Origin of the sequence: Pseudomonas sp. P7548 (assembly GCF_013386585.1) — a bacterium.
Classification (GTDB): Bacteria; Pseudomonadota; Gammaproteobacteria; order Pseudomonadales; family Pseudomonadaceae; genus Aquipseudomonas.
In genome coordinates, this window is sequence record NZ_JACARO010000054.1 from 1 (window position 1) to 57,671 (window position 57,671).

Annotated in this window: 42 protein-coding genes (1 of these 42 running past the window's edge); 18 read left to right on the forward strand and 24 right to left on the reverse strand. The window is 61.5% G+C overall.

The annotated features are described in order from the left end of the window. The first annotated feature begins 165 nt into the window (after nt 1–165). Nucleotides 166–2,067 carry an acyltransferase family protein gene (locus tag HX803_RS21500; RefSeq protein ID WP_178923310.1) on the forward strand — a complete coding sequence of 634 codons (1,902 nt, stop codon included), beginning with the start codon at nt 166–168 and terminating at the stop codon, nt 2,065–2,067. A 103-nt stretch (nt 2,068–2,170) separates the two neighbouring features. Here HX803_RS21500 and map read toward each other — a convergent pair whose 3' ends face one another. Both map and HX803_RS21510 read right to left on the reverse strand, forming a co-directional pair. After that, a complete protein-coding gene (gene map, locus HX803_RS21505; RefSeq protein WP_178923312.1) occupies nt 2,171–2,926 on the reverse strand; it encodes a type I methionyl aminopeptidase in 756 nt (251 codons plus the stop codon). Then, entirely contained in the window at nt 2,926–3,126 is a 201-nt protein-coding gene (locus HX803_RS21510) for a ParD-like family protein (protein WP_003190946.1), read from the reverse strand. The genes map and HX803_RS21510 overlap by 1 nt, the downstream gene beginning before the upstream one ends. A 275-nt stretch (nt 3,127–3,401) precedes the next feature. On the opposite strand from HX803_RS21510, the gene ilvA reads away from it, so the two are divergent. Together ilvA and HX803_RS21520 are read left to right on the forward strand one after the other, a co-directional pair. Next, nucleotides 3,402–4,424, forward strand: a complete 1,023-nt coding sequence (gene ilvA, locus HX803_RS21515; protein ID WP_178923314.1) for a threonine ammonia-lyase, biosynthetic — start codon at nt 3,402–3,404, stop codon at nt 4,422–4,424. Between the two features lie 254 nt (nt 4,425–4,678). Next, the gene (locus HX803_RS21520; RefSeq protein ID WP_176998385.1) at nt 4,679–4,948 is read left to right on the forward strand and encodes a DUF1652 domain-containing protein; all 270 of its coding nucleotides are present in this window, start codon (nt 4,679–4,681) and stop codon (nt 4,946–4,948) included. Here the strand turns inward: HX803_RS21520 and HX803_RS21525 are convergent. The 11 genes from HX803_RS21525 to HX803_RS21575 form a co-directional block, all read right to left on the reverse strand. Next, complete coding sequence (locus HX803_RS21525; RefSeq protein ID WP_178923316.1) at nt 4,945–5,343, reverse strand: hypothetical protein; 399 nt, start codon at nt 5,341–5,343, stop codon at nt 4,945–4,947. The two genes, HX803_RS21520 and HX803_RS21525, sit on opposite strands and share 4 nt — an antisense overlap. Before the next feature lie 77 nt (nt 5,344–5,420). After that, nucleotides 5,421–5,693: a DUF2790 domain-containing protein gene (locus tag HX803_RS21530; protein ID WP_178923318.1), complete on the reverse strand. Its 273-nt coding sequence runs from the start codon at nt 5,691–5,693 to the stop codon at nt 5,421–5,423. A 159-nt stretch (nt 5,694–5,852) separates the two neighbouring features. Then, a complete protein-coding gene (locus HX803_RS21535) occupies nt 5,853–6,791 on the reverse strand; it encodes a carbohydrate kinase (protein ID WP_178923320.1) in 939 nt (312 codons plus the stop codon). Between the two features lie 12 nt (nt 6,792–6,803). After that, a complete protein-coding gene (xylB, locus tag HX803_RS21540; RefSeq protein ID WP_178923322.1) occupies nt 6,804–8,285 on the reverse strand; it encodes a xylulokinase in 1,482 nt (493 codons plus the stop codon). A gap of 140 nt (nt 8,286–8,425) precedes the next feature. Beyond that, nucleotides 8,426–9,907 (reverse strand): mannitol dehydrogenase family protein, encoded by a 1,482-nt coding sequence (locus HX803_RS21545; RefSeq protein WP_178923324.1) that lies wholly within the window; start codon nt 9,905–9,907, stop codon nt 8,426–8,428. A gap of 16 nt (nt 9,908–9,923) precedes the next feature. Then, nucleotides 9,924–11,027: an ABC transporter ATP-binding protein gene (locus HX803_RS21550; RefSeq protein ID WP_178923326.1), complete on the reverse strand. Its 1,104-nt coding sequence runs from the start codon at nt 11,025–11,027 to the stop codon at nt 9,924–9,926. A gap of 32 nt (nt 11,028–11,059) precedes the next feature. Continuing rightward, nucleotides 11,060–11,890, reverse strand: coding sequence for a carbohydrate ABC transporter permease (locus HX803_RS21555; protein WP_016968929.1), 831 nt, complete (start codon nt 11,888–11,890; stop codon nt 11,060–11,062). 10 nt (nt 11,891–11,900) lie between these two features. After that, nucleotides 11,901–12,791: a carbohydrate ABC transporter permease gene (locus tag HX803_RS21560; RefSeq protein ID WP_178923328.1), complete on the reverse strand. Its 891-nt coding sequence runs from the start codon at nt 12,789–12,791 to the stop codon at nt 11,901–11,903. A gap of 181 nt (nt 12,792–12,972) precedes the next feature. Next, nucleotides 12,973–14,295: a sugar ABC transporter substrate-binding protein gene (locus HX803_RS21565; RefSeq protein WP_178923329.1), complete on the reverse strand. Its 1,323-nt coding sequence runs from the start codon at nt 14,293–14,295 to the stop codon at nt 12,973–12,975. Between the two features lie 301 nt (nt 14,296–14,596). Beyond that, entirely contained in the window at nt 14,597–15,502 is a 906-nt protein-coding gene (locus tag HX803_RS21570) for an AraC family transcriptional regulator (RefSeq protein ID WP_178923331.1), read from the reverse strand. 72 nt (nt 15,503–15,574) lie between these two features. Then, nucleotides 15,575–16,864, reverse strand: coding sequence for a glycosyltransferase (locus HX803_RS21575; RefSeq protein WP_178923333.1), 1,290 nt, complete (start codon nt 16,862–16,864; stop codon nt 15,575–15,577). A 157-nt stretch (nt 16,865–17,021) separates the two neighbouring features. Between HX803_RS21575 and tpx the strand changes: the two genes are divergently transcribed. The 7 genes from tpx to HX803_RS21610 all read left to right on the forward strand — a co-directional run bounded on the left by tpx (nt 17,022) and on the right by HX803_RS21610 (nt 30,005). After that, the gene (gene tpx, locus HX803_RS21580) at nt 17,022–17,522 is read left to right on the forward strand and encodes a thiol peroxidase (protein WP_178923335.1); all 501 of its coding nucleotides are present in this window, start codon (nt 17,022–17,024) and stop codon (nt 17,520–17,522) included. 231 nt (nt 17,523–17,753) lie between these two features. Continuing rightward, nucleotides 17,754–19,058 (forward strand): MdtA/MuxA family multidrug efflux RND transporter periplasmic adaptor subunit, encoded by a 1,305-nt coding sequence (locus tag HX803_RS21585; RefSeq protein WP_178923337.1) that lies wholly within the window; start codon nt 17,754–17,756, stop codon nt 19,056–19,058. Further along, the gene (locus tag HX803_RS21590) at nt 19,055–22,156 is read left to right on the forward strand and encodes an MdtB/MuxB family multidrug efflux RND transporter permease subunit (RefSeq protein WP_178923339.1); all 3,102 of its coding nucleotides are present in this window, start codon (nt 19,055–19,057) and stop codon (nt 22,154–22,156) included. The genes HX803_RS21585 and HX803_RS21590 overlap by 4 nt, the downstream gene beginning before the upstream one ends. Next, a complete protein-coding gene (locus HX803_RS21595; RefSeq protein WP_178923341.1) occupies nt 22,153–25,260 on the forward strand; it encodes an efflux RND transporter permease subunit in 3,108 nt (1,035 codons plus the stop codon). Before HX803_RS21590 ends, HX803_RS21595 begins: the two co-directional genes overlap by 4 nt. Then, nucleotides 25,257–26,825 carry an efflux transporter outer membrane subunit gene (locus HX803_RS21600; protein ID WP_372339937.1) on the forward strand — a complete coding sequence of 523 codons (1,569 nt, stop codon included), beginning with the start codon at nt 25,257–25,259 and terminating at the stop codon, nt 26,823–26,825. Before HX803_RS21595 ends, HX803_RS21600 begins: the two co-directional genes overlap by 4 nt. Nucleotides 26,826–27,107: 282 nt before the next feature. After that, nucleotides 27,108–29,204, forward strand: a complete 2,097-nt coding sequence (locus tag HX803_RS21605) for a bifunctional diguanylate cyclase/phosphodiesterase (RefSeq protein ID WP_178923343.1) — start codon at nt 27,108–27,110, stop codon at nt 29,202–29,204. Between the two features lie 54 nt (nt 29,205–29,258). Then, the gene (locus HX803_RS21610) at nt 29,259–30,005 is read left to right on the forward strand and encodes an SDR family oxidoreductase (RefSeq protein ID WP_178923345.1); all 747 of its coding nucleotides are present in this window, start codon (nt 29,259–29,261) and stop codon (nt 30,003–30,005) included. 12 nt (nt 30,006–30,017) lie between these two features. Here the strand turns inward: HX803_RS21610 and HX803_RS21615 are convergent, their stop codons facing one another. The 4 genes from HX803_RS21615 to HX803_RS21630 all read right to left on the reverse strand — a co-directional run bounded on the left by HX803_RS21615 (nt 30,018) and on the right by HX803_RS21630 (nt 33,983). Further along, nucleotides 30,018–30,476 carry a hypothetical protein gene (locus HX803_RS21615; RefSeq protein ID WP_256732902.1) on the reverse strand — a complete coding sequence of 153 codons (459 nt, stop codon included), beginning with the start codon at nt 30,474–30,476 and terminating at the stop codon, nt 30,018–30,020. A gap of 98 nt (nt 30,477–30,574) precedes the next feature. Next, entirely contained in the window at nt 30,575–31,984 is a 1,410-nt protein-coding gene (gene mapR, locus HX803_RS21620; protein WP_178923347.1) for a GntR family transcriptional regulator MpaR, read from the reverse strand. A gap of 159 nt (nt 31,985–32,143) precedes the next feature. Next, nucleotides 32,144–33,559, reverse strand: coding sequence for a cytochrome c oxidase accessory protein CcoG (gene ccoG / locus HX803_RS21625; RefSeq protein ID WP_178923349.1), 1,416 nt, complete (start codon nt 33,557–33,559; stop codon nt 32,144–32,146). Between the two features lie 184 nt (nt 33,560–33,743). Continuing rightward, nucleotides 33,744–33,983 carry a DUF3203 family protein gene (locus HX803_RS21630; RefSeq protein ID WP_178923351.1) on the reverse strand — a complete coding sequence of 80 codons (240 nt, stop codon included), beginning with the start codon at nt 33,981–33,983 and terminating at the stop codon, nt 33,744–33,746. A 121-nt stretch (nt 33,984–34,104) separates the two neighbouring features. On the opposite strand from HX803_RS21630, the gene HX803_RS21635 reads away from it, so the two are divergent. Beyond that, a complete protein-coding gene (locus HX803_RS21635; RefSeq protein WP_178923353.1) occupies nt 34,105–34,602 on the forward strand; it encodes an MgtC/SapB family protein in 498 nt (165 codons plus the stop codon). Between the two features lie 20 nt (nt 34,603–34,622). On the opposite strand, the gene HX803_RS21640 is transcribed toward HX803_RS21635, so the two are convergent. Next, nucleotides 34,623–35,273, reverse strand: a complete 651-nt coding sequence (locus HX803_RS21640) for a hypothetical protein (RefSeq protein ID WP_178923354.1) — start codon at nt 35,271–35,273, stop codon at nt 34,623–34,625. Between the two features lie 160 nt (nt 35,274–35,433). Here HX803_RS21640 and HX803_RS21645 point away from each other — a divergent pair, with 160 nt between their 5' ends. The 6 genes from HX803_RS21645 to HX803_RS21670 all read left to right on the forward strand — a co-directional run bounded on the left by HX803_RS21645 (nt 35,434) and on the right by HX803_RS21670 (nt 49,257). Next, nucleotides 35,434–35,739 (forward strand): hypothetical protein, encoded by a 306-nt coding sequence (locus HX803_RS21645; RefSeq protein ID WP_178923355.1) that lies wholly within the window; start codon nt 35,434–35,436, stop codon nt 35,737–35,739. Nucleotides 35,740–35,854: 115 nt separating this feature from the next. Next, nucleotides 35,855–37,843, forward strand: coding sequence for an alpha-1,4-glucan--maltose-1-phosphate maltosyltransferase (locus HX803_RS21650; protein WP_178923356.1), 1,989 nt, complete (start codon nt 35,855–35,857; stop codon nt 37,841–37,843). A 154-nt stretch (nt 37,844–37,997) separates the two neighbouring features. Then, nucleotides 37,998–41,360 carry a maltose alpha-D-glucosyltransferase gene (treS, locus tag HX803_RS21655; protein ID WP_178923357.1) on the forward strand — a complete coding sequence of 1,121 codons (3,363 nt, stop codon included), beginning with the start codon at nt 37,998–38,000 and terminating at the stop codon, nt 41,358–41,360. Beyond that, complete coding sequence (gene glgB, locus HX803_RS21660) at nt 41,357–43,588, forward strand: 1,4-alpha-glucan branching protein GlgB (RefSeq protein WP_178923358.1); 2,232 nt, start codon at nt 41,357–41,359, stop codon at nt 43,586–43,588. Before treS ends, glgB begins: the two co-directional genes overlap by 4 nt. A gap of 267 nt (nt 43,589–43,855) precedes the next feature. Continuing rightward, a complete protein-coding gene (locus HX803_RS21665; RefSeq protein WP_178923359.1) occupies nt 43,856–47,980 on the forward strand; it encodes a hypothetical protein in 4,125 nt (1,374 codons plus the stop codon). Between the two features lie 110 nt (nt 47,981–48,090). Then, the gene (locus HX803_RS21670; RefSeq protein ID WP_178923360.1) at nt 48,091–49,257 is read left to right on the forward strand and encodes a diguanylate cyclase; all 1,167 of its coding nucleotides are present in this window, start codon (nt 48,091–48,093) and stop codon (nt 49,255–49,257) included. Between the two features lie 3 nt (nt 49,258–49,260). On the opposite strand, the gene HX803_RS21675 is transcribed toward HX803_RS21670, so the two are convergent. The 6 genes from HX803_RS21675 to HX803_RS21700 all read right to left on the reverse strand — a co-directional run bounded on the left by HX803_RS21675 (nt 49,261) and on the right by HX803_RS21700 (nt 57,159). Further along, entirely contained in the window at nt 49,261–51,447 is a 2,187-nt protein-coding gene (locus HX803_RS21675) for an ATP-binding protein (RefSeq protein WP_178923362.1), read from the reverse strand. Between the two features lie 150 nt (nt 51,448–51,597). Then, nucleotides 51,598–52,449, reverse strand: a complete 852-nt coding sequence (locus HX803_RS21680) for a CAP domain-containing protein (RefSeq protein WP_178923364.1) — start codon at nt 52,447–52,449, stop codon at nt 51,598–51,600. Nucleotides 52,450–52,530: 81 nt separating this feature from the next. Beyond that, the gene (locus HX803_RS21685; RefSeq protein WP_178923366.1) at nt 52,531–53,856 is read right to left on the reverse strand and encodes an MFS transporter; all 1,326 of its coding nucleotides are present in this window, start codon (nt 53,854–53,856) and stop codon (nt 52,531–52,533) included. A gap of 58 nt (nt 53,857–53,914) precedes the next feature. Beyond that, the gene (gene lhgO, locus HX803_RS21690; RefSeq protein ID WP_178923368.1) at nt 53,915–55,108 is read right to left on the reverse strand and encodes an L-2-hydroxyglutarate oxidase; all 1,194 of its coding nucleotides are present in this window, start codon (nt 55,106–55,108) and stop codon (nt 53,915–53,917) included. 104 nt (nt 55,109–55,212) lie between these two features. Then, nucleotides 55,213–55,923, reverse strand: coding sequence for a FadR/GntR family transcriptional regulator (locus HX803_RS21695; protein WP_178923370.1), 711 nt, complete (start codon nt 55,921–55,923; stop codon nt 55,213–55,215). Nucleotides 55,924–55,977: 54 nt separating this feature from the next. Further along, on the reverse strand, nt 55,978–57,159 hold the full coding sequence (locus tag HX803_RS21700) for an MFS transporter (RefSeq protein WP_178923372.1): 1,182 nt from the start codon (nt 57,157–57,159) through the stop codon (nt 55,978–55,980). Nucleotides 57,160–57,272: 113 nt separating this feature from the next. On the opposite strand from HX803_RS21700, the gene HX803_RS21705 reads away from it, so the two are divergent. Then, on the forward strand, nt 57,273–57,671 hold the start of the coding sequence (locus HX803_RS21705) for a LysR family transcriptional regulator (protein WP_178923374.1). It continues 510 nt past the right edge of the window; only the first 399 of its 909 coding nucleotides appear in the window; its start codon is at nt 57,273–57,275; the stop codon falls past the right edge of the window.

Sequence of the window (57,671 nt, forward strand, 5' to 3'; positions counted from 1 at the left end):
AGATATGTAGAAGAGAGAGGGTTGATGGTGTTGGGGTTGAAGCGACTGGCGGGGGGAGGGCTGAAAAGCGTTTGAGGTGTAAGGCAAATGATACATTTCATTATTAATACGACATCATGGCCATTACAATGCCAGCTCCATAAGGATTTGGTAATGGATGCGTAAATGCAATTTCGTAAAAGTATCAACGCGTTACGAGCTGTAGCGGTTATCTGTGTGGTGCTCTTCCACTTCAAGGTCAGCGGTTTTCAGGGAGGGTTCGTTGGCGTTGATATCTTCTTCGTGATTTCCGGTTTTCTAATGACGGGGATCATTTTCAGCGGTTTGCAAAAGCAGCGCTTTTCGTTGATTGGTTTCTACGCATCGCGAGCGCGACGGATTATTCCAGCGCTGTTGGTGCTGTGCCTGGCGTTATGGGCCTTCGGCTTTATCTATTTGCCCCTGGAAGACTACCGGGCGCTGCTCAGGACAATAAAAAGCAGCCTGTTTTTTGCGTCCAACCTGGAGTTCGCCAAGACCGGCAATTACTTCGCCGCGCCACTGCGCGAGAACTGGCTGTTGCACACCTGGTCACTTTCGGTGGAGTGGCAGTTCTACATGCTCTATCCCCTGCTGCTGATGGGACTGCACAAGGTCTTGGGCAGTTCTGGAACCAAGGCGGCGCTGGTGCTGTTGGCACTGGTTTCCCTGGGAGCCTCGGTGTATCTGAGCCCGTCTGCGCCGGTTTTTGCGTTCTATATGCTGCCCACCCGCGCGTGGGAAATGCTCGCGGGAGGACTGGTGTATCTGTTTCCGTTGGCACTGGGCAAGCGCGCGCGCCAGGGTGCTGAAGTGCTTGGTTTGGCGGCCATTGCAGTCAGTATTTTTTGTTTTTCCGAGCAGGACGTATGGCCCGGTATCCTTGCCCTGGTACCGGTAGTGGGCACCGCCTTGGTGATTCTGGCCAACTCCGAGTCGGCGTTCAGCCGCAATGGCGCGCTGCAATTCACTGGCGGCGTTTCATATTCTGTTTACTTGTGGCACTGGCCGTTGGTGGTCTTCTTGTATACCTGCGGATTGCTTGACAGCTGGCCGTATGTGGTGGCCGGTGTCATCGTGTCATGTGTCCTGGGCACGGTTTCGTATTACTGGGTCGAATCGCGCGTCGGTACATTAACGACGGCTCCACGTGCGTTGTTCAAGTACGCGTCCTTCGTGGTGTTGGGTGTCGGGTTTTCTGCCATTACGTCATCGGTGGTCAAAGATCACCCCGGCGTGCGCTTTCCCTACGTCGACCTGGGGCGGCCAGACTACGCCAGTGCGCTCTATGAGCAGGAGTGTTATCCCAGCGCCTTCGGTGCGTCGGACTGCAAACTGGGGAAAGGGGAGGTTTCCGTCATTCTCTACGGCGACAGCCATGCTCAATCCACTGCGGCGGCCATCCAGATGGATAATCCCCACGCGGCGCTGTCCTGGGCCCGTGGCGGTTGCCCGACGTTGCGGCACTTTGAGATGCACGACAAGGAGTTGAGCCGTAAATGCGGCGGCTTCAATGCCGAGAAACTGGGCGTACTGCAGACCTCGTACCCAGGTGTACCGGTCGTCTTGTTCAGCCGCGCTTCGATGTATTTGGATACGAGTCGAGGGAACAATTATCGCGTTTACTTTCCTGGCCAGGAACACTTGTCAGGACGTGCGTATGTCGATACCTACACGGCCGAATACAGCAGGACGGTCTGCTCGATCGCTGAAAACCATCCTGTCTATATCGTCAAGCCGATCCCGGAGATGCCCTTCAGCATTTACAAAGGGCTGAATCTGCACCAGCGCATCTTCCAGCGTTCGTCGGACATCTCCGTTTCATTGTTCGACTACGAAAAGCGTAATCGCACGGCCATACAGGCGATTGAAGCCGCGGCGAAACAGTGCAATGTCCACATCATCGATCCTACTCCCAAGCTGTGCCCGAATGGGCAGTGCATGGGGTCTAAGAATGGCGTGCCACTGTACTTCGACGATAACCATCTGGTTGACTCCGGCAACGAGCAACTTGAAGGGTTATTCAAGGCAGTACTGGCACCCATCTAGCCAATGGTGGGAGTCGGCTTGCCGGCGATGGCATCACTGCGGTGTACCTGAATCACCGCGTTGTCCGCATCGCCGGCAAGCCCGCTCCTACAGGGTTATGTCATCAGGTGGTGGGCTGCAGGGTCAGCACTTCGAAGCCGTCCGCCGTCACCGCCACGGTGTGTTCCCACTGTGCCGACAGGCTGTTGTCCCGGGTCACCACCGTCCAGCCATCCTTGAGGCTGCGCACCTTGGCGCCACCCTGGTTGAGCATGGGCTCGATGGTGAACACCATGCCTTCGCGCAGTTCCAGCCCGGTGCCAGGGCGGCCGAAGTGCAACACTTGCGGTTCCTCGTGCATCTGCCGGCCGATGCCATGGCCGCAGTAGTCACGCACCACGCTGTAGCCATTGGCCTGGGCGTGGCTCTGGATCGCATGGCCGATATCACCCAGGCGCGCGCCCGGCTTGACCTGGCGAATGCCGGCCCACATCGCCTCGAAGGTCATTTCCACCAGGCGCCGCGCCTTGGGCGCCACGTTGCCGATCATGTACATCTTGCTGGAATCGGCAATAAACCCGCCTTTTTCCAGGGTGATGTCGATGTTGATGATGTCGCCGTCCTTGAGGATGTCCTTGGCGCTGGGCATGCCATGGCACACCACCTCGTTGATCGAGGTGTTGATGCAAAACGGGTAGTCGTATTGGCCCAGGCTGGCGGGGCGGGCTTTCAAGTCGTTGCGGATGAAGGCCTCGACGGCGGCGTCCAGCTCCAGGGTGGAGCGGCCGGTGCAGACAAACCCATCGAGCATGCTGAACACCTGGGCCAGCAGGCGCCCGGATTCACGCATCACGGCCAATTGCGGGGCGGTCTTGATCATCAACTGCGCCCCCGGATCAGGTCAGGCTTGTCCAGCAACAGTTTGTTGATCAACTCGTTGTAGGGCAGGTGAGGGTTGAGTTCGGCGAGCAGGCCGATCTTGATCCAGAACTCGGCCTGGGCGTTGATGGAGCGGTCCATGGCGGCGCTGGCCAGGCGAAGCTGTTCGTGCAGTTGGTCGGTGATCTTGACGATGCCCATGGTCTTCACTGTGTAGGATTGATATACAAAGCGTATATGTTTCGTATATTCATCGTAAACCCCCAGCCGCTAAATGGCAGCAGGCCATTGACTTGCTCGCCAGGCGCCGGTTAATTTCGTTGCATGACATTACAAGCCTTCCGTAGCCCGCTGATGATTATTACCGCCATTCCTCATTTGGCGGGATAGCACACGGCTGCACCCCAACCCGCCCTAGAGGCGGGTTTTGTTTTTCCGTCTCCAGGGCCTTCAAAAAAAAGCGCCAGGAGACACCGATGAGCACGTGCCCCGTTCCACACACCGCCAACCCGGAACTGCTTGAGCACTACGTAAAAAAGATCCTCGCGGCCCCGGTCTATGACCTGGCAGTGCGCACGCCCTTGCAGGCGGCGCCGGCGCTGTCGGCGCTGCTGGGCAACCAGGTGCTGCTCAAGCGCGAGGACTTGCAGCCGACCTTTTCCTTCAAGATCCGTGGCGCCTACAACAAGTTGGTGCAGCTCACGGCCGAGCAAAGGGCCCGGGGCGTGGTCACTGCATCGGCGGGCAACCACGCCCAGGGTGTGGCACTGGCCGCGCTGGAACTGGGGATCAAGGCACGCATCGTCATGCCCTGCAGCACGCCCCAACTGAAAGTACTGGGCGTGCGTTCCCGAGGGGCCGAGGCGGTGCTGCAGGGGGAGAGCTTTCCGTTTGCGCTGGCCCATGCGCTGCAACTGGCCGAGACCTCGGGCTGCACTTTTGTGTCGCCGTTCGACGACCCGGATGTGATTGCGGGCCAAGGCACCGTGGCCATGGAAGTGCTGCGACAGCAACAGGGGCCGCTGGACGCGATCTTCGTACCGGTGGGCGGCGGTGGCTTGATCGCCGGCATTGCCGCCTACGTCAAATACCTGCGGCCCCAGGTGCGTATCATCGGCGTCGAGCCCGAAGGCTCCAGCTGCCTGTTGGCGGCCTTGCGTGCCGGTGAGCGCGTAGTGTTGCCAAGTGTGGACGGGTTTGCCGATGGCACCGCGGTGGCGCAGGTCGGTGCCTATGGGTATGAGATCTGCCGCGATTGGGTGGATGAAGTCATCACCGTGAGCAATGACGAATTGTGCAGCGCCATCAAGCTGATCTACGACGATACGCGCTCGATCACCGAACCCTCAGGCGCCCTCGCCGTGGCAGGCATCCGCCGTTACGTCGAGCGAACTGGGGTGAGTGGCCAGACCCTGGTGGCGATCAATTCAGGCGCCAATATCAATTTCGATAGTTTGCGACATGTTGCTGAAAGAGTGGCGGCGCAAACGGCGGTTTAACCGGAAGTCCGGGATTAAACGTTTAATCCCTGCCATTCGCCGAGAGTTTGATGACTGAATGTAAAAACCTTTCCGGGATATATATCAATCCTCGTCACTTATGAGGAAAGGTTACAACGAGAGGGGATTTTGCCGAGTAGGCTGGTGAATGAAAGCGTCTTCCAAGGTTGGCAAGACGCGGCAGGCACGCACCTGCCAGCAACTTGAGTGTTCATAAAAACTGATTGGCAGTCTCATAAAAGGAGAGGTTGGCCATGCTTTCGGAATTAGAACTTCGCAGCATTATTGAAGGAAGTTTCCTGCCCAAACGGTGCGAATGCACCAAGGCCGAAGATGCCTCGCTGACGATCAAGGTCTATGACGACCGCGACCGTGACCGAGTGGACCTGGAAGTCAAAGGCATCAACGCCGACAAGCTCGACAGCAGCCGAGCCATTTGCAACCTGATCACCGGGTTGCGCGAAGACCTCAAGCACACCCATGCACCCGCCCTGCAAAGAGTGGGAGGACGCGGCTACTACTAGGCCGACGTCTGAGGTTGAATCACCGACGACCTGTGGGCCTGGAGAAACGCCAGGCCCAGTACGGTTTCTGTTGCCACCGCCAGCAGGATGCCCGGCCCGGCATTGCCATTGATCCATTCACTGAACCCCAGCACGGCCAATACCAGGCACCCGGCGATAAAGCCGGTGGTCAGGGCACGTCGTGTGTCGGAAGGTGGTGCGTGGCGGGCGCGGTAGAACATGATGCCGATCGCCAGGAACAGCGCGGCGTTACGGCGTGACACCAGCCCGGTAGCGCTGGAGTACTCGACACTCCACAGCCACAGCAGCAGGTCGGGACGCAGGCCCCAGACCAGCGCGAGGGCGAAGCAGAGCAGGGCGGTAAAGGTAGCGAGGGAACGGAAACTGAGCGGCATGGCGAATCCTTTCGGCCTGTGACAAGCCCGCAAGATTACTCGTTTATGCGCGGGCCTGCCTTGTCTGTTTCAACGGCTCAGTTCTGGAAGTCGCAGGCTTCCGACATTTTGCGGTAGCCCACATCTTCGATTTTGCCGGCTTTATCCACGAACTTGATGTCGGCGTCGATGACCTTGCAGTCATTGGTGTCGGTCTCGTGCATGGCAATCACTTTGTCGATGTTCAAGGGCATGCCGTATTGGTAAGGCACCGGTTTGGCATCGGTTTGCTGGGCCGTGTCAGCCTGGGCGGCGCCTGAGAGCGCGGCCAGGGCCAAGGTGCCGGTGAACAGTAAGGTACGCAGTTTCATGAGGGTTCTCCGCAAGTCGTTCGCAGGCCCATCAACACGACGGGCCGGCGGCCGCACGGGCCCCCGGGGGCGGTGAGTGCGGTCAAGTTCACTGTCGACTTGGGGGATTAACCTTCGATTAATTGCGCGCTAACTGACAAAACCTTCATGAACGCGTGTTCAGCCCAACTGCTGGCGATACGGCAGGTCCGGCCCGGTCTTGCCGCACGTCAGCGCAGCAGCGCGGATCGCGAAGCCGAGCATGGCGTCGATCTGCGCGCGGGTGAGCCGTTGCAGGCCGTCCACTGAGTCCAGGTGGTGCTCAGTCAGCCAGGCGATCAGCGCGGCCTGGAACGTATCGCCGGCGCCGACCGTATCGGCCATCACTACCTCTACGGCCGGTTGCGACCAATGGCCGTGCTGGCGGCTGAACACGCTGGCCCCTTCGCCACCCCGGGTGAGGAACACCATCTGGCAGCGGTGTTGCAGCCAGCCTTGCAGCACGCTTTCCGGCGACTGGTCGGGGTAGAGCAGGTGCAGGTCTTCATCGCTGACCTTGATCAGGTCGGCATGCTTGACCAGCTCGGCCACACGGTCACGCCACAGCTGGATATCCGGCTGCGGGTTGAGGCGCACGTTGGGGTCGAGGCTGATCAAGCGTTTGCCGCTTTCACGCTTGACCAGGTTCAGCAGGGTGTCGCCAATCGGCTGCACCACCAGGGAGAACGAGCCGATATGCAGGCCACGGATGTCGGCGCCCAGCTCGGGCAGGTGGGTGACTTCCAGCAGCCGGTCGGCACAGCCTTCGCCACGGAAGTTGTACTGCGGTGAGCCGTTGGCGCCCACGGCCACCATCGACAGGGTGGTCGGTGCGGCAAATTCCACCAGGAACTGCTCGCTGACGCCTTCGTCCCTGAGCACTTGCAACAGGCGGCGGCCGAGGAAGTCGGTGGACACGCCGCCAAACAGCCCGGCTTCGATACCCAAGCGGCGCAAACCCACGGCCACGTTGAACGGCGAGCCCCCGGCAATGGCCTTGTAGTTGACCTTGGAAGCCTGCCCGCTGGCATCTTCCTCGCTGAAGAAATCGAACAGCGCTTCACCACACACCAGATACATAGTCGTTCGCTCTTAAAGGGTTGCCACGTGTTGTTGATAGCGCTCGTAGGCCTGTTGATAGGCGCTGACACTGGCCGCCACCGGCAGGGTAAGGCTGGCCGGGTCGACGCTCACGCATTTGTCGCACAGGCTGGCCAGGGATTCGCCGGACTGGCACCACGCTGCCTGGATCGCCGCGCCCAGGGCGGCGGCTTCGCTTTGTTCGGTACAGATCACTTCGGTGTTCATGATATCGGCAACCATCTGCCGCCACACCGGGCTCTTCGAGCCGCCGCCGATCAGGCGGATGCTCTGGCTTTGCAGGCCGGTCTGGCGCAGCAGGTCCAGGCCGTAGCGCAGGCCGAAGGTGGTGCCCTCGACCACGGCGCGGCACAGGTTGGCGCGGGTCAGGTTGGTCATGGTCAGCCCGTGCAGGCTGCCCGTGGCGTGGGGCAGGGCGGGCACCCGTTCGCCATTGAGGAACGGCAGCATGCTCACGCCGTCGGCGCCGATGGGGGCCTGTTCCACCAGCGTGTTGAACGCGGCCAGGTCGAGGTCGAACAGCTCGCGGATCACCCCGGTGGCGTTGGTCAGGTTCATGGTGCAGATCAGCGGCAGCCAGCCGCCGCTGGACGAGCAGAACGTGGCGACCGAGGCCTGCGGGCTTACCTTCGGCTGGTCGGCGAACGCATAGACGGTGCCCGAGGAGCCAAGGCTCATGGTGATCACGCCCGGCGCGATATTGCCGGTGCCGATGGCGCCCATCATGTTGTCACCGCCGCCGCTGGCGACGATGGCGTTGGGGTTGATGCCCAGGCGCTCGGCAATTGCTGGCAGGATCGTGCCGACGCGTTGGTCGGCCTCGATCAAGGTGGGCAGCGCGGCTTCAAGGCGCCCGCTGGGGTCGATGTGCTTGAGCAGGTCCACGTCCCACTGGCGGTTGCGCACGTTGAAATACCCGGTGCCCGATGCATCGCCATATTCCGCGACGGCACGGCCGGTGAGCCAGTAGTTGAGGTAGTCATGGGGCAGCAGGATATGCGCGATGCGCGCAAAAATATCCGGGTGCTGCTCGCGGGTCCACAGCAGCTTGGACACGGTGTACCCCGGTGCAATCGCCACACCGAGTCGCTCCAGCGAACCGCTTTCGCCGCCCAGGTGTTCGAGCAGGCGCTCGTTTTCGGGCGCGGTTTCGGTGTCGCACCACAGCTTGGCCGGGCGCAGGACCTGGCCACTGTCATCCAGCAGCACCAGCCCGTGTTGCTGGCCGGAAACGCCGATACCGAGGATGTCCTGGCCGTCCACGCCCGCCTGTTGCAGGGCGCGGTGGGTGGCTTCGGTAAAGGCGTCCAGCCATTCCTGGGTGTGCTGCTCGCGACGGCCATTGGCGCCGCTGATCAGGCTGTGGGCAGCAGCGCCCAGGCCCAGCACCTTGCCGTTGCCGGCGTCGAGGACGATGGCCTTGGTGCCCTGGGTGCCGCAGTCGATGCCGAGAAACAGGTTTTGCTGGGTCATGAGGATTTGCTCAGCAGCATTGTTTTTTGGATTGAAAACCCGATCACGTGTGGGAGCTGGCTTGCCTGCGATGGCGGTGGTTCAGGCAGCCAAGAGGTGACTGAAAGACCGCCATCGCAGGCAAGCCAGCTCCCACAGGTTTAAGCCGGTTTCTTCAGGAGATTCTGCAGAGTTGCAGTGACGCCGTGGTCACGCAGGCTCGCAAAACACCGCTCGAACGCTGCCACAAACGCAGGCGAGTTGGGAATAGCCGTACCAAAAATCTCCTCCACCCCCAGCAGGCGCTTGCTGATCAGCGCATCGTCACTCACCAGCTCTTGGCAAAACTGCGCACGGGGATCCGGGATCGTGTAGCTCACGCCGTTTTCATCCACGCCCTTCAAGTACAGCGCCCACGCGGCCACCACCAGCGCCGCGCGGTCGGTCTCGCGGCCGTCGGCGATCAGGCGGTTGATGGTCGGCACGGTGAACTTGGGAAACTTCGACGAGCCATCGGAGCATACGCGTTCCAACTGGTCGGCAATCGCCTGGTTGGAGAAGCGGTCCACCAGCGTCTGCTTGTACTCGGTCAGGTCGATGCCCGGCACCGGCGCCAGGTTCGGTGTGACGTCCAGGTCCATGTACGCACGCATGTAGGCCACGAACACCGGGTCATTCATGGTCTCGTGCACAAACCGGTAGCCCTTGAGAAAGCCCAGGTAGGTGAGGGCCAGGTGGCTGCCGTTGAGCAGGCCGATCTTCATCTCTTCGTAGGGCGTCACGTCGTCGGTGAACTGCACACCGACGTTTTCCCAGGCCGGGCGGCCGTTGACGAATTTGTCTTCCAGCACCCACTGCACAAAGGGTTCGCACACCACTGGCCAGGCATCGTCGATGCCGTGCTCGTCGTGCAATTGCAGGCGGTGGGCGGTGCTGGTCATCGGCGTGATGCGGTCGACCATCGCGTTGGGGAAGCTCACATTGGCGTTGATCCAGTCGTGCAGCTCGGCGTTGTGCAGCGTGGCAAACGCCAGCAGTGCCTTGCGGGTGACGGCGCCGTTGTGCGGCAGGTTATCGCAGGACATCACGGTAAACGCCGGGGTGCCGGCGGCGCGGCGTTTAGTGAGGGCGGCGCAGAGGAAACCGAACACGGTCTTCGGTGTATTCGGGTGTGCCAGATCGTGCTGGATCTGTGGCAAGTGGGCCATGAATTCGCCGTTGCTGTCGTCGATGCAGTAGCCGCCTTCGGTGATGGTCAGCGAGACGATGCGAATCGCCGGGTCGGCCAGTTTGTCGATCAACGCCTGGGCGCCGTCCTCGGCCAGCAGCATGTCGCTGATGGAGCCGATCACGCGCACTTCGGTGTCGTCGGTATCGCCCAGTTCATACAGGGTGAACAGGTAGTCCTGGCCAGCCAGGTCGTCGCGGGCCTTGCGGTCCTCGGCACGCAGGCCGACGCCGCAGATGCTCCAGTCCAGGCCCACGCCGGTGTTCATCAGCGCGTCGGTGTAATAGGCCTGGTGCGCACGGTGGAAACCGCCGACGCCAATGTGGGCGATGCCCTGGGTGGTGCTGGCGATGGCATACGCCGGGATTTTCACCTGCGGCGCCAACTGGGTGAGGTTCTGTTTATTCAGTTTCATGGCAACTCTCGCAAAATCAGGCGGCGGCGCGCAGTGGGCGGGCCACGGCTTTGCCTTCGGTGTCGAACAGATGGCAGTGCGCCGGGTCCAGGTGCAGGTGCAGGGTCTCGCCATACTGGCTGGCCATGTCGCCACGAATGCGCATGGTCAGCGGTTCGCCGTTGGCGGTGACCACGTGGCAGAAGGTGTCGCTGCCCAGGCGCTCGCCGACGTCGGCGGTGACGGTCAGGGTGGTCTGGCCCGGCGTGGCGATTTCCAGGTGTTCCGGGCGAATGCCCAGGGTCACGGCACTGCCGACGCTCAGCGTGGCGCCGCTTTGCGGCAGGTTGATCAGGGTGCCGGCGTCCAGCTGCACCTCGCAGCCCTGGCCGTCGACGCGGGTGACCTTGCCCTTGAGGAAACCCATTTTCGGCGTGCCGAGAAAGCCCGCCACAAACAGGTTGGCCGGCTGGTGGTACAGCTCCAGCGGCGAGCCGACCTGCTCGATGCGGCCGCTGTTGAGCACCACCACCTTGTCGGCCAGGGTCATGGCTTCGACCTGGTCGTGGGTCACGTAGATCATGGTGGCCTGCAGCTCTTTATGCAGGCGCGCCAGCTCCAGGCGCATCTGCACGCGCAGCGCGGCGTCGAGGTTGGACAACGGCTCGTCGAACAGGAAGATCTTCGGGTTGCGCACAATCGCCCGGCCGATGGCCACACGCTGACGCTGGCCGCCAGAGAGCTGCTTGGGCTTGCGCTCCAGCAACGGGCCCAGTTCGAGGATGCGTGCCGCTTCGCTGACCTTGCTCTCGACCAGCTTCTTGTCGACGCCGGCCAGGTCCAGGGCAAACGACATGTTCTTGCGCACGCTCATGTGCGGGTACAGCGCGTAGGTCTGGAACACCATCGCCAGGTCACGCTTGGCCGGGGTCACTTCGGTGATGTCGCGACCGTCCAGCTCGATGGTGCCTTCGGTGACTTCTTCCAGGCCGGCGATCAGGCGCAGCAGGGTGGACTTGCCGCAGCCCGATGGGCCGACGAACACCACGAATTCCTTGTCGTTCACCTCAAGGTCGATGCCCTTGATGATGGAGAAACCTTCGAAGCCTTTTTGCAGATTCTTGATTTTCAGGTTGGCCATGATGAGCCCTCCGTATAGAAATGATGAGGCCGTTATTTCACGGCGCCGAAGGACAAGCCGCGCACCAGCTGTTTCTGGCTGATCCAGCCAAAGATCAGGATGGGCGCGCAGGCCAGGGTCGAGACGGCGGACAATTTGGCCCAGAACAACCCTTCAGGGCTGGAGTAGGAGGCAATCAGCGCGGTCAGCGGCGCGGCGTTGGACGAGGTCAGGTTCAGCGACCAGAACGCCTCGTTCCAGCACAGGATCAGCGACAGCAGCACCGTGGACGCCAGGCCACCCTTGGCAATCGGCAGCAGCACACGGACCATTTCCTGCCACAGGGTGGCGCCGTCCAGGCGGGCAGCCTCGAGGATGTCCTTGGGGATGTCCTTGAAGTAGGTGTAAACCATCCACACCACGATCGGCAGGTTGATCAGCGTGTAGATGATGATCAGCGCGATCCGCGTATCCAGCAGGCCGAAGCTCTTGGCCAGCAGGTAGATCGGCATCAGCACACCCACCGGCGGCAGCATCTTGGTCGACAGCATCCACAGCAGCGTGCCCTTGGTGCGCTGGGTTTCGTAGAACGCCATGGAGTAGGCGGCCGGCACCGAGATCAGCAGGCACAGGGCGGTGGCGCTGAACGAGATCACCACCGAGTTCCAGGCGTAGGCGAAGTAGTTGCTGCGCTCGTTGATGTGCAGGTAGTTCTCCAGCGTCGGCGTGAAGATGAACTGCGGTGGCGTGGCGAACGCGTCGATTTCGGTCTTGAAGCTGGTCAGCACCATCCAGAAGATCGGGAAGAAGATCAGGATCGCGATGGCCCAGGCCAGGGTGCCGAGCAACAGGCTTTGCAGGCGGCGGGATTGTTGAAGCGTCATGGCGCGGCCCTCAAGGCTTGTCAGTCAGGTTTTTGCCGATCATCCGCACCAGGATGATCGCCGCGATATTGGCGATGACCACGGCAATCAAGCCGCCGGCCGAAGCCATGCCCACGTCGAACTGCACCAGCGCCTGGTTGTAGATCAGGTAGGCGAGGTTGGTCGAGGCGTAGCCCGGGCCACCGTTGGTGGTGGTGAAGATTTCGGCGAACACCGAGAGCAGGAAGATCGTCTCGATCATCACCACCACGGCAATCGGGCGGGCCAGGTGGGGCAGGGTGAGGTGCCAGAAGATCGCGATGGCGCCGGCACCGTCCAGGCGCGCGGCTTCCTTTTGCTCCTGGTCGAGGGACTGCATGGCGGTCATCAGCAGCAGGATGGCGAAGGGCAGCCATTGCCACGACACAATGATGATGATCGACAACAGCGGGTAGTGCGCCAGCCAGTCCACGGGCTCGGCGCCGAACAGCTTCCACACGGCGGCGAGAATCCCCGACACCGGGTGGAAAATCAGGTTCTTCCAGATCAGCGCACCGACGGTGGGCATGATGAAGAACGGTGAAATCAGCAACACCCTTACCAGGCCGCGACCGAAGAACTCACTGGCCTCCAGCAACGCACTGATCAACACGCCGAACACCACGCTGATCAGCAGCACACTGCCCACCAGCAGCAAGGTATTGGTGGCGCCGGGCAAGAAGCCCGAATCGGTGATGAAGTAGGTGAAGTTCTCCAGCCCCACAAATTGGTTTTCACCAGGGTAGAGCAGGTTGTAGCGGATCAAGGAGAAGTACAGGGTCATGCCCAGCGGCACGATCATCCACAGCAGCAGCAAGGCCACCAAGGGGCTGACAAGGAACCAGCCGGGGTTGGCCAGGCGGTTTTTGGGTGGTGTATTCATGGTGATCAAAACCAGTCGATTACAGGCAGGGCCAGCGTCGGAGCGCGATCCAATGTGGGAGCTGGCTTGCCTGCGATAGCGGTGTGTCAGCACACACATTCATCAACTGACAGACCGCTATCGCGGGCAAGCCCGGCTCCCACATTGATGGGGTTCCCACATTTACAAGGGTGAGTCAGGCCTATTTGGGATAACCGGCGCGCTTCATCTCACGCTCGGTGGTGGTCTGCGCGGCAGTCAGGGCCTGGTCCACCGTTTGCTGACCGGTCAGCGCACCCGAGAAGAACTTGCCGACCTGGGTACCAATGGCCTGGAATTCAGGAATGGTCACCAACTGGATGCCAATATACGGCACCGGCTTGAGGGTCGGTTTGGTCGGGTCCGCGACTTTCAGCGATTCCAGGGTCACCTTGGCAAACGGCGCGGCCTTCATGTACTCATCGCTGTAAGTCGATTTGCGCGTGCCTGGCGGTACGTTGGCGATGCCGTCGGTCTTGGCCACGAGCTGGCTGTATTCCTTGGAGGTCGCCCAACTGGTGAACACCTTGGCAGCGTCCTTGGCCTTGGAACTGGTCGGGATCGCCAGGCTCCAGGAGTACAGCCACGAGGTGCCCTTGTCGGTCTTCTCGTGAGGGGCAAAGGTAAAGCCGACGTGATCGGCCACTTTGCTCTGGGTCTTGTCGGTCACGAACGAACCCGCGACGCTGGCATCGACCCAGATTGCGCACTTGCCGCTGTTGAACAGCGCCAGGTTTTCGTTGAAACCGTTGCTGGAAGCACCCGGCGGGCCGGATTTCTTCATGTTGTCGACGTAGAAGGTCAGCGCGTCCTTCCATTCAGGGCCATTGAATTCTGGCTGCCACTTCTCATCGAACCAGCGCGCACCGTAGCCATTGGCCAAGGTGGTGATCAGCGCCATGTTCTCACCCCAGCCGGCTTTGCCGCGCAGGCACAGGCCGTACTGTTCTTTGGACTTGTCGGTGAGTTTGTCCGCGAATTCGCCGATCTGGGTCCAGGTCGGGTGCTCGGGCATGGTCAGCCCGGCGTCCTTGAACAGGTCGGTGCGGTAATAGGTGATCGAACTTTCGGCATAGAACGGCAGGGCGTACAGCGAACCTTTGACAGACAGGCCATCACGCACCGAAGGGAAGACGTCGTCAAGGTCGTAGGACGCCGGCAGGTCCTTCATCGGTTCCAGCCAACCCTTGGCGCCCCACAGTGCAGCTTCGTACATGCCGATGGTCAACACGTCGAACTGTCCACCCTGGGTGGCGATGTCAGTGGTCAGGCGCTGGCGCAGCACGTTTTCTTCGAGCACCACCCAATTCAGCTTGATCTCCGGATGCTCGGTCTCGAAGGTTTTCGAGAGCTTTTGCATGCGGATCATGTCGCTGTTGTTGACGGTGGCAATGGTCAGGGTCTGCGCGCCAAAGCTGACGGCGCTGAGGGTCATGCAGGTCATCATGCAGGTAGAGGCAAGCAGAGCTTTTGCTGTGAACTTCATCGCGCACTCCATTTCTGCGCCCAGGGGCTACAGAAGGACAGTTATTGTTGTTGTGTCTTCCTGCAACGAGCCAGGAAGAGTGTGCGGTTGATTACAGCCTTGAAATGGCGATGTGACAAATCCTTGGGCGCACTGGCACTGATACTTTTTTGCACTCGCGTAGGAATTGGCTGAAACGATTGATCCAGGCCGACATCGATCACCCGTAAGAGCCGGCTTGCCGGCGATGGCATCGACACAGCGCACCTGACGCCCCGAGGTGGCCTGCATCGCCAGCAAGCCGGCGTCCACAGAAAGCGATTCAGGCCAGGTTTTGCTCGGTCAACCGCTGCACCGCCAGGCGGCGGTAGTGGGAAGGGGTCATGCCCTTGAGCTGCTGGAAGCGTCGGTTGAAGTTGGAAATATTGTTGAAACCCGACTCAAAGCACACATCCGTCACCGCCTTGTCGCCATCGGCCAACAACTCGCACGACTTGCTGATGCGCAGCCGATTGACGAACTCGATAAACGTGCGCCCGGTGGCTTGTTTGAACACGCGGGAGAAATACGTCGGCTTCATACCCAGGTAATCCGCCACTTCCTCCAGCGGCAACTCGCGCGCGTAGTGGGCAAAGATGTAGTCCACCGCGCGGTTGGTGCGGTCGATGCTGTGCTCGTCGGCCAGTTGCGGTGTGGTCACGCCGGACAGCAGCTGGTAGTCCTCGCAGGCACTGAGCACCTCCAGCAGAATAAAAAAATGCCCGAGGCGCGCCATGCCCTGGGCGTCCTCGATACGTTGCATCAAGGTCATGGCCTGGGCGATGGTTTTTTTGCAGCGAAACTCGATGCCGTACTGGGCCCGTTCCAGCAAGGGCGCCAGGGTCTTGAGTTCAGCGAAGATCTGGCTGCCGTTTTCAAACAGTTCGTCGGTGAAGTTCACCAGCATGTCGCGCTTGGGCACCACCTCGTCCTCCTCCACCTGGCTGATCCAGTTGTGGGGCAGGTTGGGGCCGGTGAGAAACAGGCTTTCCGGGTAGAAGTTGCCGATATAGTCGCCGATGAACACCTTGCCGGAACTGGCGACAATCAGGTGCAGCTCGTATTCCTTGTGGAAATGCCAGCGCACCAGCGGGCAGGGGAAGCCATGCTGGCGATAGATGATGGACAGACCGTTGTGATCGTCCATCAACTCGTAGGAAGGGTCGGTGATACGCGTTGCTCGGGTCATGCTGCCGTCGCTTTATTGTGGTTGCTGCCTAGGATAATGCCCCCTCGTGCGCGACCTCGCCAGCGCTGGTGTTTACACGGTGCGGTTTTTCGCCTCGATCCATTGGGACATGTACTGCGTACTTTTATGGGCATGATGGCGCAGCATGCTGCCCGTGAAGTTGGCCCGGCGATGGGCCGCCAGGGTGCGGCGACAGTGTTCCAGGCAGGCCACCAGCGCCGGGCCATGGATGTCCTGGTCATAACGGCGAGCCAGCAATTGGCGCCCGTTTTCCTGGGCCTCGGTCCAGCGCGCGCGATCTTGATACAGCGCCACGGCCGCCGCTGCCAACGCAGGCGCGGTCTGTTCGATCATGCCGGGCCATGGCTGGCCATCGCCCATGGCTTCGGCGCCGATCGGCGTGGTGACACTTGGCGTGCCACACAGCATCGCGTCCACCAGCTTGCCCTTGATGCCGGCGCCGAAGCGCAGCGGCGCCAGGCAGATACGTGCGGCGGTCATCACCTGCAACGCGTCTTCGGCCCAGTTCATCACGTGAAAGCCCTGCGCCGGGTTGTGCAACGCCGTGGCCTTGGGTGGCGTGTAGGCGCCGTAGACATGCAGCTGGGCGCCCGGCAGTTGCTGGCGGATCAGCGGCCACAGGCTGTTCTTCATCCACAGCACCGCATCCCAGTTCGGCGCATGGCGGAAGTTGCCGATGCTGAGAAAATGCGCGCGGTCCTCGAATGGCGCAAACGCCTCGGTCGGCGGTTGCAGCATCAACGGGCACCAGTGGAGCAGGGCGGCGGGCACCTTGAACTGTTCGGTGAGCAGGCGGATCTCCACGTCGGAGATCATCAGGCTGATATCGCAGCGGTAAATCGCCGCTATCTCGCGCTTGGCCAGGTCAGTGTCGGCCATCAACTGGAACGCTTCTTCCAGCGCTGGTGTGAACAGCGCGGTGAAGTCGTCTCTGTCCGGGTGGGCTTTCAGGTGATCCTTCTGGCGCTGGTGGCGGGCGTCGCGCAGGCTCTGCAGGTCGGAGGTTTCCAGTACGCGCAAGGCGTCGGGGCAGCACTTCTCCACGCGCCAGCCGAACTGCTCTTCCATCATGAAGCGGTCGAACAGCACGATATCCGGAGCGAGTTCGCGAATAAAATCATCGAAACTGCTGTTATTGAGTTCAATCGCGCATTCGCGGATGCCCAGCGCTGGCAGGTCAGCCTTGTGTTCGCCGATCGTGGCAGGGCTGCTGAAGGTAACGTCCCAACCTTGCGTCAGAAAGCTCTCAAGGATTTGCATCATATGCCCGCCAGCGGCCGAGGAACGAGGCTCCGGCCAGACATAACCAATGACCAGGACTTTGGTGGCAGGCTGATTCATCAACAACGCATTCCTTGAAGGGCAGGGGAAAAGCGCGCAATTAAACCACAACCACCGGCATGAGAATTTGTGCGCAGCGATAGGTAGCCACCGCACTTTGTGGTTAACTTCGGCCTCTCGAATTCGTTTCACTAAACCCAGCATAAGGATTCTGTTCATGGCTCAAGTCACCCACCGTGGCAACCCGATCCAGGTTGAAGGCGATCTGCCGCAAGTCGGTTCCCAGGCGCCAGACTTCACCCTGACCGCCGGCGACCTGTCGGACGCAACCCTGGCCACCTTTGCCGGCAAGCGCAAAGTGCTGAATATCTTCCCAAGTGTCGACACCCCGACCTGCGCGACGTCGGTTCGTAAGTTCAACGCCCAGGCCAACGACCTGAACAACGCCGTTGTGCTGTGCATCTCCACCGACCTGCCATTCGCCCAGGCGCGCTTCTGCGGCGCTGAAGGCCTGGAAAACGTGAAGAACCTGTCGGACTTCCGCAGCGCGGCATTCGCCGTCGACTACGGCGTGGCCATTGCTGAAGGCGCCCTCAAGGGCCTGACCGCTCGCGCTGTCGTCGTGCTGGATGAAAACGACAAAGTGTTGCACAGCGAGCTAGTTGCTGAAATCGGCCAAGAGCCGAACTACGAAGCAGCCCTGGCTGTTTTGAAGTAACTGTTTCAGCGCATTACTGTCGTTTTGCAGTAACACGCGTGCTGCATGATTGCGGCCTGGCCTAGTCCAGGCCGTTTTTATTTGTCGCTCAAGTGCTTAGCCCGTTAGCGAATGGACTAAGGTCAGAAGTTAAAAGTTGTAAGCCCAAGGTAAATAGCCGGTAAAGGCGCTTTTCTTAATGCGCACCAGTGCTTATCTTTCAGCCTCCCAAAGAAGAAGCTCTCGCGCCCAATGGTTGATCATTCCATGCAATCCTCCCCCCGCAATTCCCGCCGCTGGTTGTTCGGCCTGCTCGTGCTGCTGGTTATCGCCGGCCTGTGCTGGAAATACTGGCCCGCCAGCCACAAGGATGCCGCCGAGAAGAAACCGGCCGGGCACGCCGGCAAGTCGGGGATGATGCGCCCGGGTTTCGGTGGCTCCACTGGCCCGATCCCGGTGCGCGTGGCGCCGGCGGTATTGGGTGACTTCCCGGTGTACTACAAGGCGTTGGGCACGGTGACGGCGCTCAATACCATCAATGTGCGCAGCCGGGTGGGTGGCGAGTTGGTGAAGATCGCCTTTGAAGAAGGGCAGATGGTCAAGGCCGGCGACCTGCTGGCGGAAATCGACCCGCGCAGCTACCAGAACGCGTTGCTCCAGGCCCAGGGCACCCTGTTGCAGAACCAGGCGCAGTTGAAGAACGCCCAGGTCGACGTGCAGCGTTACCGCGACCTGTATGCCCAGGACAGCATCGCCAAACAGACCTTGGACACCGCCGAAGCGCTGGTCCTGCAATACCAGGGCACGGTCAAGACCAACCAGGGCGCGGTGGACGACGCCAAGCTCAACCTCGAATTCACCAAGATCCGCGCGCCGATCAGCGGCCGTGTCGGCCTGCGTCAGGTCGACGTGGGCAACCTGGTGGCGGCCAACGACACCACCTTCCTCGCGGTGATCACCCAGACCCAGCCCATCAGCGTGGTCTTCACCCTGCCGGAAAACACCCTGGACACCGTGCTCACCCGCTACCACGCCGGCAACAAGCTGCCCGTGGAGGCTTGGGACCGAGGCGACCTGAAACAGCAGGCGAGCGGCGTGCTGCAAAGCCTCGACAACCAGATCGACGTGACCACCGGCACCCTGAAATTCAAGGGCCGTTTCGATAACAAGGACCAGGCGCTGTTCCCCAACCAGTTCGTCAACGTGCATTTGCTCGCCGATACCCTGCACAACGCGGTGCTGGCACCGTCTGCTGCCATCCAGTTCGGCAACAACGGCACCTTTGTCTACAAGCTCGATGGCGACAAGAAGGTCAAGGTCCAGCCCCTGGTGATCGGCGACAGCGATGGCGACAACACCGTGATCAAGGAAGGCCTGGCCGCGGGCGACCGCGTGGTACTGGAAGGCACCGACCGTTTGAAGGACGGCAGCGAGATCGAAGTGGTCAATGACAGCAGTGAAGTGCCGACCACCCCGACCGAGCACCTGCAAGGCAAGCCTGCGGCGAAAGGGGAGACCGGCGCCAGCGCCGGCAAGGCGCAAAAGGTCGGTTCATGAACCTGTCGCGGCTGTTTATCCTTCGCCCGGTTGCCACCACGCTGAGCATGCTGGCCATTGTCCTGGCCGGCGTCATCGCGTATCGCTTGTTGCCGGTTTCGGCACTGCCCCAGGTGGACTACCCGACGATCCGGGTGATGACCCTGTACCCCGGCGCCAGCCCGGACGTGATGACCAGCGCGGTCACCGCGCCCCTTGAGCGCCAGTTCGGGCAAATGCCCGGGCTGACGCAGATGGCGTCCACCAGCTCGGGCGGCGCTTCGGTGCTGACCCTGCGTTTCAACCTCGACATCAACATGGATGTCGCCGAGCAACAGGTGCAGGCCGCGATCAACGCCGCCACCAACCTGCTGCCCAAGGACTTGCCGGCGCCACCGGTGTACAACAAGGTCAACCCGGCCGATACCCCGGTGCTGACCCTGGCCATTACCTCCAAGACCATGCTGTTGCCCAAGCTCAATGACCTGGTCGACACACGCATGGCGCAAAAAATTGCGCAGATCAGCGGCGTCGGCATGGTCAGCATCGCCGGTGGCCAGCGCCAGGCCGTGCGCATCAAGGTCAACCCGGAAGCCCTGGCGGCCAATGGCTTGAACCTGTCGGACGTGCGCACCCTGATCGCCGCGTCCAACGTCAACCAGCCCAAGGGCAACTTTGACGGCCCCACCCGGGTGTCGATGCTCGATGCCAACGACCAGTTGGTCTCGCCCCAGCAGTACGCCGAGCTGATCCTGGCCTACAACAACGGTGCGCCGCTGCGTCTCAAGGACGTGGCACAGATCGTCGACGGTGCCGAAAACGAACGCCTCGCCGCCTGGGCCAATGAAAACCAGGCCGTGCTGCTCAATATCCAGCGCCAGCCGGGTGCCAACGTGATCGAGGTGGTGGACCGCATCAAGGCGCTGCTGCCGAGCATCACCGACAACCTGCCGGCCGGCCTCGACGTGGCGGTACTCACCGACCGTACCCAGACCATCCGCGCCTCGGTCACCGATGTACAACACGAATTGCTGATCGCCATTGCCCTGGTGGTGATGGTGACGTTTCTGTTCCTGCGCCGTTTCAGTGCCACCATCATCCCATCCATCGCCGTGCCGTTGTCGCTGGTGGGCACCTTTGGCGTGATGTACCTGGCGGGGTTCTCCATCAACAACCTGACGCTGATGGCCCTGACCATCGCCACCGGGTTCGTGGTGGACGATGCCATCGTGATGCTGGAGAACATCTCCCGCTACATCGAGGAAGGCGAGACGCCGCTGGCGGCCGCGCTCAAGGGCGCCAAGCAGATCGGCTTTACCCTGGTGTCCCTGACCTTGTCGCTGATTGCGGTATTGATCCCGTTGCTGTTCATGGCTGACGTGGTCGGGCGCCTGTTCCGCGAATTTGCCATTACCCTGGCAGTCGCCATCCTGATTTCCCTGGTGGTGTCCCTGACCCTCACGCCGATGATGTGCGCGCGCTTGCTCAAGCGTGAGCCCAAGGAAGAAGAACAGGGCCGCTTCTACAAGGCCAGCGGCGCGTGGATCGACTGGCTGATCGAAGCCTATGGGCGCAAATTGCAGTGGGTGCTCAAGCACCAGCCGCTGACCCTGCTGGTGGCCATCGCCACCTTGGGCCTCACCGTGTTCCTCTACCTGGTGGTGCCCAAGGGCTTCTTCCCGGTGCAGGACACCGGCGTCATCCAGGGCATTTCCGAGGCGCCCCAGTCGATCTCCTTTGCGGCCATGAGCCAGCGCCAGCAGGAGCTGGCCAAGATCATCCTGGCCGACCCGGCCGTGGAAAGCCTGTCTTCTTATATTGGTGTGGACGGTGATAACGCCACCCTCAACAGCGGTCGCTTGCTGATCAACCTCAAGCCCCACGGCCAGCGCGACTTGAGCGCCGCCCAGGTGATCACGCGCCTGCAGCCGGAAATCGACAAACTGGTGGGCATCCGCCTGTTCATGCAGCCGGTGCAGGACCTGACCATCGAAGACCGCGTCAGCCGTACCCAGTACCAGTTCAGCATGTCCTCGCCCGACGCTGACCTGCTGGCGTTGTGGAGTGACAAGCTGGTGCATGCGTTGAGCCAATTGCCGGAACTCACCGACGTGGCCAGCGACCTGCAGGACAAGGGCTTGCAGGTGTTCCTGGTGATCGACCGCGACGCGGCCTCGCGCCTGGGCGTGAGTGTGTCGACCATCACCGATGCGTTGTACGACGCCTTTGGTCAACGGCAGATCTCCACGATCTACACCCAGGCCAGCCAGTACCGCGTGGTGCTGCAGGCCCAATCCGGCGAAACCCTGGGCCCGGCCGCGCTGAACCAGATCCATGTGAAAACCACCGACGGCGGCCAGGTGCGGCTGTCGAGCCTGGCCCATGTGGAGCAGCGCCAGGCGCAGTTGGCGGTCGCGCATATCGGCCAGTTCCCGGCAGTGATGATGTCGTTCAACCTGGCCCCCGGCGTGGCACTGGGCAAAGGCGTGGAACTGATCAACCAGACCCAGAAGGACATCGGCATGCCGGTGGGCGTGCAGACCCAGTTCCAGGGCGCGGCCCAGGCGTTCGAAGCCTCGCTGTCGAGCACCTTGCTGCTGATCCTGGCGGCGGTGGTTACCATGTACATCGTGCTCGGCGTGCTCTACGAGAGTTACATCCACCCGATCACCATTCTTTCGACCTTGCCCTCCGCCGCCGTGGGGGCCTTGCTCGCGCTGCTGCTCAGTGGCAATGACCTGGGCATGATCGCGATCATCGGCATCATCCTGCTGATCGGTATCGTGAAGAAGAACGCGATCATGATGATCGACTTCGCCCTCGACGCTGAACGCAACCAGGGCCTGGACCCGCAGACTGCGATCTACCAGGCGGCGCTGTTGCGCTTCCGGCCGATCCTGATGACCACGCTGGCAGCCTTGTTCGGCGCAGTGCCGTTGATGCTGGCCACCGGTTCCGGCGCGGAGTTGCGCCAGCCCCTGGGCCTGGTGATGGTCGGCGGCCTGCTGGTGAGCCAGGTATTGACCCTGTTCACCACGCCGGTGATCTACCTGTACTTCGATCGTCTGGGCCGGCGCTGGCGCAAAGAGCCGCAAAGCCTGGAGCCGGTTGAGTCATGAACCTGTCCGGACCTTTCATTCGCCGGCCGGTCGCCACCATGCTGCTGAGCCTGGCGATCATGTTGCTGGGCGGCGTGAGCTTCAACCTGTTGCCGGTCTCGCCGCTGCCGCAGATCGACTTTCCGGTGATCGTGGTGTCGGCCAGCTTGCCCGGCGCCAGCCCCGAGGTGATGGCGTCTACCGTGGCTACGCCGCTGGAGCGCTCCTTCGGCTCGATTGCCGGCATCACCACCATGAGCAGTTCGTCGAGCCAAGGTTCCACCCGGGTGATCCTGGCGTTTGACTCCGATCGCGACATCAACGGCGCGGCGCGGGAAGTGCAAGCGGCGATCAATGCCTCGCGCAACCTGTTGCCCAGCGGTATGCGCAGCATGCCCACCTACAAGAAGATCAACCCGTCCCAGGCGCCGATCATGGTGCTGTCGCTGACCTCGGACGTGCTGCCCAAGGGCGAGCTGTATGACCTGGCCTCGACCATCCTGTCCCAGAGCCTGTCCCAGGTGCCGGGCGTAGGTGAAGTGCAGATCGGCGGCAGTTCATTGCCCGCCGTGCGCATCGAGTTGCAGCCCAAGGCTCTCGACCAGTACGGCGTGGCCCTCGACGACGTGCGCAATACCATTGCCAACGCCAACCAGCGTCGGCCCAAGGGCTCCCTGGAAGACAGCGAGCGCAACTGGCAGATCCAGGCCAACGACCAGCTGGAAAAGGCCAAGGACTATGAACCGCTGCTGATTCGCTACCAGAACGGCGCCGCCTTGCGCCTTGGGGATGTGGCCAAGATCAGCGACGGCGTGGAAGACCGCTACAACAGCGGCTTCTTCAACAATGATGCGGCGGTGCTGCTGGTGATCAACCGCCAGTCCGGCGCGAACATCATCGAGACCGTGCGGCAGATCAAGGCGCAATTGCCAGCCTTGCAGGCCGTACTGCCGAGCAGCGTCAAGCTGAGCCTGGCGATGGACCGCTCGCCGGTGATCACCGCGACCTTGCATGAAGCCGAGATGACCCTGCTGATTGCCGTCGCGCTGGTGATCCTGGTGGTGTACCTGTTCCTGGGCAACTTCCGCGCCTCGCTGATCCCGACCCTGGCGGTGCCGGTGTCGCTGGTGGGAACCTTTGCGGTGATGTACCTGTTCGGCTTCTCGCTGAACAACTTCTCGCTGATGGCGCTGATCCTGGCCACCGGCCTGGTGGTGGACGACGCCATTGTGGTGCTGGAGAACATTTCCCGGCATATCGACGAAGGCGTACCGCCGATGAAGGCGGCGTACCTGGGTGCCCAGGAAGTCGGGTTTACCTTGCTGTCGATGAACGTGTCGCTGGTGGCGGTGTTCCTGTCGATCCTGTTCATGGGTGGGATTGTCACCAACCTGTTCCGCGAGTTTTCCATCACGCTGTCGGCGGCGATCATCGTGTCGCTGGTGGTGTCGCTGACCCTGACCCCGATGCTCTGCGCGCGCTGGCTCAAGCCGCATATCAAGGGCCAGATGACCGGCCTGCAGCGCTGGAGCCAGAAGGTCAACGACCGTATGGTGGCCGGTTACGCCACCAGCCTCGACTGGGTGCTGCGCCACCGACGCCTGACGTTGCTCAGCCTGCTGCTGACCATTGGCGTCAACGTCGCACTGTATGTGGTGGTGCCGAAGACCTTCATGCCGCAGCAGGACACCGGACAGTTGATCGGTTTTGTGCGCGGTGACGACGGCCTGTCGTTCGGCGTGATGCAGCCGAAGATGGAAACCTTTCGCCAGGCCGTGCTCAAGGACCCTGCGGTGCTCAGCGTGGCCGGCTTTATTGGTGGCAACAACGGCACCAATAACGCGGTGATGCTGGTGCGCCTCAAGCCCATCAGCGAACGCAAGATTTCCGCCCAGGCGGTGATTGAGCGCCTGCGCAAGGACGTGCCGCTGGTGCCGGGTGGGCGGTTGTTCCTGATGGCCGACCAGGACCTGCAATTTGGTGGCAGCCGTGACCAAAGCAGCGCGCAGTATTCCTACATCCTGCAGAGCGGTGACCTGGCGGCCTTGCGCGAGTGGTACCCGAAGGTGGTGGCCGCGTTCCATACGCTGCCTGAGCTGACCGCCATCGACGCCCGTGAAGGGCGCGGCGCGGCGCAGGTCACGCTGATCGTGGACCGCGACCAGGCCAAGCGCCTCGGGGTGGACATGGCCATGGTCACCTCGGTGCTGAACAACGCCTATAGCCAGCGGCAGATCTCGACCATCTACGACAGCCTCAACCAGTACCAGGTGGTGATGGAGGTCAATCCGCTTTATGCCAAGGACCCAATCACCCTCAACCAGGTGCAGGTCATCACGTCGACAGGCGCGCGGATTCCGCTGTCGACCATCGCCCATTATGAAAACAGCCTGGCCGATGACACCGTACGCCATGAGGGCCAGTTCGCCTCGCAGAACATTGCCTTCGACATGGCGCCTGGCGTCACGGTGGAGCAGGGCATGGCCGCCATCGAACGGGCGGTGGCCAAGGTGGGCTTGCCGGAAGACGTGATCGCCAAGATGGCCGGCACCGCCGATGCGTTCGCGGCGACCCAGAAGGGCCAGCCGTTCATGATCCTCGGTGCGCTGGTGGCGGTGTACCTGGTGCTGGGCATTCTGTACGAAAGCTACATTCACCCGCTGACCATCCTGTCCACCTTGCCGTCGGCGGGGGTGGGGGCGCTGTTGTCCATCTACCTGTTGGGCGGTGAGTTCAGCCTCATCTCGCTGTTGGGCTTGTTCCTGTTGATTGGCGTGGTGAAGAAAAACGCGATCCTGATGATCGACCTGGCACTGCAACTGGAACGCCACGACGGCATGAGCCCGCTGGAATCGATCCGCAGTGCCTGCCTGCTGCGTCTACGGCCGATCCTGATGACCACCCTGGCGGCGATCCTCGGCGCCTTGCCGTTGCTGCTCGGCGCTGGCGACGGCGCCGAAATGCGCCAGCCCCTGGGCCTGACCATTATCGGTGGCCTGGTGTTCAGCCAGATCCTGACCCTTTACACCACCCCGGTGGTTTACCTCTATCTAGACCGCGCACGCCATCGCTTCAATGCCTGGCGCGGCGTGCGGACCGATGCTGCCTTGGACACTGCGCTATGACCGATTCAACACCCGCCAATGCACTGCATCTGTTTGCCGCTCCGATGCATTTTCCTGTAGGAGCCGGCTTGCCGGCGAAAAACGCCCAGGCACCGCGTACCTCCCGATTGAGCACGCTATCGTTGACCACCTTGGCGAGTAAACTCGTTCCAACTGTCGGGTTGGCCCTGTTGCTCAGCGCCTGCGCCATCGGCCCCGACTACAAACGCCCGGAAGTCATCGAGCCCGCGCAATTCAAGGAGGCCCAGGGCTGGCGCCAAGCCAGCCCCAGCGACTCCCTGGCCCGTGGCGCCTGGTGGGAGCTCTACGGCGACCCTCAGCTCAATGACCTGGTGGTGCGCCTGAACACATCCAACCAGACCGTCGCCCAGGCCGAAGCGCGCTTTCGTCAGGCGCAGGCCCAGGTGCGCAGTGCCCGTGGCGCGTTTTTCCCGACGGTGGACCTGAGCGCCGGCAAAACCCGCGCCAGCCAGGGCACCGGCAGCAGTAACGCCAGCCTGAGCAGTTCCAGCAGCGGGATCCGCGACACCCTCAATGCCCAGCTGGGTGTGAGTTGGGAAGCCGACGTCTGGGGCAAGCTGCGCCGAGGTCTGGAGGCCAATGAAGCCACGGCCGAAGCCAGCTCGGCGGACCTGGCGGCGATGCGCCTGAGCCAGCAATCGGAACTGGTGCAGGACTACCTGCAACTGCGGGTCATGGACGAACAGACCCGTCTGCTGCAAGCCACGCTGGACGCCTACCAGCGTTCGCTGACCATGACCGAAAACCAATACCGCGCCGGCATTTCCGGCAAGGACGCCATCGCCCAGGCGCAAACCCAGCTCAAGACCACCCAGGCCAGCCTGATCGACCTGATCTGGCAGCGCGCCCAGCTGGAGAACGCCATCGCGGTGTTGATCGGCGAGGCGCCGGCCAACTTCAACTTGGCCGTCAGCCAAAGCATCCCGGCGTTGCCGCAGATTCCGGCGAGCCTGCCGTCGCAGTTGCTGGAGCGCCGCCCGGACATCGCCTCGGCCGAACGTTCGGTGATCGCCGCCAACGCCAATATTGGCGTGGCCAAGGCCGCCTACTACCCGGACCTGACCCTGAGCCTGGCCGGTGGTTATTCGAGCAGCACCTACGCCGACTGGATCAGCCTGCCGAACCGTTTCTGGTCGGTGGGGCCCAAATTGGCCATGACCCTGTTCGACGGCGGCCAGCGTTCGGCTGAAGTCGACCGCAGCATTGCCAGCTATGACGAAACCGTGGCCAAGTACCGCCAGACCGTGCTCGACGGTTTCCGTGAAGTGGAAAACTACATGGTGCAGCTCAAGGTGCTGGAAGACGAGGCCGTGGTCAGCAACGAAGCGCTGGCCGCTGCACGTGAATCCCTGCGCCTGACCCAGAACCAGTACAAGGCCGGGCTGATCGCCTACCTGGATGTGGTCACCGTACAGGCCACGGCGCTGAGCAACGAGCGCACAGTGCTGACCCTGCTCCAGACTCGATTGGTGGCCAGTGTGCAACTGATCGCCGCGTTGGGCGGTGGCTGGGATGGGCACACATCGGCAAAAGACAACGATTAAGTGTGAACTCGAAGCCAATGTGGGAGCGGGCTTGCTCGCGAATGCGGCAGTTCAGTCAATACATTCAGTGACTGACACACCGCATTCGCGAGCAAGCCCGCTCCCACATTTGGACTCCATTCGGCTCCGGATTTGCGCTGAATTTAAGTCGGTAGATTGACGTCAAAATGCCAGTAATGGCTATACGCTAATAAATCAACTGTACAAGAATTATTCTCGCTACAATCGCTCGCTTTGCCACCTGGCACGGGCTTTTCAGGCCCGTCGGTTTTGAGAAGTCCCATGCTCATCGGTAGTTATTCTCCCTCTCTTGTCGTGATCTCCTTGTTCGTCGCGATCCTGGCGTCCTATACCGCCCTGGACTTGGCCGGCCGTATCGCGACCACCAAAGGTCGCGCGGTGTACCTGTGGATGACCGGCGGGGCCGTGGCGATGGGCGTGGGCGTGTGGTCCATGCACTTTATCGGCATGTTGGCGTTGCGCCTGCCGTTCGCCCTCGGGTTTGACCTGGGCATTACCGCGCTGTCGTTGTTGATCGCGGTGCTCTCCAGCGGCTTTGCGTTATGGCTGATCAATCAGCCGCGCTTGCCCGCCTGGCAACTGGCGTTTGGTGCGTTGGTCATGGGCGCGGGCATCAGCAGCATGCACTACACCGGCATGGCTGCCATGCGCATGACCCCCGGCATCGACTACGACCCAACGTTGTTTGGCGCCTCATTGTTGATCGCCGTGGTGGCGTCCGGCGCGGCGCTGTTGATCGCCCACAATCTGCGTCGCAACACGCCCTACGTGCGCCTGTTGCGCGGCGGTGCGGCGGTGGTGATGGGCGTGGCCATCGTGGGCATGCATTACACCGGCATGGCGGCCGCGCGGTTTGCCGATGAAAGCTTCTGTGGCGCGGCGCTGACCGGCTTGAGCGGTAAAGGCCTGGACAACCTGGTGTTGGTGACCTCGTTGGCGGTATTGATCATCGCACTGCTGACCTCGTTGCTCGACGCCCGCCTGGAAGCCCGCACTGCGGTGCTGGCCGATTCCCTGACTCTGGCCAACCAGGAGCTGACCCACCTGGCCCTGCATGACATGCTCACCGGGCTGCCCAATCGCACGTTGCTGGCCGACCGTATCCAACAAGCGATCCAAGCGGTGAAAGAGCAGGGCGGTTGCTTTGCGTTGATGTTTATCGACCTGGATGGCTTCAAGCCAGTCAACGATGCCTTCGGTCACCACATGGGTGACCAGTTGCTGCGTGAAGTCGGTTTGCGCCTGCGCGAAGACCTGCGGGGCCAGGACACCCTGGCGCGTATCGGCGGCGATGAGTTCGTGCTGCTGGTGCAATTGGGCCAGCCCGACGATGCCATGGGCCTGGCCGAGCGTCAGGTGGGCCTGCTCAACCGGGCCTTCAGTGTCGCCGAACACGAGTTGAAGATCTCCGCCAGTGTTGGCATCGCCCTGTTCCCGGGCAACGGTGGCAACCCCCAGGAACTGTTGATGAACGCCGATGCCGCGATGTACCACGCCAAGGGCATGGGCAAAAACGGCTACAGCTTCTTCGACGTCTCGATGAACACCAATGCGCGCAAGCAACTGCAACTGTTGCAGGATTTGCGCAATGCTGTCGAGCACGAGCAATTTCGTTTGTATTACCAGCCCAAGTTCGACGCGGTCAGTGGCATCGCCGTGGGGGCCGAGGCGTTGCTGCGCTGGGAGCACCCACAGCAGGGGCTGTTGCTGCCGGCGATGTTCATCGAACTGGCGGAAAAGACCGGGTTGATCATTCCGATTGGCGAATGGGTGCTCAACGAAGCCTGTCGCCAGATGGCCCTGTGGTACGCCCAGGGTTATGAGGACTGGCGCATTGCAGTGAACCTGTCGGCCTTGCAGTTCTGTCACGCGGGGTTGGTCAAGAGCGTGGCCTCGGCCCTGGAGCGCCATCAGTTGCCGGCCAACAACCTGACCCTGGAAATCACCGAGACCACCGCCATGAGCGACGCCGACGCGAGCATGACAGTGTTGCAACAGCTCTCCGACATGGGCGTCGATCTGTCCATCGATGACTTTGGCACCGGTTACTCCAGCCTCATGTACCTCAAGCGCCTGCCTGCCAACGAGTTGAAGATCGATCGGGGCTTTGTGCGCGACCTGGAGCACGACAGTGACGACGCCGCCATCGTTTCGGCCATCGTTGCACTGGGCCAGGCCCTGGGCCTGCGTATCGTGGCCGAAGGTGTGGAGACCGATGTGCAACAGAGTTTCCTGACGCGCCTGGGTTGTAATTCCCTGCAAGGCTATCTGCTGGGGCACCCGTTGCCGGCGGACGGGTTCATGGCCGATATCCAGCGCGCCGAAGACGCCGTAGCCCCTGACAAAAGCCGTGCGTGACGGGTATTCTTGGATCCAACCCTTTCTCTCAGGTTGAATCAGGAGACCACACGCATGGACAAAGTCGTCATCATCACCGGTGGCAGTCGTGGGATTGGCGCCGAGACGGCCTTGCTGGCGGCACGCCAGGGCTATCGCATCTGCATCAATTACCAGTCTGACGAAGAGGCGGCCCATCGCGTGCTGGAGCAGGTCCGTGCGCTGGGCGCCCAGGCGATCACTGTGCGCGCCGACGTGAGTATCGAAGATGAAGTGATCGGCTTGTTCAACCGCGTCGATGCCGAGTTGGGGCGGGTCACCGCACTGGTCAACAATGCCGGTACCGTGGGGCATAAGTCGCGGGTCGATGAGATGTCCGAGTTCCGCATTCTCAAGATCATGAAGACCAACGTGCTGGGGCCGATCCTGTGTGCCAAGCATGCGGTGCTGCGCATGTCGCCCAAGCACGGCGGGCAGGGCGGCAGTATCGTCAACGTGTCGTCGGTGGCGGCACGCCTGGGTTCGCCGGGCGAATATGTGGACTATGCCGCCTCCAAAGGCGCGCTCGACACGTTCACCGTGGGCCTGTCCAAGGAGGTGGCGGGCGAGGGTATTCGGGTCAACGCCGTACGCCCTGGCTATATCTTCACTGACTTCCACGCCCTCAGCGGCGACCCGGACCGTGTCAGCAAACTCGAGTCGGGCATCCCCATGGCGCGCGGCGGGCGCCCGGATGAAGTGGCCGAGGCGATTATCTGGCTACTGTCGGACAAAGCCTCGTATACCACCGGCACCTTTCTGGATCTTGGGGGAGGTCGTTAAGGGCGTGGATGATCAGGTCCGCAGGTAGCGCAGTACCTCGTAGCCTTTATAGGAAAAGGCCTGCAGCAGGCGGACCTCCGAGTTATCGGCGGTGCCGTAGCCATTCGCGCAAAAACCGTCGATGTAGCCATTGCGGTTTCGGCTGCAGTTGAGGGTGCGATCATCGACGTTGTCGATGAAACGCAAGACTTTGTCCAGGTCGTAGGCCGCGTTGGCCCGGGACTCCGCGTCAGGGTTGGCCCCGGTCCAGTCACCCATCTGCATCATCAATTCATCGATCAGGTGGTAGTTGTCCCGGTTGTCCAGGAAGTGCTTCAGCACCGGGCTTTGTTCGATGATCCGTTCTGCCGAACGATGGTCACCGGCCGGGCGCCCCTCCGGGCCGGTCATCTCGCGTACTTGTTTCTGTTCGGCTGCACGCATGTAGTTGGGGGGGATGGGTAGCGGTATAAGGTCGGTGCGAATAGGCATGCTCGTGGGACACTCAACATTGAACCAGGGAAGGTGCACTCTTCAATAAGAGAAGACTGCGCCCACCTGTGTGGCCATGTCCTTGACTCAGTTCCGGTTTAAAACGAACGCACGATCCGCCCCAATGTCTCCATCGCCTTCTCCGATGCCTCGGTCCACGGGCTGCCATAGTTAAGGCGGATGCAGTTGCGAAAGCGCTGGGTCGCCGAGAAGATCGGCCCCGGCGCGATGCTGATGCCTTGTGCCAGCGCCATCTGGAACAGCTTCAGCGAGTCGGTCTGCTCCGGCAGTTCCAGCCACAGGAAATAACCTCCGGCAGGTTGGCTGACCCGCGTCTGCGCCGGGAAGTAACGGGCAATCGCCGCCAGCATCGCACTTTGCTGTTCTTCCAGGGCGTAGCGCAATTTGCGCAAGTGTCGGTCATAGCCGCCATGTTGCAGGTAATCGGCAATCGCCGCCTGGGCCGGCATCGACGGGCACAGTGACGTCATCAGCTTCAGGCGCTCGACTTTCTGCGCAAAACGCCCGGCCGCCACCCAGCCCACGCGATAGCCCGGGGCCAGGCTTTTGGCAAACGAGCCGCAATGCATCACCAGCCCTTCAGTGTCGAAGGCCTTGGCCGGCTTGGGTGCCTGCTGCCCGTAATACAGCTCGGCGTACACGTCGTCTTCGATCAGCGGTACCTGATGGCTGCGCAGCAGTTCTACCAACGCTTGTTTCTTGGCTTCGGGCAGGATGGCGCCCATGGGGTTCTGGAAGCTGGTCATGGTCCAGCAGGCCTTGATCGGGTAGCGCTCCAGGCTTTGGGCCAGGGCGTTGAGATCAATGCCGTCGCGCGGATGCACGGGGATTTCCACGGCCTTGAGTTTCAAGCGCTCCAGCACTTGCAGGCAGGCGTAGAACGCCGGCGCTTCAATGGCCACCAGGTCGCCGGGTTCCGTCACTGCTTGCAAGCACAGGTTGAGGGCCTCCAGGGCGCCATTGGTGATCAGCAGTTCTTCCATCGGCAGCATCAGGCCCCCGACCATGTAGCGCAGGGCGATCTGCCGACGCAGTTGCGGGTTGCCCGGCGACATGTCGGTGACCACCAGGCGCGGGTCCATCTCGCGGCTGGCGCTGGCCAGGGAACGGGCCAGGCGCGGCAGGGGGAATAGCATGGGGCTGGGGAACGCCGAGCCGAACGGCACGGTGTTCGGGTCCTTGATCGAGTCAAGCACCGAGAACACCAGTTCGCTCACATCGACTTCGGTGGACTCGTGCACTTGTTCGCTCACCACCGGTTCGGAAAACGGGCTGGGCGCATGGGTATTCACAAAGTAGCCCGAACGCGGCCGTGCGCGGATCAGGCCGCGCCGCTCCAACAGGTAGTAGGCCTGGAACACCGTGGACGGGCTGACCCCATAGGTCTGGCTGGCATAGCGCACCGACGGCACGCGCTGGCCGGGGCCAAGCACCCCGGAGCGGATCAGTTCTGCGATGTCATCGGCGAATTTTTCGTAGCGTTTCATGGGGGCCTTGAACAAAAATTTAATAGGTGCACGGAACACATTGTGGGAGCGGGCTTGCTCGCGAAGGCGGGGTATCAGCCGCCTGATTTATAAACTGACCCGCCGCCTTCGCGAGCAAGCCCGCTCCCACAGTTGGATCTTTACAGGTTCGGATAGACCTCAGCGGTTCAATGGCGCCACAAAGCGGCTGTCGGCGGCACTGTAGATCCACGGCTCATCCACATCGGTGACCTTGAAGCGCAGGGTCTGCGAACTGCTCGCCGGCTTGTCGGCGAGCAGCGCCACCGACACCGGCACATCGCTGATTTCCCCCGGGGCCAGGCTGATCTCGGTCTTGCCCTGCAGCTGGAAACCTTCGGCATCCACCAGTTCCAGGCGGTAGTCCTGGCGTTGCTGGGTCTTGTTGATGACCTTGAGGCTGTAGATGTTCTCGATCAGGCCCTGGCTGTTCTCACGGAACATGCCACGGTCCTTGGTCACGTCCAGCGACACCATCGGCCGTTCGATCAACGCCACCACCAGTGCCGCAATCATCACCAACAGCACCGCACTGTAGCCGATCAGGCGTGGCCTGAGCAGGTGCGTCTTGCCACCTTGCAACTGATGTTCGGAGGTGTAGCTGACCAGGCCACGGGCGTAGCCCATCTTGTCCATGATCGAATCGCAGGCGTCGATGCAGGCCGCGCAGCCGATGCACTCCATTTGCAGGCCGTCACGGTTGTCGATACCGGTGGGGCACACTTGCACGCACAACTGGCAGTCGATGCAGTCACCCAGGCCGACGTCGGCGGGCTTGACCTCGCGTTTGCGCGGGCCACGGTTTTCGCCACGGGCGGCATCGTAGGAAATGGTCAGGGTGTCCTTGTCGAACATCACGCTCTGGAACCGTGCGTAAGGGCACATGTGCATGCACACCGCTTCGCGCAGCCAGCCGGCGTTGAGGTAGGTGGCGCCGGTAAAAAACAGCACCCAGAACAGGCTCACGCCGCCCATTTTCCAGGTCAGTAATTCGGCGGCCAGGGGCCGCACCGGGGTGAAATAGCCGACGAAGGTCAGGCCGGTGAGCACGCTGATGCCCAGCCACAAGGTGTGCTTGGCCGAACGCCGCGCCAGTTTGTTCAGGCTCCAGGGCGCGGCCTGCAGTTTGATGCGTTGGTTGCGTTCACCCTCGGTGACCTTTTCGCACCACATGAACAGCCAGGTGAACGAGCTTTGCGGGCAGGTGTAGCCACACCACACGCGCCCGGCAAACACGGTGATCGCAAACAGGCCGAAGGCACAGATGATCAGCAGGGCCGACAGCAGGATGAAATCCTGGGGCCAGAACGTGGCACCAAAGATGTGGAATTTGCTTTCAGCCAGGTCCCACAGCACGGCCTGGCGCCCACCCCAGTTCAGCCACACCGTGCCGAAGAAGGCCAGGAACAGAAAGCCTGCACCGCTGACGCGCAAGGTGCGGAACAGGCCGGTAAAACTGCGGGTATGGATCAGGGTGTCGCTGGCGTTGGCCTTCACCTTCTTTGGGTGCGCAGGCTCATGGATTTCCACGGTTCGGACGGGGATTCTTTCGCTCATGGTCGTTCGCTCATCAGCCTCCATCAGGCAGATGAACTATGAACGGCGCTCTGTTTGCAGAACAGACTCAGCTATCACGATAAAAAGCGGATCAGATAAGGCGCGCCTCACCCCCTGCGACAATGTGCTGCACCCCGTGGCGCGTGGGGTGCAGGCTGTTTGCGCAAGTGCTGATACAGATCAATCAAATCACCGAATCACTGTTCGTGGCCTTCAGGTGCTTGCGTCCGTCCTTGGCGCCGGCCACGGTCAGGGCGTCGGCCTCGGCTTCGGTGATATAAACCCGGTCCGCGCCCAGTTGCACGAAGGACATGGCTTTGTCGCTGTCGGTGCCGACGGTCACCTGTTCAGCGGGCAGGCTTTGTTCCTCGCCGGTTTCATCGACCTTGAAACGGCACGTGTGGCTTTCGATACGTACAGGCATGACAAGCTCCTTTTTATAGGCTGGTAATCGTTAGGTTCCAGCCTGTCGCCAAGCGTTCCAGGCAACTGACTGGCGGTCGCCGCTGTCCACCGCTTATCACTGATGAAAAAGGAGCGCATCCATGGACGCCTGGTGGCATGAAGTGTGGCAAACCCTGCAGGCCGAATTCGCCGATATCGGCGAAGCTCGGCAATTGACGCAGATTACCGTGCGCCTGCTGATTGCAGCCGTGCTGGGTGGCATCCTGGGGTTTGAGCGAGAGAGCAAGGGCAAGGCGGCCGGCGTGCGCACCCACATGTTGGTGGCCATGGGAGCTGCACTGTTTGTGTTGGTGCCGCAGATGTCCGGCAGCGAGGCGGATGCCATGAGCCGGGTGTTGCAGGGCGTGATTGCGGGGATCGGGTTTCTCGGGGCTGGGACCATCCTCAAGGGCAAGGAGGATGAGGCGGGACAGCACGTCAAGGGCCTGACCACCGCAGCCGGGTTGTGGATGACCGCCGCCATCGGTGTGGCGGCGGGGCTGGGGCGCGAGTCGACAGCGGTGCTGAGTACGTTGCTGGCCCTGGCGGTCTTCAGCCTGATGCCGAGGATCGTCAAACTGCTCGAAAAGGAACCGTGAGCAGGGTTTAAAGCATTGACTCAGCTTTGGCCACCTGAGCGTTCGCGTCGCATCTTTTCGATTTTACCTTTGCTCAGATGGCCGCCGAAATCGTTCAATTCTTTGGTGTTCGCCCTTGTCCCGAACATGCGCGTCTTGAGTTTCTTCAGGTTTTCATTCGAGCTGCTTAAAAAGTTGGCGAAATCGCCAAGCTCTGCATCGAATGCTTTAAATAACATTTCAAGATTTCTGTATTTTGCCTGGTGCAGGTAGTTATCACCTAACCCTTTGAGGCATGAGTTCTGGCTGGCTTCGAGCTTGTTCTTGTCTAGACGCTCGCCAATTCTTTCAAGAACCTTGGCGTTCGCTTCAGCATTTGGACCGTGCAAACATCGGCTGATATTGGCTTGGGTCATGAGTGGGCGGAGCTGGGCGAGGATCGTACGCGACTTGTCCGAGTCGGGGTTGTTCATGAGCTCTTCGATATTTTCCGGGGTCAGCAACGCGTTCAATTCATTGACGGTCTTATCCGCTTTTCCCGGTGCAGGCTGCGTGGGCGGTGTCGACCAGTCTGGGCCAGAACTCGGTGTTGAATTCGGGAGATTGGCGGGTGGTGATGGGTGACGTGGCGACACGTTGGTGTTTTGCCCAGTACCGGCAGGGGGGGCGTAATGCGGGTTGATGGTCGACATCGTTTTGGCCTCGTAGGAGTTCAACAAAACGCTACTGCCAGCAACCTGACCAGAGCGTTTACGCACCCGAGTATAAGGACGTCGAATCATGGTAAAACGGGGTATAGACCGATAGTGCTGTAAGGCATTTCGCTATTTGTGGTGTAAGGACGGCGCTCATATGCAGGTGCTGAAAAAGGGGCCGGTGCCGAGCATCGAACCCCTGAGTCTATCAATGATTCAAACGATGACGGGCGGCATCGTCTTTGGTGGTTCCTCTACCGCAGGCGGCTCGTTTTCAGGCGGCTCTTTCTCCGGAATCGGCTCCGGTTCGCTCGGCGGCAGGGTCGGGTTGTTGATATTCGGGTCCGGCGTTTCAGCCGGGATCGGGATATTCATCAGTGTGGCCTCCTTTGTGCTTTGCTCTATCGGTGGACAGCCGCTGCGGCGAATTGATTCCCCGCTCAATGGCGGCACATCCACCTGAACTTTTAACCGGGGCTCAGGCTCGGACCTATGACGGCCCGCTCAGGGAGAGCACCGCCGTATCAGAATCCGGATCAAGCAAAGAGCGTCCACAGGGCGTAAGGGGAAGATGCTCGATGACTGCTGAAACACTGGCTCCAGACGATTCCATATTGCCGCTGTCCCAGGCCTTGCTGCTGCCCAGGATCGCCATCGAAAGCACCACGCCTGTGATCGATGGCGGCGAATTTGCCGTCAAGGCCGTGATTGGCCAACGGGTTCATGTGGCCAGCAAGGTGTTCGCCGACGGCCATGACACACTCTCTGTTTTGATCCGCTGGCGCCCACTGCGCGATGAAAGCTGGCACAGCGTGGTGATGACCGACGTGGGCAACAATGGCTGGGAGGGCGGGTTTACCGTCGAAGCACTGGGGCCCCATGAATTTTGCATCGAAGCCTGGATCGATACCTTCGCCAGCTTCTGCTATGAACTGCGCAAGAAACACGAGGCCGGTGTGCCAGTCAGCCTGGAGTTGCAGGAGGGCCGCAGCCTGGTGCTGCAGGCCGCCGAGCGCAGCGAAAACGAACTGCGCGACCGCCTGATGCTGTTGCACCACGAACTCTCCGGCCTGCTGGAAACCGAGCAGGTTGCGCAGTTCCTGCACGAAGACAGTGCACACCTGATGACCCAGGCCGATCACCGTGCCTATTTGAGCATCAGCACCGTGTACCCGATCGATGTGGAACGCACGGCTGCGCAATTTGCCAGTTGGTACGAGCTGTTTCCCCGCTCGATCACCGACGATCCGGCCCGTCACGGCACCTTCAATGACGTGCACTCGCGGCTGTCGATGATCCATGACATGGGCTTCGACGTGCTGTACTTCCCGCCGATCCACCCCATCGGTCGCAGTCACCGCAAGGGCCGCAACAATTCCCTCACGGCCGGGCCGGACGACCCGGGCAGCCCCTACGCCATCGGTAGCGAGGACGGCGGCCACGAGGCGATTCACCCGCAGCTGGGCAGCCGCGATGACTTTCGCCGCCTGGTCAAGGCCGCCGCCGAGCATGGCCTGGAAATCGCCCTGGATTTTGCTATCCAGTGTTCCCAGGACCATCCGTGGCTCAAGCAGCACCCGGGCTGGTTCAACTGGCGGCCGGACGGCACGATCAAATACGCCGAAAACCCGCCGAAGAAATACCAGGACATCGTCAACGTCGACTTCTATGCGGCAGACGCGATTCCAGGCCTGTGGACCGAGTTGCGTGACATCGTGGTGGGTTGGGTGGAAGAGGGCGTGAAGACCTTTCGCGTCGACAACCCGCACACCAAGCCGCTGCCGTTCTGGCAATGGCTGATCAGCGACGTGCGTGCCAAGTTCCCGGAGGTGATCTTCCTGGCGGAAGCCTTTACCACGCCGGCGATGATGGCGCGGCTGGGCAAGGTCGGTTATTCCCAGAGCTACACCTATTTCACCTGGCGCAATACCAAGGCCGAACTGAGCGAATACTTCACGCAGTTGAACGAGTCGCCGTGGCGCGAATGCTTCCGGCCGAATTTCTTCGTCAATACCCCGGACATCAACCCAGGCTTCCTGCACGAATCTGGCCGCCCGGGTTTCTTGATCCGCGCGGCGCTGGCCACTCTGGGCTCGGGCCTCTGGGGTATGTATTCAGGCTTTGAGCTGTGCGAAGCCGCACCTGTGCCGGGCAAAGAGGAATACCTGGATTCGGAAAAGTACGAGATCCGCGTCAGGGATTTTACCGCCCCCGGCAACATCATTGCCGAGATCGCCCAGCTCAACCGCATCCGCCGGCAAAATCCGGCCTTGCAGACCCATCTGGGGCTCAAGCTGTACAACGCGTGGAACGACAACATCCTGTATTTCGGCAAGCGCAGCGAGGATGGCAGCAACTTCATTCTCGTCGCGGTGAGCCTGGATCCTTATAACGCCCAGGAAGCGAATTTCGAGTTGCCGCTGTGGGAATTGGGCCTGCCCGACGATGCCCAGACCCAGGGCGAAGACCTGATGAACGGCCACCGCTGGACCTGGTACGGCAAGACCCAGTGGATGCGCATCGAGCCGCACATGCCGTTCGGTATCTGGCGCATCACCGTTTCCTGAGCCCGATAGAGAACCCCTGTGGGAGCTGGCTTGCCTGCGATGGCGGTCTATCAGCCAACATTTCTGGCCCTGACACACTGCCATCGCAGGCAAACCAGCTCCCACATTGACCGTGCTCCATCGAGCCAATGTCAGAGAATTCCAGGAGTTTCCAATGGCGAAGAAACCCACACCCTCCACCTTCATCAAAGACCCGCTCTGGTACAAGGACGCGGTGATCTACCAGGTTCACGTCAAATCCTATTTCGACGCCAATAACGACGGTATCGGTGATTTTCCAGGGCTGATCGCCAAGCTGGACTACATCGCCGACCTGGGCGTGAATACCATCTGGCTGCTGCCGTTCTACCCTTCGCCACGGCGCGACGACGGCTATGACATCGCCGAATACCAGGGCGTGCACAGCGACTACGGCACCCTGGCCGACGCCAAGCGCTTTATCGCCGAGGCCCACAAACGTGGTCTGCGGGTGATCACCGAGCTGGTGATCAACCATACGTCCGACCAGCACCCCTGGTTCCAGCGGGCGCGCAAGGCCAAGCCCGGCTCGGCGGCGCGGGACTTCTACGTGTGGTCCGATGACGACCAGAAGTACGACGGCACCCGCATCATTTTTCTCGACACCGAAAAGTCCAATTGGACCTGGGACCCGGTGGCCGGCCAGTACTTCTGGCACCGCTTCTATTCCCACCAGCCGGACCTGAATTTCGACAACCCAAAAGTCATGGAGGCCGTGCTGTCGGTGATGCGCTACTGGCTGGACATGGGCATCGACGGCCTGCGCCTGGATGCCATTCCGTACCTGATCGAGCGTGATGGCACCCACAACGAAAACCTGCCTGAGACCCATAACGTTCTCAAGCAAATCCGCGCCGAGATCGACGCTCATTACCCCGACCGCATGCTGTTGGCCGAAGCCAATCAGTGGCCCGAAGACACCCAACTCTATTTTGGCGACAAAAAAGGCGACGACGGCGATGAGTGCCACATGGCGTTTCACTTTCCGCTGATGCCGCGCATGTACATGGCCCTGGCTCAGGAAGATCGCTTCCCCATCACCGACATTCTGCGCCAGACCCCGGAAATTCCTGCCAATTGCCAGTGGGCGATCTTCCTGCGCAACCACGATGAATTGACCCTGGAGATGGTCACCGACAAAGAGCGCGACTACCTGTGGAACTACTACGCCGCCGACCGTCGTGCGCGGATCAACCTGGGGATTCGCCGGCGCCTGGCGCCGCTGATGGAGCGTGACCGTCGGCGTGTCGAACTGCTCAACAGCCTGCTGCTGTCGATGCCCGGCACGCCGACCCTGTATTACGGCGATGAAATCGGCATGGGCGATAACATCTACCTGGGCGACCGCGATGGCGTGCGCACGCCGATGCAATGGTCTATCGACCGCAATGGCGGGTTCTCCCGTGCCGACCCGGCCAGCCTGGTGCTGCCGCCGATCATGGACCCGTTGTATGGCTATCAATCGGTCAACGTCGAGACCCAGACCCAGGACCCGCACTCGCTGTTGAACTGGACCCGACGCATGCTCGCCGTGCGCAAGCAATCCAAGGCGTTCGGGCGGGGCAGCTTGAAAATGCTCTCGCCGAGCAACCGCCGCATCCTGGCGTACACCCGTGAATTCACCGGGGACGACGGCCGTACCGAGATCATCCTGTGCGTGGCCAACGTGTCCCGTAGTGCCCAGGCGGCCGAACTGGACCTGTCGGCCTTCGCCGGCATGGTGCCGGTGGAGATGCTCGGCGGGAATGCCTTCCCGCCCATCGGCCAGCTCAATTTCCTGCTGACGTTGGCGCCTTATGGGTTTTACTGGTTCGTGCTGGCGGCGGAAAACCAGATGCCCAGCTGGCACGTGGAACCGGCCCAGAGCATGCCGGATTTCACCACCCTGGTACTGAAGAAGCGTATGGAAGAACTCCTGGAAGCACCGTGCCGAGACACCCTCGAGCAAACCTCGCTGCCGGCCTGGCTGCCCAAGCGACGCTGGTTTGCCGGCAAGGACGCGGCTATCGAGCGCGTGCACATCGCCTACGGTGTGCGGTTCGGTGACCCGCAGCATCCTGTATTGCTCAGTGAAATCGAGGTGACCAGCGCGGGGCAGGTCAATCGTTACCAACTGCCTTTCGGGTTTCTGGCAGAGGATCAATTCACCAGCGCCTTGCCCCAGCAATTGGCGCTGGCCCGGGTACGGCGCACGCGCCAGGTCGGGCTGGTGACCGATGCCTTCAGCCTTGAGCACTTTATTCGTGCGGTCATCCAGGGCCTGCAAGCCCGCACGGTGATTGATTCGAGCGATGGCCCCTTGCGCTTTGCCGCCACACCGCACCTGGCGGCGTTGCAACTGACCGATGAGGCGCAGGTGCGTTACCTGTCGGCCGAGCAATCCAACAGCTCGGTGGTGGTGGGGGAGAGCCTGGTGCTCAAGTTGATTCGTAAAGTGGCCAGCGGCGTGCACCCTGAACTGGAAATGAGCGCTTACCTGACCGAGGCGGGCTACCCGAATATTTCGCCGCTGATGGGCTCGGTGGTCCGACGTGACGAGCAAGGGCAGGACAACCTGCTGATGATTGCCCAGGGTTACCTGAGCAACCAGGGTGACGCGTGGGCCTGGACCCAGAACAGCCTGGAGCGGGCGATTCGGGATGAGCTGGCCGAGGCGATGTCCGAGCAGGAACAGCACTACAACGCCCTTGGCGAGTTAAAGGACTTTGCCGGTTTGCTGGGGCAACGCCTGGGGGAAATGCATGTCGTCTTGGGCGCAAGCACGCCGAACAAGGACTTCGCGCCGCAAGTGACCACGGCAAAGGACACCCAGGCCTGGGCCCGGGATGTGGGCGCGCAACTGGACCGTGCGCTGCAATTACTCAAACTTCATGAAACCCGGTTGAACCCCGCGGATCAGGCGTTGGTCAGTGAATTGCTGGTCCAGGAAAAAGCCATAGGCCGTTACGTGCAGGCCTTGGCCAAAGCCACGAAAGGCGGGCTGCGTATCCGGGTGCATGGCGACTTGCACTTGGGCCAGGTGTTGGTGGTGCAGGGCGATGCCTACCTGATCGACTTTGAAGGGGAGCCGGCGCGCCCGTTGCATGAGCGGCGTGGCAAGCACAGCCCCTATAAAGATGTGAGTGGCGTGCTGCGTTCGTTTGATTACGCGGCGGCCATGGCCCTGAATGTGCAGGGTGTGGATCACTCGCCCGAGGCAGACCTGGCGCGCAAACGCGTAACCGATCGTTACCTGAAAGAGGCGCGCGAGGCATTTATCCAGGCTTATCAGGCAGCTACGTCTACACTGGCGCATGACTGGCAGGATGCCCAAGGCCAGGACGCAGCGCTGACGTTGTTCAGCCTGGAGAAGGCCGCGTATGAAGTGGCCTACGAAGCGGAGAACCGCCCGACCTGGTTGCCGGTGCCCCTGCAAGGGCTGCATGGCTTGCTGAGCGGGATGGTCTCTACAGAGAAAGCACCTATATCGAAAACTGCACGCGGTGGGGAGACGTCATGAGCTTTACACATAAAGAACCGCTGCAACCGAAGTTGACTGCATTACCGGCAGCCAAGGATGTCGAGGCGCTGGTACGCGCCGAACACCATGACCCGTTCTCGATTCTCGGGCCCCATGATGACGAGCAGGGCGGCCAGTTCATCCGTGCCTTCCTGCCGGAAGCCTTGAGCGTCCAGGTACTGGCGCGCGACAGTGGCGAGCACATCGGTAGCCTTGATGCGACCCAAGTGCCGGGCTTGTTTGTCGGCCACTTCAGTGCGCGCCAGGACTACCTGCTGAAAATCCAGTGGGCCGGTGGCGAGCAGATCACCGAAGATCCCTACAGTTTCAGCCAATTGCTCTTGGGTGAAATGGACCTGTACCTGTTTGCCGAAGGCAACCACCGAGACCTCAGCAGCTGCCTGGGCGCCCAGGTGACCAGCGTCGATGGCGTGCAGGGCGTACGGTTTGCCGTGTGGGCACCGAATGCGCGGCGGGCGTCGGTCGTGGGCGACTTCAATATCTGGGACGGTCGCCGTCACCCCATGCGTCTGCGGCATCCGTCGGGCGTGTGGGAGATCTTTATCCCGCGCCTGCAACCGGGCGCAGCCTACAAATACGAGATCCTCGGCAGCCACGGCATTTTGCCGCTCAAGGCTGACCCGGTGGCGCTGGCCACGCAATTGCCCCCCGACACTGCGTCAAAGGTCGCCGAACCGTTGCAGGTCGACTGGCAGGACCATGAGTGGATGCAGGCGCGGGTCGAGAAACAGAAGCACACCGCGCCGCTGTCCATCTACGAACTGCACGTGGGGTCCTGGCAGGCCGAGCTGGACGAGGCGGGCGAAGTGGCGCGCCAATACAACTGGCGTGAAATGGCTGAGCGCTTGATCCCTTATGTGCAGCAACTGGGCTTCACCCATGTCGAGCTGATGCCGATCATGGAACACCCGTTCGGCGGTTCCTGGGGGTATCAGGCACTGTCACAATTCGCGCCGACTGCGCGTTTTGGTTCTCCGCAAGACTTTGCCTACTTTGTCGACGCCCTGCACCGGGCGGATATCGGTGTGATCCTTGACTGGGTGCCAGCGCATTTTCCTACCGATACCCACGGCTTGGCGCAGTTCGACGGCACCGCGCTGTACGAGTACGGCAACCCCCTGGAAGGCTTTCATCAGGACTGGGACACCTTGATCTACAACCTGGGCCGCACCGAAGTGCACGGCTTTATGCTGGCGTCGGCGTTGCATTGGCTCAAGCATTTCCACGTGGACGGCCTGCGCGTGGATGCGGTGGCCTCGATGCTCTACCGCGACTATTCGCGCAAAGCCGGCGAGTGGGTGCCCAACCGCCATGGCGGCCGCGAGAACCTTGAGGCCATCGACTTCTTGCGTCACCTCAATGACGTGGTTGCCCTCGAAGCGCCCGGCGCCTTGGTGATTGCCGAAGAATCCACGGCCTGGCCCGGTGTGAGCCAGCCAACCCAGGAGGGTGGCCTGGGCTTCAACTACAAGTGGAACATGGGCTGGATGCACGATTCGTTGCACTACATCCAGCAGGACCCGGTGTACCGCGCCCATCATCACAACGAGCTGAGTTTCGGCCTGGTGTACGCCTGGTCCGAGCGTTTCATCCTGCCGATCTCCCACGATGAAGTGGTGCACGGCAAGCATTCGCTGATCGACAAGATGCCCGGCGACCGTTGGCAGAAGTTCGCCAACCTGCGCGCCTACCTGGCGTTCATGTGGATGCACCCGGGCAAGAAGCTGCTGTTCATGGGCTGCGAGTTCGGCCAGTGGCGCGAGTGGAACCATGACCAGCAACTGGACTGGTACTTGTTGCAATACGCCGAACACAAAGGCGTGCAAAAACTGGTAGGCGATTTGAACCGCCTGTACCGCGAAGAGCCGGCGCTGCACGAGCAGGACGACGCGCCCCAGGGCTTCCAATGGCTGATTGGTGACGACGCGATCAACAGCGTCTACGCCTGGCTGCGCTGGAGCAAGGAGGGTCGGCCGGTGCTGGTGGTCGCCAACTTTACCCCGGTGCCGCGGGAGGCCTACAAGGTCGGCGTGCCATTTGCCGGGCGTTGGAGTGAGGTGATCAACAGTGATGCGGACACTTATGCAGGTTCCAATTACGGCAATGGTGGGGATGTCTTCACCCAGGACGAGCCGCAGCATGGGCAGCCTGTGTCGTTGTCGTTGAATCTGCCGCCCCTGGGGGTGTTGATCCTGCGACCCGAATAACCGCCAATACTGGCCAGCAGGCACTCACGGGCTGTGCAGCGGTTGTATCGCGCTGCATGGCCCGCTGTCGTTTTGTGCCATCGAATGTTGACTTGGATTGTCACAAATATCTCTGGAACATTTTCCTACGCGGCTTCCACACAAGGATGTCGGCAATAAGGCGCAGTTCTTTCAGCTCTGCTCGCTTTTTCGCTGGGTCCGTGAACGCCAATCCAGAGAAGAAAAAACACCATGACGTCTGTCCAGTTGAGAGCACCCGGAACTCCCTTGACCGCTCACGGCAAGCTGCTGCCTGAAAAATCTTTAGCTTCTCCCGCAACAGCCCTGCCGTTATCGACTGCGCGCAACCCGGCTCAGCCTGACGCGGTGGGTGCAAGGCTGGCAGACCTTGATCAGATGTTGAAAGTGTTACACGAGCTGAAGGCAGGCAAAGGCACTCCTGATGCGCAAAAAGTCCATGTGGTGCTCGGCAAGCAATCGCCGCTCGTACCGACTACCGGTGTGACTGCGCCGGGCACTAACCAGTTGGACACTATGCTCAAGTTCTACGGCGTTGTTCCGTCGAACCCACGAACGCCTGCCGAGGTGCAAGCAGCGATTCATGCCGTGGAAAATACCCGCAGTGAAATATCCCTGGGCCTGGATGACGATTCCACTCGGGTCGATGCGTTGCTGCAGGAGAGTAGCGAGGGTGCTATTGCTGAGGTCGTCAATGAAACAGAGGTGGCACGCAAAAAACCGTTGCTCAGCTATCTGACCGAAGGCCTCTCGGCGCAAGCGCTGGAAAAGGCCAAGGACACACCCGCCGTACTGTTGGCGCTGATTCTCAAGTCGCCCAATGCAGAACGACTGCTCCAAACGTTGCTGAAGAAGCTGGGCGGTGCCGAGTTCTCGCTGAAGGACGTTATTTCCCCGGCCGTCAAGGTGCGGCTGGTCATGAAAGCCATCGCCTTGAGCCTGGACCCATTAACCGGGCGCAAGGCCGGACACGTCGCGGGATTCGACCTGACCTCTCGTGATCTGTGGGGGCAAAGCTATGGGTCTATCAGCGCAAGCCTTCACCAGCATCTGGTGGATGCGAAGAAACTGTCCTCCCTTGAAGCGCACCTGGCTGCTTACATTCTTAAACCGAGTTTGCCAGCTGAGTTCGCCGTGGCGGATATTCCTGAGGCGTTGCCGTATCAAGGAAGCGCTGTCTGGGTGAATTTCAAGCACGGTGTCGCGCTGGCTGAAATGATTGAACCGGGTTCGGCACGCCGCATGAGTTTCCAGGCGCTGGTTGACTTGCCTGGCAAGCTGAGCGAACAGGCGACCACGGACGAACAGCGCGGGCTCATCACCGCGACGCGCATTCCGGCCATTCTGGAGTGGGCGACAGCGCAGGGCGTGATCCCGCAGAAAGACGAGTATTCCCAAGATGAAATTCAGCATGCTGTCTCGGTGTTTGATGAACATGTGAGTGACATCGTAGAAGCCACCACGCAATTGGCCACCGATGTGCCGATGCGCAAGCAGTATTTTGAGCGGATGGAAAAGGGCACCTCGCGCACTGAGGTGTTGTCGCTGATCAGTCCTTTTTTTGCGCTGTATCGACACCTCAATGGCGAGAAAATCAGGCCGTCTGACGCCGTCTATGAGTACCCGGTTTACGATGAGGACCGCTTTGAGAGCGAGTTTGGACGCTATCTGACCCAAGCCAAGGCAGGCTACGCCCGGGTGGTGCTCAGCCAACTGGCCCAGCTTCCATTCAAGGATCGGGTGGCAATCGAGAGGGGTGAGGTCACGCTGTATGCCCTCAGGGTCAAGCCTGGCTCCGACACGGAGACCGATGACGACAAGAAGGCGGCGTTGACGCGCCCGGGCTTCCTGATAAAGGCGGTGTACGAAGGGCAGACCCATTACTATGAAATGAATCCGGTGAAAGGGATTGCCCGGCGTCGTGATGATCTGAAACCGGTCCTGGAGTCGTACGATCCGACAGAAAAAAACTACACAAAGGACTTTGTTTCCATCGAACACTCGGACGATGGGGCTGCGTCCGAATCCATTGTTGTACGCAATAGCCGCGCAGGCAGGGCGGCGTTCAAGCAAGCGTGGATTGACTTCAAGGCCGGCAAGGGGCCACGACCGAAAAGTTTCAGCATCGTGGTGCCTCAACAGCTTGCGCACTTTCCTGCTCCTACCTGCCCGTCGAAAGACTCAGTACCCCGTACACTGACGTCCAACCGATCTGAAGAAATCGCAGTGGCAATCAGTCGAGGCCTGTTCTATGTCGACGAAGACAAATTGCAGGAGTGGGCCGCGTCTGACCCTGACCGCAAAAGCTCGGCGCACAAAAATGACCAAGCGTTCTGGGAGCGGATAAAGGGTGTGGGTCAGTTCTTTATCCCGTTTTGGAGTGGCATTGAGGATCTCGTCAACGGACGGACCAAGGACGGCATTCTGGGCCTGGTGGTGGATGGGCTCTTCACCTTCGCCGGCCCGGCCGGCCGGTTGGCGTCAGGCACGGTGCGCGTGTTGTCTGGCGCGGGGCGGATCACACTGCGAGGGCTCTTACCGAAGTTCGCGCCTCTGGTGAAGCAGTTCGGGGTGTCCGTGGGCCACAACCTGAACCCGCTCGATCCGGTACTGCATGGCATAAACTTCAAAGGCGGGAAGTCGCTCACATTCAAACCCGCAGACATCAGCAGAATCAAGGCGGGTGCTGCGCAGTTCAAGCAGTCATTGTCGTTCAAACCGCCTGGCAAGGGCCGTTATGAGGTCACACCCGACCTGCCTCTCACCACGAGGAGCTTGCCCGAAGGGGGAACGGTCAGGGTCCCTGACGGCATCTCCAGCGACCAGGTACGTGTACTGAAAAGGCAGCATCACACCGACGTGGTGGTCGGCGATGACGTCTTTCGTTTTGACCCGCGTAACCCCGACAAGCTGATCAAGGTGGGCGGTCCGGAGCAGGCAGGGCCGCTGGAGGGTTTTACACTGACCTGCGGCGCGGTGGGCAAGCGGTCAAAGCGAGACGTGGACGACCTGTGTTACACCAAGCTCATCGAGCCTGCTGGTACGCCGGTTTTCCAGGATGCCCAAGCGCTTGAGCATCGCCGATTGATTCCTATGGCAGGGCAGGCCAACAGGCCGCGTACTGTGGTGCATGAACATCGGTTATATCGGGTCAACGAGGTGGGTAACCAGGAGCTTTTGCCGATCGCGACGCGACAGCCTATCACCTACAAACCTCACACGAGCGGCACACGGGTCAACGAACCGGATTTTGGTTTTGATGACTTTGGCCAGCCCCGGGCGCTGAACCAGGACACCGTGGTGGTGAAGATGGACGCGATCAGCGATCTGAGCCATGACCAGCGTGTTGTCAGAGGGGTCAAGGTCGACCACGGTGGCAAGCAGTACGTGGTGGTGGAGGGCGACACGGGCGTTCACTACTACGCCGAGCTCACGGGTTCCGACACCCTGGATTTCCATCGATTGACCCGTAATGACCCAGTAGACGTTGACTTCATTCGCCAACACGATCAGTTCAAGGACCTCCATGGCTACGTGGCGCAGGGTACACCCAACAACCAACTGGTGGTTTTGCCGAGCATTGAGACCCTGATCAATAAAATCCTGGCGGAGAATCCCCTGTCACCGGCGGAAATCGACCATCTGGTCAAGGTACTCAGCGGGCTGACGGTCGAGAAGCGGCGTGAAGTCTTGATGGCTGTCTACGCAAGCGGAAATAATCCGGGGAAAGTGGTGATCGCGGCAAAACCGATCCGGCTTGAGCCCATCAAGAAGCCCGCGGACTTCGCACAACTGACACCCGAGCAGCAGAACGGCGTGTATGCGCAAGGTGGCAAGAAGGCAGTGGACGATCAGTTTGACGCCACGGGCATACGCTCCGCCAATCAACAAGTGCCCGGCCAACCGGGTGAACACGTGCGCAATCAGAGTGCCTCGGAAACCGTGGGGTGGCTGTATACGCGAACGAATGCGCCCAATTACTCCGAAATTGTGCTCAAGACCGGGGCCGGTAATTGCGACCAGATGGCTAAGGTCGCGGTTGATACGATCAACGTCAGTGGCGGCAACGCCCGTATCGCGCAAGTACCCGGGCATACGTTTGCTATTGTCGGTGGCCCGCCTGGATCACCGCGCAGCCAAGGGTTTACCGGGCCCGAGTGGGCGGACGCCTGGGTGGTCGACCCCTGGGCGGGTATCACCTGCCCGGCCGTGGACTACCCGGCCCGGTTCAAGGCACGGATGCAGGAGTGGAGCCACTCGGGCAGGCGAATCCTGATCAGCAACGGGAAGACACCGCCGCAGTCGGTCTGGAGCGATCCCATGACGCCACGCTGGATCGATGCAACGGTCAATGGCGAGGCTCAAGTGTTCTGAGCATCGCGCCGTCGTCTATGCTGAAGCCGGGGGTTATTCAGGCGGTCAAAACCAGACAATGCCTCTATCTGGCGTGATTCAGTTGTTCAGGGTGCTGGCAGGGTGCCACAATGGCGCCTTTGTCGTGGCAGTCGAAGCAGGCGGATTTCATGAACGGCCTTGGGCGTGGGCGGGACCAGGATTGTTTTATCGAGGAGCAGGTGCGAACGGACCGTTTGCACCAGCTGTTTCGTCAGTCGTTCGCCGCCATTTTCGGCAGTTACTTGGGCGCCGCCATGCTCTGCTGGCTGTGCTGGGACCGCTTTGATCATCAGGTGATGTTGATCTGGATGGTGGTGCTGGCGGTCACCTCGCTGCTGCGCCTGAAGATGTTCATGGACTGGTTCCGCTGCCCGAACATCGAACGCACTCCCGACCGCTGGGAGCGCCGCTACTGGGTCACGCTGATGCTGTCGGCCGGCGTGTGGGGCCTGGGTGCCCTGGCCGTGATGCCCACCGACGACCGCGTGTCCCAGGTGTTGGTGATGCTGTTTACCGTGGGCATGTCGGTCAGCGCGGTGTCCTGTTACTCCGCCTATCGCTACATGACCCTGGGTTCCATGGGCCTGGTGTTACTGCCGTGCACGCTGTGGCTGCTGTTTCAGCCGTCGCCGATGCAGGTGGGCGTGGCGGTGGCGGTGCTGGTGTTCTCGACCTTTGTGGTCAGCGCCACGCGCAAATTGTCCGATGCCCTGGAAAAAGCCTTCCGCCTGACCCGGCAGATGGAACGCGCCCACAACATCTCCACCCGCGCCGCACAGACCGACGAGCTTACCGGGCTGATGAACCGTCGCGCCTTCTTCGAACATGCCCAGTTGTTGTACGCCCAATGCCGGCACAACCAACAGCCGTTGAGCGCGCTGATGATGGACATGGACCACTTCAAAGACATCAACGACACCTATGGCCACCAGGCGGGTGACCAGGTACTGCGCCAGATTGGCGGGGTGATCAGTGCGTCGTTTCGCCAGGCCGACGTGTATGGCCGCCTGGGTGGCGAAGAGTTTGCCGTGCTGTTGCCCAACACCTCATTGGAAACCGCCCGCGACATCGCCGAGCAACTGATCAAGGCGATTTCCGGTCTGGCCGCCGAACCCGTGCACGGCCTGACCGCCAGCCTGGGCGTGGCCACCACCCGCAGCCTCGACCAGGACCTGCACAGCTTGATGAACACCGCCGACAAGGCGCTGTACCGGGCCAAGGCCCTGGGGCGCAATCAGGTGGCGGTGGCGGAGTAGGGCTCAGTCCCGGGCCATCGACTTGGCCAGTGCCCGTGCCACCTGCTCGGCCGAGTAGGGCTTGGCCAGGAACTCGAAGCCTTCATAGCCGCTGTCGGCCAATTCTTCGCTGTAGCCTGAGGTGAGCACCACCGGCAGGTCCGGGCGGCGTTGGCGCAGCAGCCTGGCCATCGCCACGCCGGTCATGCCTGGCATCACCACGTCCGAGAAAATCCCGTCGAAGGCCATGGCATTCGCCCCGGCCAGCGCCAGCGCCTGTTCGGCATCGGTGGCCCAGGTGGTCTGGTAGCCCAGGTCCTGCAGGATCTGGTTGGCGAAGCGGCCCACTTCCAGATTGTCTTCGACGATCAGGATATGCCGCAGGGTGGTGTCGGGCAGCGGGGCGTGTTCCTCGGGTTGCGCAGGCGGTTGCACAGTGGGAGGCGCCACTTCGGGCAGGTACAGGGTAAACACCGTGCCGCGCCCGAGGGTGCTGGCCACGTCGACGTTGCCGCCCGATTGCTTGACAAACCCGAACACTTGGGACAAGCCCAGGCCGGTGCCTTTGCCCACGGCCTTGGTGGTAAAGAACGGCTCGAAAATGCGCTCCACGTTGTCGCCGGGAATGCCGCTGCCGGTGTCGGCCAGGGATACGGCCACACACGGCTGGCGCACTTCGGCCTCCCCGCGAATACGCGGCAAGGCCGGCACGCTGGCCACGCGCAGGGTCAGTTGGCCCTGGCCGTCCATGGCGTCACGGGCGTTGAGGGCCATGTTGATCAGGGCGGTTTCAAACTGGCTGGAATCGACGCGCACATGGCACGGCGTGGCAGGCAGTTCGATTTGCACGTGGATGCGCGCACCGGTCACGCTTTCGAGCATTTCGCCGATGTTCTTGACCCGCAGGCTCACGTCGAAGACTTCCGGGTTCAGCGGTTGGCGACGGGCGAAGGCGAGCAGTTGGCTGGTGAGCTTGCTGGCCCGCTCGACGGTGTCGGAGACGGCGCCCATGTAGCGTTGGCGGCGTTCTTCGGACAGCCCGGGCTGGCGCAGGAAGTCCATGGACGAGCGAATGATGGTCAACAGGTTGTTGAAGTCATGGGCCACGCCACCGGTCAATTGGCCGATGGCTTCGAGTTTCTGTGATTGGTGCAGGGCGGCTTCGGCCTGGGTCAGCGCGGTGGTGCGCTCTTCTACCCGTTGCTCCAGGGTGGCGTTCAATTCGGTGATGGCCGTCAGCCCGTCGCGCACTGCCGCGTCGGCGCGCACGCGCTCGATATGCGCCCAGGAGCGCTCGGTGACTTCGCCCACCAAGGCCAGGTCGTAAGGCGACCACACACGGGCGTTCTTGTGATGCACCGCCATCAGCGCCGTCAGGTGCCCGTCCTTGATCAGCGGGAAGCACACCGTCGCCAAGGCGCCCAGGGCCTGGTAGCTGGCGGCTTCGCTGGGGGCGAATTCCACGCGGTTGTCATGGATCACCAGGGGCTCGCCTGCGCGCAAACGGCGCACGGCCAACTCGCCGAACGACGCCAGGCTGTAGCGCCCGACGATACTGGGTGACCCGGGCGCGGCCCGGTTGCCGCGAATGGTGAAGCCGTCCTGGTCGTCGTCCATGTCGGCATACGCGCAGTTCGACACGTGCAGGTGCTCGGCCAGCAACCGCGTGGTGCTGGTCATGATGGCTTCGGCATCGATGGCATTGGCTACCGCACTGCCGATGGCGTCCAGCACCGCCAGACGGCGTGTGAGAAACACGGTGGCGGTGGTCTCAGTGACGGTATTGAGCAGGCCCACGACCTTGCCCTGGGAGTCGCGGATCGGGCTGTAGCAAAAGGTGAAATAGGCCTGTTCGGCCCCGGCGCCGCGCTCGATCACCAGCGGGAAATTTTCGACATAGGTGGCGTGCCCTTCGAAGACCGCCTGGGCGATGGGGCTGACCTCTTCCCAGGCTTCACGCCAGACCTCGTTGAACGGACGCCCCAGCGCATAGGGCTTGTCGCCGAGGATCGGGGTCATGGCGTCGTTGTAGAGCATGGTCAGGTGAGGGCCCCACGCGATGGACTGCGGGAAGCTGGAGGCAAAGCACAAGGCCACGGTGGTCTTGAGGACATCGGGCCAGTGTTCCAGCGGGCCCAGAGGCGTCGCGGCCCAATCATGCTGGCGAACGCGCTCAGCCATGTCGCTGCTGCTTTGCAGCCAATTCATCATTGGGAAAACACCTTGTTTGCCTCGGTCGGTTCAACGCCTGGAAGGGGCGGCCTGACAAGCAACAGACCGGAATGCCCGCTGGCAGTTCAGCGGGATTTTCCGAATGATATCAATTTGATGCTTCGGTGGCGTGGGGCTTCTACAAATCCATTATTGCGCGCCAAAAACCCCCGTCCAGTAAATCCCTGCATCGCTCTTGGGGTCCATCGCATAGGCGGCACCCAGCTCACGGAATTGCGGGTTCATCAGGTTGGCGCAATGGCCCGGGCTGGCCAGCCAGCCGTCCACCACTTTGCGCGGGGTGTCCAGGCCAGCCGCGATGTTTTCGCCGATGTTCTTCGCGATATATCCGGCCAGTTCGGCGCGGTCACCCGGGGTGCGGCCGTCGTGGTCGAGGTGGTCGAAGAAGTTGCCGTTGGCCATGTTGCGTGTGTGACTGTTGGCGGCATTGGCCAGGTCGTCGTTCCACGACAGCGGGGTGGTTGCGGGAAAGGCTTGGGTGCCGCATTGGCGCGGCTGTTCACGGGCGGCGTTGATCAGGCCGAGCAGTTGCTTGCCTTCGGTCTGCCAATCGCCCAGGCCACTGGACAGCAGCGGGCGGGCGAGCACGATGCGCCAGTCCTGGCCGCTGTTGCTCACGCCGATGTCGACAAACTGCGGGTCCAGCACTACGCGGCAGAAACTTTCGCGCACGGCCTTCATCGCCGCTTGCGCGTCCTTGGGGCCCGACAGGCTGATGGCCTGCACATTGACCATCGGGTAGGCCGCACGGGCCAGGGCCTGCTGCAGGTCGCCAACGTTGGTGGCGGGCAGCACGAGCCGGGTGTCGCTGGCCAGCGGCGGCAGTTCCTGGGACCCCTGGTTGCCGCAGCGCTGTACCTGGCTGCGGTAATCGTTGATCTGTTGTACCAACTGACTTTCTTCATTCGCCATCGCGCTGGCGCAGAACACCAAACTGGCGGCCAGCGTCGTAAGACCCATCATCAATGACAGAACGCGCATGGACGTTACCCTTGAGCTTGAAAGTGCCCATGATGCGCGATGTAGGTGCGTCCATGCACCCGTTGGTCCGAACTTTTTTCCTCAGTTCTTGAATGCCGAGTGTTTGCGGCCCTGATCGCACAAGGCAAACACCACCACCAGCAGGGCCGAAACCGCGAGGATTATCACAACGCCATCAGTGGAGTGAGTGGCTGAGGCCGCCACCATCGACAGCGCCCCTAATGGCGCGAGGCCACCGGCGATGGCGGTGCCGATTTCACGCCCGGTGCCAAAGCCCGAAGAGCGGGTCTGGGTCGGGAACTGACGGCTCAGGAACGAGCCCTGTGGCGCAAACATCATCGGCGCCAGGATGCCGGTGCCCACGCCAATGGCCAGGTAGATCATCAGGCTTTCGCCACTGTTGAGCAGCGCCAGGAACGGGTAGGCGAACAGCAGCGAGCACACCCCGCCGAGCATCAACACGGTCTTGCTGCTCCATTTGTCGCACAGCCAGCCGAAGCAGGGCACGGCGACGATGGCGATCAGGCTGGCGATGGTCACCGACAGCGAGGTGACGTGCACGTCCACGCCTTTGAACTGGGTGAGGTAGGCCAGGGAAAAGGTCTTGAAGATGTAGCTCAGGGCGTTGTAGCCAATCGCCACGAAGAACACCACCGCCAGGCCCTTCAGGTCGTTCTTGAACAAGGCCTTGAGCGGTGATGCCTTGGCTTTGCTTTCGGCCTTGCTCAGCTCGTTGAATTGCGGGGTTTCCGGGATGCTGCGGCGCACCCACAGGCCCACGCCCACCAGCACGATGCTGCACACAAACGGGATGCGCCAGCCGCCGGCCAGCAGGAACTCGTTGCCGTTGATGGTCAGCAGGTAAACCGTGAGCGAGGACAGCAGCAAGCCCAGGTTCAGGCCCAGTGCCGGCCAGGCACCCTGGCTGCCGCGTTTGTTTTGGGAGGCGTGCTCGTAGGACGTCACCGCCGCTCCCGACAACTCGGCACCGGCGCCCAGGCCCTGGATGATGCGGATAAACACCAGCACGATCGGCGCCCAGATGCCGATGGAGGCGTAGCTGGGGATCAGGCCGATCAGCGTGGTGCACACGCCCATCAGGCAGAAGGTCAGCACCAGCACTTGCTTGCGACCGAACTTGTCGCCCAGGTAGCCAAACAGAATGCCGCCGAACGGGCGTGCGATAAAGCCGATGGCGAAGGTGGAAAAGGCCATCAGCGTGGCGGTCTTCGGATCACTGTTATCGAAGAAGATCTTCGAGAACACAATCGCGGCCATGGTGGCGTAGAGGTAAAAATCGTACCACTCCAGCATTGAGCCAAAGATGGTGGCGGCCGCGACTTTGCGCAGGCGCTTGCGGGTTTGCTCGGGCGTTTCGGTGCTGGGGATGGAGGCGGGGGCCGTCATGCGTTACTTCCTTCTGAGTCTTTATAGTTATTGTCAAATGGACGTTTGGTGCCGGGTGTTACTCGGGGGTGAACAGGCGGTCGGCGATCATCGCGCCGATGGGCATGGCTGACGTGGCGGCCGGCGAGGGCGCGTTGCACACGTGCAGCATTCGCGCGGTCTGGGCGAACAAAAAGTCGTGTACCAGGCTGCCGTCGCGCATCACCGCCTGGGCGCGAATGCCCGCTTCATAGGGCAGCAAGTCGTCGAGGGTCAGCGATGGGCAGTACTTGCGGCACTGCTCCAGGTAACCGGACTTGAACAGCGAATTCTTCATTTCGGTGGTGCCCGAGCCGAGGTTCTGCCAAATGGTTTTCCAGAACCCCGGGAAGCTGGCGTACTGCGCCACATCGCGCCAGTTCACCGAAAACTTGCGGTAATTCTCACGGCCCAGGCCCAACACGGCATTCGGGCCGACGGTAACGCTGCCGTCGATCATGCGCGTGAGGTGAACGCCGAGGAACGGTAGCTCCGGGTCGGGAATCGGGTAGATCAGGTGGTTGACGATGTTGTTTTTTTCCGGCGGCAGGCGGAAGTATTCGCCCCGGAACGGGATGATCTGATGGTCGATCTTGATCCCGGCCAGGGTCGCCAGGCGGTCCGACTGCAAGCCTGCACACACCACCAGGTGGCGCGCCTGCCAGGTTTCGCTGCGGGTGCTGATGGTGACCTTGTCGGTGTCTTCGCGGATCGCGGTCACGGTGCGGTCCAGGCAGATCTGGCCACAGCGACGGCGGATCACCTCAGCCATGGTCTCGCACACCTGGCGGTAGTCGACGATGCCGGTGGCGTCGAGAAACAGCCCGCCCAGGCCAACGATGTTCGGTTCACGCTGGCGCAACTGGTCGGCATCCAGCCGCTCAACCTTCATGCCGTTGAGCTGAGCGCGCGCATACAGCGCTTCCATGCGTTGCATTTCCAGCGGATTGGACGCCACCAGCAGCTTGCCGCACACCTCGAACTTGATGCCGTGCTCGGTGCAGAACTGCTTGGTCTGTTCGGCGCCGCGCTTGCACAGGTCGGCCTTCAGGCTGCCGGGTGCGTAGTAGATGCCAGCATGGATCACGCCGCTGTTGTGGCCGGTCTGGTGCTTGGCCAGCACCGACTCTTTTTCCAGGATCACCAGGGACGCGCCGGGTTTGCGCTTGAGCAGTTCCATGGCGGTGGCCAGGCCGACGATGCCGCCGCCGATGATGCAATAGTCGTGAATCATGATGCGGAGTCTCTAAGGTTGCACATTTCGGTCTGCTTATCAGGTTGTCAGACTAATGTTTTTGTTAAAAAAATGGCGTGTCCAAGGACACGCTACTTAAAGGGTCAATGGGTGGCTGGCAGCTCCAGGCTCAGGCGGCGCGCGGCAGCCCGCAGGTGTGCTTCGGCGCTGGCGGCGGCACGCTGAGCGTCACCGTCGGCGATGGCCTGGTAGAGCGCCTGGTGTTCTTGGGTGGCGTCGGCGGAGCCTGTGACAAAGCGTGACGCCGAGTTTTCCCAGGCGGTCTTGCGCGCACTGGCCAATTGGCTGCGCAGGAAGTCATGGAAGGCCACGAAGTAATCATTCTTGCTGGCGTCGGCGATGGCGCGGTGGAACTCCACGTCGGCGATGGCGGCGGCTTCGAAGTTGTCGCGGTTGTCCTGCATGGCCTGTAGCGCGCTTTTCATGCGCTGCAGGTCGGCATCATCGCGGCGCTGGGCGGCAATCGAGGCGGCTTGGGTTTCGATCCACAGGCGCACTTCGAACATCTGCGCCAGGTCCGGGCGGCGGCCGTCGGCCTGGGGGAAGCGGAACACCGTACCGGCCGGTGTCTGCGAAATGAACGAGCCCAGGCCCCGGCGCGCGGTGATCACGCCATCGGCCTTGAGCTGGGCAATCGCTTCGCGCACCACGGAACGGCTGACGTTGAGTTGTTCAGCCAGTTGCTGTTCGGTGGGCATGCGCGACTCGGGCGGCAGTTGGCCGGAGTCGATTTCTGCGCGGATGGCACTGACAACCCGGACGACGAGCGAATCGGGGCGTTGGAGCTCAAGCATGGGACTGCCTTGGTGATCAGGTTGTCAGACAATAGTCGTTACGATTTTAACTTGTCAATATTTGTGTCGTATCCCCGCCGCCAGCAGGATCATGCCCAGCGCCACGGCGAAGGTGGCGTGCAGGCCGTAGGCCACTGATTGTGGCAGGGCATGGGTGACATCTGGAGTGGCCCAGGCGAACACCGCACCCAGGGCCGATGCGCCGAAAATCAGGCCGAGGTTGCGAGACAGGTTCAACAGGCCGGAGACCTTGCCACGACGTGAGGCCTCTACATCGCTCATCACGGCAGTGTTGTTGGCGGCCTGGAACAGGCTGTAGCCGGTGGTCAGCAACACCAGCGAGCCCAGGTAGGCCGGCAGCCCGCTGACCAGGGACAGCAGCAGCGCGCCGAGGGCCATGACGCCTAGCCCCGCGAGGGTCATACGTTGGCTGCCCAGCCGGTCCACCCAACGGCCGGCGGGCACACCGGTCAGTGCGGCCACACAAGGCCCGACGGCCATGGCCAGGCCCATCCAGGCTGGATCGAGCCCCAGCCCCCGAGACAGATAAAACGGCCCCACCACAAACGTGGTCATGATCACCGCGGCCACCAGCGCACTGATGACCAGGCCGACGCGCAAGGAAGGGTTTTTCAGCGGGGACCAGAAGCGTTCGTCCGAGGGCCGATGCCCCGGCTGGCGATCAACCGGCAGGTAGCAATAGGCGAGGGCAGCGGCCAGCAGGCCCAAGGGTACGCCCACGAGGAACAACGCTTGCCAACCCCACAAACTGAGCAGCATCCCGCCCACGCTTGGCCCCATCGCAGTCCCCACGGCCGACATCGTGCCGAGCAAACCCATCACCCGGCCGATGCGTTCCTTGGTCACGGTGTCGCCGACCATGGCCAGGGTCATCGCCATCATCACCGCCGCGCCCAGGCCCTGCAGGACACGCGCCACCACCAGCCATGGCAGGGACGGCGCCAGCCCGCACAGCCCGCACGCCACGGCGAACAACAACAAACCGGCGAGCAATACACGCCGACGGCCCAGTCGATCGCCCAGGCTGCCGGCGCTGACAATCACCGCCGTGATCGCCAGCAGGTAGGCCAGCACCACCCACTGCACGGCGTGAAACGAGGCGTCAAACGCGTGGGCCAGCGCTGGCAACCCGACGTTGGCGATGCTGGTGCCCAGAGCGGCCAGCAACATGGACAGGGACAGGCTGACAAGGGCGCCTCGTGAAACCGTGTGCATAGGGAATTCCTTGAGTGAACGCGACTGTCACAACTCTACGGCGTGGCCTAACATGGCGGAAGACGCCGGGTATGCAGTGAATACCTGCATGAAACGCCTGATGAGGAGTCGTGATGCCCGATCTGAATTTGCTGATCACCCTGGACGTGTTGCTCGCCGAAGGCAGCGTCGCCCGCGCCGCAGAGCGTCTGCGCCTGAGCCCGTCGGCGATGAGCCGGGCCTTGGCGCGGCTGCGTGAGACCACCGGCGACCCGTTGCTGGTGCGCGCGGGTCGTGGCCTGGTGCCGACGCCCAGGGCGGTGGCATTGCGTGAGCAGGTCAGCCGCCTGGTGCAGGAGGCCCAGGCGGTGTTGCGGCCCGCAGAGTCCCTGGACATGGCCCGGGTCGAGCGCACGTTCACCCTGCGCACCAGCGAAGAGTTCGTCGAAAACTTCGGCCCGGTATTGCTCGCGCGCATCGCCCGGGAGGCCCCTGGGGTGCGCCTGCGCTTCGTCACTAAAACCGACAAGGAC

What these genes read in the sequence shown, in the direction of transcription:
- tpx (WP_178923335.1), top strand. Translation starts at nt 17,022, where the DNA reads ATGGCTCAAGTCACCCACCGTGGCAACCCGATCCAGGTTGAAGGCGAT.
- HX803_RS21610 (WP_178923345.1), top strand. Translation starts at nt 29,259, where the DNA reads ATGGACAAAGTCGTCATCATCACCGGTGGCAGTCGTGGGATTGGCGCC.
- HX803_RS21575 (WP_178923333.1), bottom strand. Translation starts at nt 16,864, where the DNA reads ATGAATCAGCCTGCCACCAAAGTCCTGGTCATTGGTTATGTCTGGCCG.
- lhgO (WP_178923368.1), bottom strand. Translation starts at nt 55,108, where the DNA reads ATGATTCACGACTATTGCATCATCGGCGGCGGCATCGTCGGCCTGGCC.
- HX803_RS21605 (WP_178923343.1), top strand. Translation starts at nt 27,108, where the DNA reads ATGCTCATCGGTAGTTATTCTCCCTCTCTTGTCGTGATCTCCTTGTTC.
- HX803_RS21700 (WP_178923372.1), bottom strand. Translation starts at nt 57,159, where the DNA reads ATGCACACGGTTTCACGAGGCGCCCTTGTCAGCCTGTCCCTGTCCATG.
- HX803_RS21595 (WP_178923341.1), top strand. Translation starts at nt 22,153, where the DNA reads ATGAACCTGTCCGGACCTTTCATTCGCCGGCCGGTCGCCACCATGCTG.
- ilvA (WP_178923314.1), top strand. Translation starts at nt 3,402, where the DNA reads ATGAGCACGTGCCCCGTTCCACACACCGCCAACCCGGAACTGCTTGAG.
- HX803_RS21550 (WP_178923326.1), bottom strand. Translation starts at nt 11,027, where the DNA reads ATGGCCAACCTGAAAATCAAGAATCTGCAAAAAGGCTTCGAAGGTTTC.
- treS (WP_178923357.1), top strand. Translation starts at nt 37,998, where the DNA reads ATGGCGAAGAAACCCACACCCTCCACCTTCATCAAAGACCCGCTCTGG.
- HX803_RS21560 (WP_178923328.1), bottom strand. Translation starts at nt 12,791, where the DNA reads ATGAATACACCACCCAAAAACCGCCTGGCCAACCCCGGCTGGTTCCTT.
- HX803_RS21545 (WP_178923324.1), bottom strand. Translation starts at nt 9,907, where the DNA reads ATGAAACTGAATAAACAGAACCTCACCCAGTTGGCGCCGCAGGTGAAA.
- HX803_RS21645 (WP_178923355.1), top strand. Translation starts at nt 35,434, where the DNA reads ATGCAGGTGCTGAAAAAGGGGCCGGTGCCGAGCATCGAACCCCTGAGT.
- HX803_RS21600 (WP_372339937.1), top strand. Translation starts at nt 25,257, where the DNA reads ATGACCGATTCAACACCCGCCAATGCACTGCATCTGTTTGCCGCTCCG.
- HX803_RS21525 (WP_178923316.1), bottom strand. Translation starts at nt 5,343, where the DNA reads ATGCCGCTCAGTTTCCGTTCCCTCGCTACCTTTACCGCCCTGCTCTGC.
- map (WP_178923312.1), bottom strand. Translation starts at nt 2,926, where the DNA reads ATGATCAAGACCGCCCCGCAATTGGCCGTGATGCGTGAATCCGGGCGC.
- HX803_RS21535 (WP_178923320.1), bottom strand. Translation starts at nt 6,791, where the DNA reads ATGTATCTGGTGTGTGGTGAAGCGCTGTTCGATTTCTTCAGCGAGGAA.
- HX803_RS21530 (WP_178923318.1), bottom strand. Translation starts at nt 5,693, where the DNA reads ATGAAACTGCGTACCTTACTGTTCACCGGCACCTTGGCCCTGGCCGCG.
- HX803_RS21630 (WP_178923351.1), bottom strand. Translation starts at nt 33,983, where the DNA reads ATGCCTGTACGTATCGAAAGCCACACGTGCCGTTTCAAGGTCGATGAA.
- HX803_RS21695 (WP_178923370.1), bottom strand. Translation starts at nt 55,923, where the DNA reads ATGCTTGAGCTCCAACGCCCCGATTCGCTCGTCGTCCGGGTTGTCAGT.
- HX803_RS21670 (WP_178923360.1), top strand. Translation starts at nt 48,091, where the DNA reads ATGGCGCCTTTGTCGTGGCAGTCGAAGCAGGCGGATTTCATGAACGGC.
- HX803_RS21640 (WP_178923354.1), bottom strand. Translation starts at nt 35,273, where the DNA reads ATGTCGACCATCAACCCGCATTACGCCCCCCCTGCCGGTACTGGGCAA.
- ccoG (WP_178923349.1), bottom strand. Translation starts at nt 33,559, where the DNA reads ATGAGCGAAAGAATCCCCGTCCGAACCGTGGAAATCCATGAGCCTGCG.
- HX803_RS21615 (WP_256732902.1), bottom strand. Translation starts at nt 30,476, where the DNA reads ATGCCTATTCGCACCGACCTTATACCGCTACCCATCCCCCCCAACTAC.
- HX803_RS21675 (WP_178923362.1), bottom strand. Translation starts at nt 51,447, where the DNA reads ATGATGAATTGGCTGCAAAGCAGCAGCGACATGGCTGAGCGCGTTCGC.
- HX803_RS21680 (WP_178923364.1), bottom strand. Translation starts at nt 52,449, where the DNA reads ATGCGCGTTCTGTCATTGATGATGGGTCTTACGACGCTGGCCGCCAGT.
- HX803_RS21685 (WP_178923366.1), bottom strand. Translation starts at nt 53,856, where the DNA reads ATGACGGCCCCCGCCTCCATCCCCAGCACCGAAACGCCCGAGCAAACC.
- HX803_RS21650 (WP_178923356.1), top strand. Translation starts at nt 35,855, where the DNA reads ATGACTGCTGAAACACTGGCTCCAGACGATTCCATATTGCCGCTGTCC.
- HX803_RS21590 (WP_178923339.1), top strand. Translation starts at nt 19,055, where the DNA reads ATGAACCTGTCGCGGCTGTTTATCCTTCGCCCGGTTGCCACCACGCTG.
- HX803_RS21520 (WP_176998385.1), top strand. Translation starts at nt 4,679, where the DNA reads ATGCTTTCGGAATTAGAACTTCGCAGCATTATTGAAGGAAGTTTCCTG.
- HX803_RS21570 (WP_178923331.1), bottom strand. Translation starts at nt 15,502, where the DNA reads ATGACCCGAGCAACGCGTATCACCGACCCTTCCTACGAGTTGATGGAC.
- HX803_RS21555 (WP_016968929.1), bottom strand. Translation starts at nt 11,890, where the DNA reads ATGACGCTTCAACAATCCCGCCGCCTGCAAAGCCTGTTGCTCGGCACC.
- HX803_RS21585 (WP_178923337.1), top strand. Translation starts at nt 17,754, where the DNA reads ATGGTTGATCATTCCATGCAATCCTCCCCCCGCAATTCCCGCCGCTGG.
- HX803_RS21565 (WP_178923329.1), bottom strand. Translation starts at nt 14,295, where the DNA reads ATGAAGTTCACAGCAAAAGCTCTGCTTGCCTCTACCTGCATGATGACC.
- HX803_RS21500 (WP_178923310.1), top strand. Translation starts at nt 166, where the DNA reads ATGCAATTTCGTAAAAGTATCAACGCGTTACGAGCTGTAGCGGTTATC.
- HX803_RS21635 (WP_178923353.1), top strand. Translation starts at nt 34,105, where the DNA reads ATGGACGCCTGGTGGCATGAAGTGTGGCAAACCCTGCAGGCCGAATTC.
- mapR (WP_178923347.1), bottom strand. Translation starts at nt 31,984, where the DNA reads ATGAAACGCTACGAAAAATTCGCCGATGACATCGCAGAACTGATCCGC.
- HX803_RS21510 (WP_003190946.1), bottom strand. Translation starts at nt 3,126, where the DNA reads ATGGGCATCGTCAAGATCACCGACCAACTGCACGAACAGCTTCGCCTG.
- glgB (WP_178923358.1), top strand. Translation starts at nt 41,357, where the DNA reads ATGAGCTTTACACATAAAGAACCGCTGCAACCGAAGTTGACTGCATTA.
- xylB (WP_178923322.1), bottom strand. Translation starts at nt 8,285, where the DNA reads ATGACCCAGCAAAACCTGTTTCTCGGCATCGACTGCGGCACCCAGGGC.